Annotated in this window: 52 protein-coding genes and 2 pseudogenes (1 of these 54 running past the window's edge); 28 read left to right on the top strand and 26 right to left on the bottom strand. The window is 67.3% G+C overall.

From position 1 onward, the window contains the following. On the bottom strand, positions 1–482 hold a 482-nt coding region (locus tag EW117_RS29875; RefSeq protein WP_207212063.1), incomplete at its 3' end, for a hypothetical protein. Here EW117_RS29875 and EW117_RS26130 point away from each other — a divergent pair. Further along, complete coding sequence (locus tag EW117_RS26130; RefSeq protein WP_242504586.1) at positions 462–719, top strand: Imm51 family immunity protein; 258 nt, start codon at positions 462–464, stop codon at positions 717–719. The genes EW117_RS29875 and EW117_RS26130 overlap by 21 nt on opposite strands. 90 nt (positions 720–809) lie before the next feature. Then, positions 810–1,118: a MafI2 family immunity protein gene (locus tag EW117_RS26135; protein ID WP_129789660.1), complete on the top strand. Its 309-nt coding sequence runs from the start codon at positions 810–812 to the stop codon at positions 1,116–1,118. 25 nt (positions 1,119–1,143) lie between these two features. Here EW117_RS26135 and EW117_RS26140 read toward each other — a convergent pair whose 3' ends face one another. Further along, positions 1,144–1,410, bottom strand: coding sequence for a hypothetical protein (locus tag EW117_RS26140; protein WP_242504575.1), 267 nt, complete (start codon positions 1,408–1,410; stop codon positions 1,144–1,146). 560 nt (positions 1,411–1,970) lie between these two features. Here EW117_RS26140 and cutA point away from each other — a divergent pair. Together cutA and EW117_RS26150 are read left to right on the top strand one after the other, a co-directional pair. Next, entirely contained in the window at positions 1,971–2,312 is a 342-nt protein-coding gene (gene cutA, locus EW117_RS26145; RefSeq protein ID WP_129789661.1) for a divalent-cation tolerance protein CutA, read from the top strand. A gap of 188 nt (positions 2,313–2,500) precedes the next feature. Next, on the top strand, positions 2,501–3,034 hold the full coding sequence (locus EW117_RS26150) for a flavoprotein (RefSeq protein WP_129789662.1): 534 nt from the start codon (positions 2,501–2,503) through the stop codon (positions 3,032–3,034). A 367-nt stretch (positions 3,035–3,401) separates the two neighbouring features. Here the strand turns inward: EW117_RS26150 and EW117_RS26155 are convergent, their stop codons facing one another. The 3 genes from EW117_RS26155 to EW117_RS26165 form a co-directional block, all read right to left on the bottom strand. Then, on the bottom strand, positions 3,402–4,331 hold the full coding sequence (locus EW117_RS26155) for an inositol monophosphatase family protein (protein WP_129789663.1): 930 nt from the start codon (positions 4,329–4,331) through the stop codon (positions 3,402–3,404). Positions 4,332–4,408: 77 nt separating this feature from the next. Next, positions 4,409–5,143 (bottom strand): GntR family transcriptional regulator, encoded by a 735-nt coding sequence (locus EW117_RS26160; RefSeq protein ID WP_129789664.1) that lies wholly within the window; start codon positions 5,141–5,143, stop codon positions 4,409–4,411. Between the two features lie 27 nt (positions 5,144–5,170). Beyond that, a complete protein-coding gene (locus tag EW117_RS26165) occupies positions 5,171–5,704 on the bottom strand; it encodes a GntR family transcriptional regulator (RefSeq protein WP_129789665.1) in 534 nt (177 codons plus the stop codon). Positions 5,705–6,249: 545 nt separating this feature from the next. On the opposite strand from EW117_RS26165, the gene EW117_RS26170 reads away from it, so the two are divergent. The 3 genes from EW117_RS26170 (at position 6,250) to EW117_RS26180 (ending at position 8,879) form a co-directional block, all read left to right on the top strand. Continuing rightward, on the top strand, positions 6,250–7,371 hold the full coding sequence (locus tag EW117_RS26170) for an HAD family hydrolase (RefSeq protein WP_129789666.1): 1,122 nt from the start codon (positions 6,250–6,252) through the stop codon (positions 7,369–7,371). Between the two features lie 120 nt (positions 7,372–7,491). Then, complete coding sequence (locus tag EW117_RS26175) at positions 7,492–7,956, top strand: glycine-rich domain-containing protein (protein WP_129789667.1); 465 nt, start codon at positions 7,492–7,494, stop codon at positions 7,954–7,956. A 20-nt stretch (positions 7,957–7,976) separates the two neighbouring features. After that, positions 7,977–8,879 carry a phosphotransferase gene (locus EW117_RS26180; protein ID WP_129789668.1) on the top strand — a complete coding sequence of 301 codons (903 nt, stop codon included), beginning with the start codon at positions 7,977–7,979 and terminating at the stop codon, positions 8,877–8,879. Between the two features lie 352 nt (positions 8,880–9,231). Here EW117_RS26180 and EW117_RS26185 read toward each other — a convergent pair whose 3' ends face one another. Continuing rightward, positions 9,232–9,588: a hypothetical protein gene (locus EW117_RS26185; RefSeq protein ID WP_129789669.1), complete on the bottom strand. Its 357-nt coding sequence runs from the start codon at positions 9,586–9,588 to the stop codon at positions 9,232–9,234. A gap of 722 nt (positions 9,589–10,310) precedes the next feature. Here EW117_RS26185 and EW117_RS26190 point away from each other — a divergent pair. After that, positions 10,311–12,614 (top strand): hypothetical protein, encoded by a 2,304-nt coding sequence (locus EW117_RS26190; protein WP_129789670.1) that lies wholly within the window; start codon positions 10,311–10,313, stop codon positions 12,612–12,614. A 153-nt stretch (positions 12,615–12,767) separates the two neighbouring features. Here the strand turns inward: EW117_RS26190 and EW117_RS26195 are convergent, their stop codons facing one another. Together EW117_RS26195 and EW117_RS30870 are read right to left on the bottom strand one after the other, a co-directional pair. Next, complete coding sequence (locus EW117_RS26195) at positions 12,768–16,334, bottom strand: SIR2 family protein (RefSeq protein ID WP_129789671.1); 3,567 nt, start codon at positions 16,332–16,334, stop codon at positions 12,768–12,770. A gap of 130 nt (positions 16,335–16,464) precedes the next feature. Next, positions 16,465–16,608 (bottom strand): annotated as a pseudogene (locus tag EW117_RS30870) (DUF2188 domain-containing protein); the annotation flags it as partial. A gap of 2,415 nt (positions 16,609–19,023) precedes the next feature. On the opposite strand from EW117_RS30870, the gene EW117_RS26205 reads away from it, so the two are divergent. The 5 genes from EW117_RS26205 to EW117_RS26225 all read left to right on the top strand — a co-directional run bounded on the left by EW117_RS26205 (position 19,024) and on the right by EW117_RS26225 (position 22,303). Next, on the top strand, positions 19,024–19,293 hold the full coding sequence (locus EW117_RS26205) for a multiubiquitin domain-containing protein (protein WP_129789672.1): 270 nt from the start codon (positions 19,024–19,026) through the stop codon (positions 19,291–19,293). After that, positions 19,290–19,688, top strand: a complete 399-nt coding sequence (locus tag EW117_RS26210) for a hypothetical protein (RefSeq protein ID WP_129789673.1) — start codon at positions 19,290–19,292, stop codon at positions 19,686–19,688. Before EW117_RS26205 ends, EW117_RS26210 begins: the two co-directional genes overlap by 4 nt. Positions 19,689–19,693: 5 nt before the next feature. Further along, complete coding sequence (locus tag EW117_RS26215) at positions 19,694–21,121, top strand: ThiF family adenylyltransferase (RefSeq protein WP_129789674.1); 1,428 nt, start codon at positions 19,694–19,696, stop codon at positions 21,119–21,121. 331 nt (positions 21,122–21,452) lie between these two features. Next, complete coding sequence (locus EW117_RS26220) at positions 21,453–21,797, top strand: helix-turn-helix domain-containing protein (protein ID WP_165362878.1); 345 nt, start codon at positions 21,453–21,455, stop codon at positions 21,795–21,797. Beyond that, positions 21,794–22,303, top strand: a complete 510-nt coding sequence (locus EW117_RS26225) for an ImmA/IrrE family metallo-endopeptidase (protein ID WP_129789676.1) — start codon at positions 21,794–21,796, stop codon at positions 22,301–22,303. The genes EW117_RS26220 and EW117_RS26225 overlap by 4 nt, the downstream gene beginning before the upstream one ends. Positions 22,304–22,398: 95 nt before the next feature. On the opposite strand, the gene EW117_RS26230 is transcribed toward EW117_RS26225, so the two are convergent. Beyond that, positions 22,399–22,611 carry a hypothetical protein gene (locus tag EW117_RS26230; protein ID WP_129789677.1) on the bottom strand — a complete coding sequence of 71 codons (213 nt, stop codon included), beginning with the start codon at positions 22,609–22,611 and terminating at the stop codon, positions 22,399–22,401. An 86-nt stretch (positions 22,612–22,697) separates the two neighbouring features. Here EW117_RS26230 and EW117_RS26235 point away from each other — a divergent pair, with 86 nt between their 5' ends. From EW117_RS26235 to EW117_RS30570, 4 genes are all read left to right on the top strand, one after another. Further along, positions 22,698–23,552, top strand: a complete 855-nt coding sequence (locus tag EW117_RS26235) for an FRG domain-containing protein (RefSeq protein ID WP_129789678.1) — start codon at positions 22,698–22,700, stop codon at positions 23,550–23,552. Then, on the top strand, positions 23,549–24,613 hold the full coding sequence (locus EW117_RS26240; protein WP_129789679.1) for a DUF262 domain-containing protein: 1,065 nt from the start codon (positions 23,549–23,551) through the stop codon (positions 24,611–24,613). Before EW117_RS26235 ends, EW117_RS26240 begins: the two co-directional genes overlap by 4 nt. 819 nt (positions 24,614–25,432) lie before the next feature. Then, complete coding sequence (locus EW117_RS26245; protein WP_129789680.1) at positions 25,433–25,786, top strand: TraR/DksA family transcriptional regulator; 354 nt, start codon at positions 25,433–25,435, stop codon at positions 25,784–25,786. 146 nt (positions 25,787–25,932) lie between these two features. Then, positions 25,933–26,862, top strand: coding sequence for a cold-shock protein (locus EW117_RS30570; RefSeq protein ID WP_129789681.1), 930 nt, complete (start codon positions 25,933–25,935; stop codon positions 26,860–26,862). 5 nt (positions 26,863–26,867) lie between these two features. On the opposite strand, the gene EW117_RS26255 is transcribed toward EW117_RS30570, so the two are convergent. The 3 genes from EW117_RS26255 to EW117_RS26265 all read right to left on the bottom strand — a co-directional run bounded on the left by EW117_RS26255 (position 26,868) and on the right by EW117_RS26265 (position 30,467). After that, positions 26,868–27,488 (bottom strand): DUF2625 family protein, encoded by a 621-nt coding sequence (locus EW117_RS26255; protein WP_207212065.1) that lies wholly within the window; start codon positions 27,486–27,488, stop codon positions 26,868–26,870. 250 nt (positions 27,489–27,738) lie between these two features. Further along, positions 27,739–27,969: a hypothetical protein gene (locus EW117_RS26260; RefSeq protein ID WP_129789682.1), complete on the bottom strand. Its 231-nt coding sequence runs from the start codon at positions 27,967–27,969 to the stop codon at positions 27,739–27,741. Positions 27,970–28,076: 107 nt separating this feature from the next. Beyond that, positions 28,077–30,467, bottom strand: a complete 2,391-nt coding sequence (locus EW117_RS26265) for a beta-galactosidase (protein ID WP_129789683.1) — start codon at positions 30,465–30,467, stop codon at positions 28,077–28,079. Between the two features lie 82 nt (positions 30,468–30,549). Here EW117_RS26265 and EW117_RS26270 point away from each other — a divergent pair, with 82 nt between their 5' ends. Together EW117_RS26270 and EW117_RS26275 are read left to right on the top strand one after the other, a co-directional pair. Then, on the top strand, positions 30,550–31,476 hold the full coding sequence (locus EW117_RS26270) for a helix-turn-helix domain-containing protein (RefSeq protein WP_242504576.1): 927 nt from the start codon (positions 30,550–30,552) through the stop codon (positions 31,474–31,476). 179 nt (positions 31,477–31,655) lie between these two features. Beyond that, on the top strand, positions 31,656–33,158 hold the full coding sequence (locus tag EW117_RS26275) for a ricin-type beta-trefoil lectin domain protein (RefSeq protein WP_129789684.1): 1,503 nt from the start codon (positions 31,656–31,658) through the stop codon (positions 33,156–33,158). Between the two features lie 163 nt (positions 33,159–33,321). On the opposite strand, the gene EW117_RS26280 is transcribed toward EW117_RS26275, so the two are convergent. Together EW117_RS26280 and EW117_RS26285 are read right to left on the bottom strand one after the other, a co-directional pair. After that, entirely contained in the window at positions 33,322–33,828 is a 507-nt protein-coding gene (locus EW117_RS26280) for a GNAT family N-acetyltransferase (protein ID WP_242504577.1), read from the bottom strand. A gap of 33 nt (positions 33,829–33,861) precedes the next feature. Beyond that, complete coding sequence (locus tag EW117_RS26285) at positions 33,862–34,623, bottom strand: DUF427 domain-containing protein (protein WP_129789685.1); 762 nt, start codon at positions 34,621–34,623, stop codon at positions 33,862–33,864. A 288-nt stretch (positions 34,624–34,911) separates the two neighbouring features. Here EW117_RS26285 and EW117_RS26290 point away from each other — a divergent pair. From EW117_RS26290 to EW117_RS26305, 4 genes and pseudogenes are all read left to right on the top strand, one after another. Beyond that, positions 34,912–35,829 (top strand): annotated as a pseudogene (locus EW117_RS26290) (ATP-binding cassette domain-containing protein). Next, positions 35,826–36,641 (top strand): ABC transporter permease, encoded by an 816-nt coding sequence (locus EW117_RS26295; protein WP_129789686.1) that lies wholly within the window; start codon positions 35,826–35,828, stop codon positions 36,639–36,641. The pseudogene EW117_RS26290 and the gene EW117_RS26295 overlap by 4 nt, the downstream one beginning before the upstream one ends. Before the next feature lie 47 nt (positions 36,642–36,688). Further along, positions 36,689–37,045: a hypothetical protein gene (locus tag EW117_RS26300; RefSeq protein WP_129789687.1), complete on the top strand. Its 357-nt coding sequence runs from the start codon at positions 36,689–36,691 to the stop codon at positions 37,043–37,045. Then, the gene (locus EW117_RS26305; protein ID WP_129789688.1) at positions 37,042–37,749 is read left to right on the top strand and encodes a response regulator; all 708 of its coding nucleotides are present in this window, start codon (positions 37,042–37,044) and stop codon (positions 37,747–37,749) included. The genes EW117_RS26300 and EW117_RS26305 overlap by 4 nt, the downstream gene beginning before the upstream one ends. A 95-nt stretch (positions 37,750–37,844) precedes the next feature. On the opposite strand, the gene xynC is transcribed toward EW117_RS26305, so the two are convergent. Genes xynC through EW117_RS26325 form a run of 4 tightly spaced genes read right to left on the bottom strand, consistent with a single transcriptional unit; the run spans position 37,845 to position 45,233 of the window. After that, positions 37,845–39,119, bottom strand: coding sequence for a glucuronoarabinoxylan endo-1,4-beta-xylanase XynC (gene xynC, locus EW117_RS26310; protein WP_207212066.1), 1,275 nt, complete (start codon positions 39,117–39,119; stop codon positions 37,845–37,847). A 48-nt stretch (positions 39,120–39,167) separates the two neighbouring features. Then, complete coding sequence (locus EW117_RS26315) at positions 39,168–42,677, bottom strand: glycosyl hydrolase 115 family protein (RefSeq protein ID WP_129789689.1); 3,510 nt, start codon at positions 42,675–42,677, stop codon at positions 39,168–39,170. Next, on the bottom strand, positions 42,670–43,776 hold the full coding sequence (locus tag EW117_RS26320) for a LacI family DNA-binding transcriptional regulator (protein ID WP_129789690.1): 1,107 nt from the start codon (positions 43,774–43,776) through the stop codon (positions 42,670–42,672). The genes EW117_RS26315 and EW117_RS26320 overlap by 8 nt, the downstream gene beginning before the upstream one ends. A gap of 20 nt (positions 43,777–43,796) precedes the next feature. Then, positions 43,797–45,233 carry a glycoside hydrolase family 30 protein gene (locus tag EW117_RS26325; protein ID WP_129789691.1) on the bottom strand — a complete coding sequence of 479 codons (1,437 nt, stop codon included), beginning with the start codon at positions 45,231–45,233 and terminating at the stop codon, positions 43,797–43,799. Between the two features lie 193 nt (positions 45,234–45,426). Between EW117_RS26325 and EW117_RS26330 the strand changes: the two genes are divergently transcribed. The 3 genes from EW117_RS26330 to EW117_RS26340 are packed head-to-tail and all read left to right on the top strand — an operon-like array spanning position 45,427 to position 48,974. Continuing rightward, on the top strand, positions 45,427–46,923 hold the full coding sequence (locus tag EW117_RS26330) for a non-reducing end alpha-L-arabinofuranosidase family hydrolase (protein ID WP_129789692.1): 1,497 nt from the start codon (positions 45,427–45,429) through the stop codon (positions 46,921–46,923). 11 nt (positions 46,924–46,934) lie between these two features. Continuing rightward, complete coding sequence (locus tag EW117_RS26335) at positions 46,935–48,062, top strand: ricin-type beta-trefoil lectin domain protein (protein WP_207212067.1); 1,128 nt, start codon at positions 46,935–46,937, stop codon at positions 48,060–48,062. Positions 48,063–48,110: 48 nt separating this feature from the next. Beyond that, a complete protein-coding gene (locus EW117_RS26340) occupies positions 48,111–48,974 on the top strand; it encodes a PHP domain-containing protein (RefSeq protein ID WP_129789693.1) in 864 nt (287 codons plus the stop codon). Positions 48,975–48,982: 8 nt separating this feature from the next. On the opposite strand, the gene EW117_RS26345 is transcribed toward EW117_RS26340, so the two are convergent. Next, positions 48,983–50,017 carry a LacI family DNA-binding transcriptional regulator gene (locus EW117_RS26345; RefSeq protein WP_129789694.1) on the bottom strand — a complete coding sequence of 345 codons (1,035 nt, stop codon included), beginning with the start codon at positions 50,015–50,017 and terminating at the stop codon, positions 48,983–48,985. A 370-nt stretch (positions 50,018–50,387) separates the two neighbouring features. Between EW117_RS26345 and EW117_RS26355 the strand changes: the two genes are divergently transcribed. Together EW117_RS26355 and EW117_RS26360 are read left to right on the top strand one after the other, a co-directional pair. After that, complete coding sequence (locus EW117_RS26355) at positions 50,388–51,263, top strand: LLM class flavin-dependent oxidoreductase (RefSeq protein ID WP_129789696.1); 876 nt, start codon at positions 50,388–50,390, stop codon at positions 51,261–51,263. Between the two features lie 43 nt (positions 51,264–51,306). Then, the gene (locus EW117_RS26360) at positions 51,307–52,224 is read left to right on the top strand and encodes a hypothetical protein (protein ID WP_129789697.1); all 918 of its coding nucleotides are present in this window, start codon (positions 51,307–51,309) and stop codon (positions 52,222–52,224) included. Here the strand turns inward: EW117_RS26360 and EW117_RS26365 are convergent. The 7 genes in view from EW117_RS26365 to EW117_RS26395 are tightly spaced (at most 59 nt apart) and all read right to left on the bottom strand, a layout consistent with a single transcriptional unit that may run on beyond the window. Next, entirely contained in the window at positions 52,189–53,385 is a 1,197-nt protein-coding gene (locus tag EW117_RS26365; protein WP_207212069.1) for an MFS transporter, read from the bottom strand. The two genes, EW117_RS26360 and EW117_RS26365, sit on opposite strands and share 36 nt — an antisense overlap. A 17-nt stretch (positions 53,386–53,402) precedes the next feature. After that, a complete protein-coding gene (gene pcaC / locus EW117_RS26370) occupies positions 53,403–53,756 on the bottom strand; it encodes a 4-carboxymuconolactone decarboxylase (RefSeq protein ID WP_129789715.1) in 354 nt (117 codons plus the stop codon). Between the two features lie 59 nt (positions 53,757–53,815). Beyond that, entirely contained in the window at positions 53,816–54,637 is an 822-nt protein-coding gene (locus EW117_RS26375) for an alpha/beta fold hydrolase (RefSeq protein WP_129789698.1), read from the bottom strand. Beyond that, positions 54,634–55,839: a lyase family protein gene (locus EW117_RS26380; RefSeq protein WP_129789699.1), complete on the bottom strand. Its 1,206-nt coding sequence runs from the start codon at positions 55,837–55,839 to the stop codon at positions 54,634–54,636. The genes EW117_RS26375 and EW117_RS26380 overlap by 4 nt, the downstream gene beginning before the upstream one ends. Further along, on the bottom strand, positions 55,832–56,494 hold the full coding sequence (pcaG, locus tag EW117_RS26385; RefSeq protein ID WP_129789700.1) for a protocatechuate 3,4-dioxygenase subunit alpha: 663 nt from the start codon (positions 56,492–56,494) through the stop codon (positions 55,832–55,834). Before pcaG ends, EW117_RS26380 begins: the two co-directional genes overlap by 8 nt. Further along, positions 56,487–57,293, bottom strand: coding sequence for a protocatechuate 3,4-dioxygenase subunit beta (gene pcaH / locus EW117_RS26390; RefSeq protein ID WP_242504580.1), 807 nt, complete (start codon positions 57,291–57,293; stop codon positions 56,487–56,489). Before pcaH ends, pcaG begins: the two co-directional genes overlap by 8 nt. 53 nt (positions 57,294–57,346) lie before the next feature. Then, positions 57,347–57,671, bottom strand: partial view of a 4-hydroxybenzoate 3-monooxygenase gene (locus EW117_RS26395; protein WP_242504581.1) — the 3' end only. It continues 869 nt past the right edge of the window; 325 of the gene's 1,194 nt are visible here — the last part of the coding sequence; the start codon falls outside the window, past its right edge; it ends in the stop codon at positions 57,347–57,349.

Below are 57,671 nucleotides of genomic sequence, written 5' to 3' on the forward strand. Positions count from 1 at the left end.
ATATGGCCGCACACCAGGGTGTGCGGCCATATCGGCGCAGGTCGGATGCGCACACCACTTTGATGCCCGTCGGTCCCCGCAGCGGTGACATTCGTCATCGAGGGTGCGGGTTCGGTGAGCTGGAAAATCGCCGACTCGCCGTGCCGCAGGCACCACATCCAGACCCGGGCTCCTGACGGGATGGTCAGGGGCTCGGTGCGGACAGCGTGCGGATACAACCGTCGAGATCCAATGTTTCCGCAGGTCACCAGCGCGTCCGAGAGGCGGGCTTGACCATTGTCGTCACGCCCGGTCCTACTTCCCCCGAGGCGCCCTGAGCAGCGATCAAGCAGCGTCCGATCGTCCAGGGCGGCGGTGTCGGCTACGGGTGCTAGGTTCCGGCACATGATGGTACCGAAGCTGGTCGAGACCACTCCCGGGAGGTTCTCGTTGCTGCTGCCGGGGCGACGCCGGTCGACGCACTGGTCGAGGAGCTCGGGCACGAGCCGAACGGATACTTCTGGGCGGGCGTCGCGCGCAGGCTGGTCGCTACCGAGGCTCCTTTGCTCGAGAGCCGGTTCGGCTACGACCCGGAGGGCGACATGTTCTGCGCCTACGGCGAGGACCAAGCCGCACTCGAAGCGTTGGGCGAACTGATGAATGGCGTCGCCATGGACGGCAGCAGGATGCGGAGCCTGGTCGCTGCAGCCGATGAGGACGGGTTCGATTTCGACGACTGAGCGGCGAGAGCGATCCACGCCGCCCGGCGAGGCGTCTTGTGGGCTGAGTCTGGAACCGGCACATGGCCAGCATCTCTCCGTGATCTCGCGATGAGCCAGGTACCGCTGCGCGTGAGCGTCCTGCTGTCCATTCAGCGGGCGCTCTGGGACGAGGTGACACCCGGCCTGCGAGGTGTCTTAGTAGCAGTCTCCGAGTCGGCCGTGAGCGGCCGGATGATCTTCGATCACGTGCCGACGGACGACGACGTCGATGACTGCTCTCTCGTCGAGACCCACGTCATCGCCGACATGCTGCCCGAGGTCACTGTCACCCTGACCGCCGTGGGCGTCGAGCCACCTGAACCGCGGGAGCTTCTTCCCGGCGAGGAGTGGGTCTACCTGCGCAAGGAACCTACCTAGGCGTAGACGTGCCCGCTCGATCTCGTCACTGAGTTCGCCACCACTCCTCGTCCCGAGCTGCCGTCTCCAACCCCTCGATCCGGGTACGAACGTGCTCGACGAACCGGTCAGGTAGCCGGAGCGTGTGTTCCACGACGTAATGCCGTAGGCCTTCGGGCCAGACAAAGGTCCCGTCGGTCAGTTCGAGGGTCCCGTTCCTCTCACCGCAGAGCCGGTAGTCGGAGTAACCCATGTAGGCGCGCACAACGTGTCCACGAGCGAGGTAGTCGGCCACCATGTCGCGGTCATCCACGTCCCAGGTGGTATCAACGAACCGCTCCGGGCGAGGCCACCCTGGGGTCGTGTTCGGTCCGTCCCAGTACCCGATGAGGATCAGCCCTGAGGTTCGAACCACCGCCACTCGCCTCCATCGTGAATCGTGAGTGTCTTGCCGCTCCCGCTCGCCTGAGATTTCGGCTGTGGGTGTCTTTACACAGACGCCCGATTCTTTCGCCAGGTCTTGAGCGAAGGCCCCCTGTTGGACTGCCGGTCCGGACCATCGATACTCCGGGCTCTCCAAGCGGACGCCAGCACCCCGAGCAGCAATTCCCTCTTTCGGATCGCCTGCGCTGGGCTCGAAGGCTTGAATCATGGCATGAGTATCCGCCGCAACATCGGTAACACCGGTCCCTATCTCGGATACTCAAGGGTGGCTGATCCAGCTGAGGACCTCGCTAGCGATCGCGGCGAACCCCATCTGGGCGCACCGCTAGAGAGAAGCGCGCCGGTCGGTGGACGAGCCGGGCTTGATGAGCGCCATGGACCTGATCGGATCGAGGCGCCCTGGCGGGAGGTCGTCGGTACGCTCATCGCATGGCGAGCAACCCGGTCGACGTCGAGTTCGTGCAGGTGGCCACAACGTTTGATGCCGTGGAGGAGGCCGAGGCTCTCGCCTCGTCGGCTGTCGAAGCACGGCTCGCGGCATGCGCGCAGGCCGAAGGCCCGGTCACAAGCATGTACCGCTGGGACGGCGCCGTGCAGAAGGACAAGGAATGGCGCGTCACGTTCAAGACCACCGCCGCCCTCGCTGACCGGCTCACCGAGTACATCGTGCGTGAACACTCCTACGACGTTCCGGAGGTTCTGGTGACGCCCGTGATCGGCGGACACCAGAAGTACCTGGAGTGGATCCAGAGCGAGACAGAGCAGGTGTGATCACGCGCATGGTCGACCCGAGAGGGTGACGACCGAGCGCACGCTCTGCGCACACCAAGTTGGCCGCACACCAGGGTGTGCGGCCGTATCGGTGCAGGTCAGAGTGCGCACACCATCTCGTCGCCTGTCGCCTTCATGACGAACACCGAGAGCCCGGCTACAAGGCGGAACACAGTAGCCTCGGAGCCATGAGCCTGGGTGTGCTGTACGTCGTGGTGGCCGCTGCTGGAGCGACCCGACAGGTACCGTCGCGGCTTCTGCCGTTGGCTACCGAGCGAGGCTGGGACGTGCATGTTCTGGCCACTGAGCAGGCGGTGAGCAGCTTCCCCGAAGCGATGGAGCAGATCGCGGAGTACTTGGGGCGTCCGGTGCGGACGGACTTCCACACCACGGCCGGGTACTCGCTACCTGACCCGGACGCCGTGATCGTGGCCCCGGCGACGTACAACACGCTCACGAAGTGGGCGCTCGGCATCGCTGACACCTACGTGCTGACCCGGCTGGCCGAACAGATCGGCCGCAACATCCCGATCACCGCAGGGCCCTACATCAACGTCAAGTTCGCTGGCCACCCGACCTACCAGGGCAGTCTGGCAACGCTCAAGGAGTGGGGCGTGAACGTCGTGATCGGCCCAAGCGAGCCGCACGAATCGGGTGTGGGCGCCACAGATGACTTTCCTTGGGAAGAGATCCTGAACACGCTCACGCCCGCGGACACGTAGAGCGCGCCGTCTAACCGCGAGCCGTCAGGTGCTCGCGCCGATCCAGGCGTTCAACTGAGCCAACGACTTGTTCGCATGCCGGTGCGCGCGAACGAGCATACGCAGCACCTCGCGGGTGGTCGGGCGATGGCGCGTCTGCTGCGGGGTAAGTTCCCGAGCCCGCTGAAGGCTCGCCAGGCAGCAACGGCTCGATCCGCGCCCAGGCCCCATCGGTCAGCTCACCACGCCCAACACCCACAAACCGGACATCACCAACCCTGTGACCAGGCCATTCACAGGACAGGCGTTAACCCGAAGGCACGGCGGCAACCCCGCTACTCGCGCCACTGGCCCACGACGTCAGCAGCAGCCTCAAGCTGCTCACTGTCTAGAGCTGGATGGCGCCCCGGATCTCCTCGGCAAGTGCCTGGTTGCCCGCCGCGATGAACTTGCGTCGCGTGCTCATGGTCGTGTTGATCTCGGCCAAGGTGTTGAGCCCGTAGTCGAGGTTGATGGGGTTGCCGTCGAGGTCGATGGTGACGCCACCTGCGGCGTGCAGGATGTAGTGCCCCGGGGAGAGGTCCCACACGGCGAAGCCCTTGGCGATCTCCATGGTGGCGTCGGTGAAGCCGGCCGCGACGTGGCACAGGCTGATGGAGCCGAAGTCGACACCGATCCGTCCTCGGGCCTTCCCGTTCTCGCCCGGTGCGCTCAAGGCGGCGAGGAACCGCTCCTGCTGCGCCAAGGGGCGGAAGCGTTCGGCCGGCCGCATGAGGTAGTTGGTCACCAGCGCCTGCGGGAGGTGAGCGTTCGACGGCGACTCGAGCGCGTGTCGGTCGCCGTCCGCGGTGATCACAAACGCTCGGTCTGAACCGTCGCTGTCGTAGAACGCGAGGTAGAGCTGTACGTGGTGGAAGATGTCGCCGACGATCGCGATGACGGGTCGCCTCAACGATCGCGAGTAGACCATTAGGTGGGTGTACCCATGCAAGGCACGCACTGCTAGTTCGCTGGTGTCCAGCGGGTCGACCAGTACGCACAGGTCGGGTTCGGGATCATCGCCGATGACCTGCGGGTCGTCTTCCTCCGACGCGTAGATGAAGGACGGCAGCACCTCCGAAAGCAGTTCCTTGTATCGCTGGTGCATCCAGAGGTCGTAGTCGGACAGGAAGTTGTCTTGGTGGCGCAGGTTCTCGTTCTCGGCGCGGTGGCCTGCGAGCGCAGCTTGAACGAGCCTGGGGCGTATGTCGCTCATCGTGGTCGTGACGAGTTCGGCGACGGTCTCGGCCAGTTCCGAGGTGAGGCTTTCGCTGCTCATGTGACGGACCGTCTCCGGTGGGTCGTGTCGGCTCAATAGCGGTGGTCGCTCCGCGGGCTGTACCCACCCGTAGTCCGTCAGGCGTCGTTGGCGTCCGGTTCGGGCACCAGGCGCCTGAACTGGAGCTCGTACAGGTGCGCTCCCTTGACGAGTACTGATGCTTCGACCGGTCGGTCGTCGTCGGAGAGCACGACTCGGAGCTGGCGGATCACCGGGGCACGTACGGGGAGGTCGAGCGTCTCGACCTCTTCTCGTGTTGGAGGCCGTGCTGAGACGCGATCGACGAAGGCCCGGGGAGGCAGCCCAAGGTTGGCGAAGACCTTGGGCGCACCGCCCGCGATCTTGCCTGGTCCGGATAGCGGTGTGCCCTCGGCGATGCTTGCTGGGTAGTACGAGGCGGACAGTTCAAGCGGCTGCCCGTCGTGGAGCAGGATCCTGCGACGCCGCACTGCCTGTTCTCCATCGGAAAGGCCCAGGGCGCTGGCGACGTCGGCTGGTGGGCTGACGGTCTCGACGTCGAGCAGCTCGTAGGAGAACGAGCCATCCGGTGGGAGGTAGGCGCCGGTGTCGATGACCAGTGGCGGCTGGTTGCGGACGTAGACGCCCTTGCCGACGCGGCTGTTGAGGAAGCCTTCGTCCTTCAGGGACTTCAGCGCACGCTGGATGGTCGCGTTCGCCGCGTCGAACCGAGCCATGAGCTGGGCGGTCGACGGAAGCTGAGCCCCTGGCGCGAGATCACCGCTGAGGATCTGCTCGCGCAGCTCAGCGGCGACCTGCTCGTGGCGAGGCCGCTGGTCAGTTCCGCGGGGCATGACCTGCTCCCGCACGTGTCCGATGGGTCACGGGGTGATCTCGTAGCGCAGTCTGCGGGCATCGGCCGGCGAGATCATCACGCTGGCCTCCACGGGTTGGTCGTTGTCGGAAAGGATCACTCGGGAGAGCTCGACTATCGCGGCCGGAAGGTCCAGTCCGAACTCCTCGGCTTCCGCTGGGGTCGCGATGCGTGCGGTGACGTCCTCGACCACCCGCCGAGACGGATAGCCCAGGGTTACCAGGTGGGCGACGGCGCCGCCGGGGATCTTGCTCATCTCGGCCAGCCGAGTACCGCGGGCGATCGAGGCCGGGTAGTACGAGTCAACGAGCTCCACCGGGCGGTCGTCCAGGAGCATCACACGGGAGCGCAGCACTACCTCCTCACCGGGCTGAAGCCCCAAAGCACGGGCGACGGTCTCGGGAGCGGGCCGCATGTCCACGGTCACCAGCCGCTGCGTGCCCTTGCCGCCATGTGCCTTGGCCTCTGCAGCCCAGGCATCGACCGGCTCGCCGGTCACGTACGGCAGGGACACGCTTGTCCACTGCCCGTCGCTGCTCATCCTGGATCGCTCCTCTGCTCCGTTTCACACCTGCTCCGGCCTGCGCAAAGAGCCGACGCGCGCACTCACTCTACGTCGCAAGCACGTAGCGCCTCTGCCTCTAGCTCCGGACCTAATCCTTGGCACCTTACTGAAATGGCAGTAAGGTTTCGGAAGTTGCTCGGCGCGGAATCGACTGCCGAGCCAGGGAACCGAGGGTGCAGCCTGCCGCCCCTGTATCGGACAGAGGAGAACACGATGAGAGTTCGACCGAGCCCCGATGACGGGGGGCTCACGGCCATGGATCAACTCATCTTCGCCATGGCCGCCGCCACGGACGCTCTGCGGGCTGTGGGTCCAGACCAGATCGAGATCGTGACGCTCACCCGTGGCCGGATCTGCCTACAGCCCACGGACATCAACCGCGGAGAGCAAATCGCGCGAGCCCTGGGGTGCGAGTCCCCGTTGGACCACTGCATGTTCGTTCCCGGGCACACACTGTGGACTGGTGAGCGCGACGGTCTGGAGGTCCAGGTGCGTTCAGCGCTGCGGCAGGTCGTGGCCCCATGAGTGCCGTGACCGCCACATCCGCTCGGGTGCTCGTTGCCCTGGATATCGACGGCACGCTGATAGACGGCGATCGGCGGATTCCATCCGGGACGGTCGAGATGCTGGATCTTGTTCGTGCGGCCGGCCACGAGATTGTGCTCGCCACGGGCAGGTCCTTGGCGGGGCTGCTGCCGATCGCTACCCGGCTGGGACTCGCCCACGGCTGGGCGGTGTGCTCAAACGGAGCCCTGACCATTCACCTGGACCCGTCTGCACCGTCCGGCTACGACATCGTCGAGGCCCGCATGTTCGATCCCGCACCCGTCATCCGGCGCGCCGTGGACGTAGCGCCGGCTGTGCGAGTGGCGATCGAGGAGATCGGGTGGGGCTGGCGCACCAGCAGCCCGTTCGAACCGGGTGAGCTCAACGGGCACCAGAAGAACGTCCTGCTGGCCGATCTGATGGCCGAGCCCGCGACCCGCATCGCGCTCACCGCCCCTGATCTTCGCCGCTATACCGACGCCCTCCGCGCCACAGGGGTCACCGTGGCCACGCAACGGGCTGACTGGCTCGACATCACCGCACCCGGCGTCAACAAGGCTTTCGCCCTCGACGCCGTCCGCACCCACCTGGATATCCGTGCGGATCGGACGGTGGCGGTCGGGGACGGCGTCAACGACCTCGACATGCTGACCTGGGCAGAACGCTCGGTCGCGATGGGACACGCGCCAGCGATCGTGCGCAGCGCCGCCGACGAAACCACCGGCACTATCGACCAAGCTGGTGCCCTGCCGGTCCTGGCCTCTCTTGTCCCTGCCATGGACGGTTTACTCTCCCCGCTGGCCGCGCAGATCGCCACCGCCGAGCGGACCGCTCCCGGACCGGTCGTGCTGCGGGTATGGCACGGCGTCGGACCGGACCTGGCCCGATGTGAAGCGTGGACCCTCCAGGACAGCCGCTGGGTCAGGCACGCACCGATCCCGTCCGGCGTGGGCATCACGATGCGCGCGATCGAGACCGCCGCACTAGAGGCGGGCCTGCCCTACCCGCGTGGCGACGAGGGCCGCCGCCGCGCCCAATGGCGCAGCGTCACCGGACACGGCCCAGCCGGATTCGAACTACCCCTGAGCGACCTATAGCCCGGTCCCCACTGATCTTGCGGCTGGGTGGAGCCCCAGACCCCCGTATCACTACCCAGCCGCAAGCCCGCTCCTGGCGGGCATGTCCAGCACCACCCCGTACACCGAGGAGGAAGCAACTTGACCACCACCACCGCACGCGAACTGCGAGAGGGCCGCTCGCTCGTCGACCCCGACCTGTTCCACCGGCTCGTCCAGCGAGTCGCCGAGGACCACGACCACGACCTGAACATGGCGGCCCGCGTCGTCGACCAGGCCCTCGCGTTCCTGGGTACCAGCGCCACCCACCAGGGCCGACCGCTGTCTCCGTCGGAGATCGTGGACCCGGGATGGCACGAGTTCATCCTGCACACCGTTGACTACGCTGCCTTCTGCGAGCAGGTCGCCGGCCGGTTCCTGCACCACGTCCCCACCGACCCCCAAGACCCGACCACCCGAGGTGAGTCCGCGCACGAGGCGATCCAGTACACCGTGGACGCCATCGCCGAAGCCGGGTTCTACGTCGACACCGACCTGTGGCCCACAGCGCACTCGGTCGCCTGCTCGCAGTGCCACCAGGGCTGCACCAGCTCGACCGCACCGTGACCGACCATTAGGAGAGCACGATGCATCGCCGCTCATGGGAAGAACTGCCCACCGCACTGCGCCGTGCCGTCGAAACGGAGTGCGGGCCAGTGCTCCGTGCCGAGGCGCCGTCGGCGGGACGTAACTCGACGTTCGCCGCGTTCCTGCACACGGCCGCTGGGACGGTGTTCGTCAAGGGCGTTCCCGACTACGAGCGACTAGTCAGCGTGCACGAGCACGAGATCCAGATCAACTCCCGACTAGGGGACGCGGTGCGCGATGTGCCGCGCCTGTTGTGGACCGTGCACAGCGAAGGATGGCTGCTTGCCGGGTACGAGACCGTGCCCGGCGAGCACGCCGACTTCACGCCCGGATCGCCGGACGTCCCGGCCGTGGTCGATGTGCTCTCACGCCTGGCTCAGCAGCTCACCCCGAGCCCTGCTCCTGGTGTCTCGCCGCTCCGGAAGAGATACGCGCGCCTTGCCGGATGGCAGTGGCTCGCGGACAACCACGCAAACCAGCTCGACGCGTGGGAGAAGCAGCACCTCGACTTGCTGATCCACCTCGACAACGAGGTGCCGAGCATCCTGCCCGGGTACTCCCTGGTCCACAGCGACATCCATCAGCTCAACCTGCTCGTGCACGGCGACCAGGTCCGTCTGATCGACTGGGCCTGGTCCCGAACCGGACCGCCCTGGGTCGACGCCGCACTGCTGGTTCCCCGGCTGATCGCTGAGGGACGTGAACCGGCCGAGGCCGAGCACCTCGTGTCCGGTACCTGGGGCATGCAGCACACCAGCGCGACACCGGACGCTATCTCCGCGTTCGCCGCAACCATCTACGGGCAGTGGCACCGTCTTGCCGTCGAGTACCCGAGTCCGCATCGGGAGGCGGCGGTTCGCGGCGCACGGCGCTGGATTCAGCACCGGTTGTCTTCGAGCTAGCTGCTTTGCCGTGCTCGGACGCATCTGACCCTGGAACCATCGGAGATCGCTCGAATTGAGTTCTGACGCTCCCGAAAGTCTAGTTCCGGCTCAGACGTTGAAGCGTGTCATGTGGCCCTGACCTCGCGGTTCGCCGGTCGGCTTGGCGCCTTGGGGGAACTGTGGGGGAATCGAGCCGGTGTGCCGCTCCCCTACGAACGGGAAGGCGGCTTGGACTGCGACGGGATTGTCGTGATCTCTGAAAACAGGCACACGCCTGCTCGGCAGCAAGGCTACCGTCGACCCTCCCGATCGAACCTGCGATGCGACGGCGAGGGCCGTCGATGCTCACGGCAATCACCTCGGGGCGACGTCAGAGATTACGCCACACGTGCGGCTCCTGGTAGGCGTGCCAGCCGCGGAAGAACCAGTCCGCTAGGTCCCGCACCCGCTCCAGACAGTCCTGGTAATACTGCACCGGCTCCGGCCGGGGGAAGTTCGGATGGCTGGTCCACTCCGCCACAAAGTGTGACACCTCGTAGAACCCCTCGGCCATCCAGCGCGGCAGATCATCACGACCTTCGTACTGCTCACAGACCGTCCGCATCGCCTGCTCCAAGCGGCTTAAGGCCGCCCGGTCCCAGACAAGGCCGTCGCCTCGCAAGCACATTAGGAAGCCAGCCTCTGCCGACTCGAACTCTCGTCTCAGCACGGTCATCGCGTCGTCCACGCCCGCATCCTGGCAGCCGAGTACGGCAATCGTCACACCGTATGCGGAGCTGGGGATTCGAGCCCCCGAACTTCTCTGGGGGGTGCCGAGGCCTTGCTCTACTTCCGGACCGCGTAGTTCAAGCTCTTGTGGCGAGCCCGCGACCAGCAGAATCGTCGGAATCCTGCGGCTCGCGGGGCTCGCTGTTGAGTTTTGCACCGGTGCGTGGTGGTGCGCAATTGGGCCCGCGCAGTCTCGTTCGCTGCGTGGCATGTGCGTGGCACAGGGCTAATGCGTGGCACGTCCGTGGCACGAACTCGTCCGCAATGTGAGTCGAACAGAACCCGTCAGCAGAGTGGCCAGCCGACGGCGCTCCACGACGCTCTGAGCACGGCGGCAGCACGCTAGTTCACCCGGCTTAGCCGGTCCTCTCATATGGGTCATCTGGCAGCATGTTCAGTGTCTGGCGACAGAGCGAGGAGCGAGCGGCCTTTGGATGACGAACCTGTGCAGAGGTTTCGAACGCCCCGTCGCGGCGGTCGGTGGCGTGGTCTTGCCGGAGCTCCCTGATGCCGACTCTGGCACACGTCACAGTGCGCACGACTCTGCGCCCGCCTCGGGTCGCGATCCTCTTCCGCGGAGACGAGAACTGGCGCCGTTGGGCACGCCTCGCACTTCAGGCCGCTAGCGGCACTTGGGCCGGCGGGGGACATCTCCTAGTCCCGTATGCGCCAGACGGTTCGGTGAGCGAGCGCATGCTGCGGATCGTCGAGCACTTCGACCCGGACCATGTCCTGGGATTGCAGCCCACTTACAGCGAGCTCGACTGGGCATTGCCCGGCGGATCTCAGGTGACGATCAACAGCACGGGGTTGGACGCGTCTGCCGTCTCCCGGATCTCGGGTGAGATCGCCAACCAGCCCATCGACCATGATGATCCTGCTCAGGAGAAAGCTAGAGAGATCCTGGCGCAATGGTGCACGCCATTCCTCGATCCTGGCCTGGCCAGTGACCCGCTTCCATGGCCTCCAAGGGACGAGAGGGTTCAAACGAGCGGTTTCTCGGAACTGGTCTCCGCGTCTCTGCTGTTTGCGAACGGTATGCCCGCGCACGTTGCGATTCCGCTCTCGTGGGAATCGGACGCAGCGCTCATCGCTGCCAGTCGTCTGGGAGTGGTAGCCAATCCCGACAGCGAGCGTGACGAGCCAGCGCCCCGAGTGATCTTGCGCAACTTCATGCGAGATCGATCCTGGGAGCCGGACGAGGCGCTCTGGGTCGGCCAGCCGGACGGAACGGCTCGCTCTCGGTTCGACGTGCTCGATGTGGGTGTGAAGACACTTGTCAGGCGATCCCGACGCCTGGGGGCACGCGGTGCGGTTGTGGTTGGGGACAGGGCCGAGGACTTTGCGTTGGCTCGCGCCTACGATCTTTTCTGTGGCACCGGACTCTGGTTACCGCCGTCGATGTTCTCCGACGACGAAACGTTCAAGACGGCCACGCTGCCAATGGTCCTGGACCGGCACCATCAGTTCGCAGACCCGAGCCGGTCGCCCGGGTACGTCTCCGCGTCGCTCAGCAACGAAGAACTCGACGGGTACCTTCAGCGACTGGACGACGGGCTGCCGAAGATAGTGATGAACCCGCCGAGCCAGGTGCACGGGATCGCGCGGACCGACTTCCCCGACATCGCGGCGTCGCACACGTTTCGCGCCTTCGACGAGAACGCGGACGCACCTTCCTCGGTCGCTGTCGAACGCGATGAGGACGGCACCATGACGATGGCTACTCGATTCGCAATGCCGAGCCCGCGCGAGCACGGATTCTTTGGCGGGCGGCCTGCGTGGATCGTCGACTTCCGATTCGAGGACGGTGTCATGCCAGCCGGCAGAAGCATCGGCTCGGAACGTCTCGTCGTCCAGACGCCTGGACGTTTGCCCGACTCCGTTGTGCGTAGTAGTCAGCACGGCCTTGCCGTCGAGGCCGCGTCATTTGGACTCGTCCAAGCGGGCGCCGTGACGTCGGGCACGCTCGCACACCCCAGGCTCGCGAATCTCGGCATGCTGTCGTGGGTCCGAGCGATGGCGGCCCAGCACGGATATGAAGTCCGGTACTCGACACCGGGAACGAACGCGGAGCTGGTGGCGCGCCGCCTCGGTTCCCGCGAGGCGCTGACCGATCTTGTCTCTGGCCTGATGCACCCGGCGCTCAAGCTGTTCGCGGTTCTTGACGAGTCAGACAAGCAACGTAAGAAGCGGTACGAAGCCATGTCTTCCGAAGAGCGAGCACGCCAGCCCCGCTGGGTCGGCGCCGACTGCTTCGCAACTTTCGACGACATGTTCCTCGCGTGCGGGGCACCGGCCGACGATCCAGTGCGAGACCTCGTTGACACCTTGATCCGAGCTGACCTGATCCGGCGCGGAGCGATCCTCAGATGTGAAGAGTGTGCCCGCTGGTCGTTCGTCCAGGACGAGCAACTCGGTCGGGCGTACGAGTGTCCCAGGTGTAGCGCGCACAATCTCCTGACTGCGGCTCGATGGGAGCGGGGCCGAGAACCGAAGCGCTACTACGACCTGCACAGCGCATTCCGCCAGCTCTTCACCGAGAACGGCGACATCCCACTGTTCGCCGCTGCCCGTTTGCGCGCCCGCAGTCGCCATGCCACGTATGCTGACGTCGCCGAGATCGAGTTCTGGAAAGGTGACAGCCAGGTGGCCGAGATCGATCTCATCTCGCACACCAATGGCCGAATTCTGGTGACAGAAGCCAAGGCATCTGCTGGTTTCGATGGGGCCCAAAAACAGAAGAAGGACACCGCGCGAAAGATAGCGGAAGTGGCGAGGATTCTTCGGGCTGACGCTGTCGTCCTCGCGACTGACAAAGCCGCGTGGCGCAAGTCAGATATCAAACTCCTCGACGAGGCGCTGAGAAACCGATTCGCAGCCTATCCCTTGCCGGCCATACAGATCGCAGATTCACTCGCACCAAAGGTCGCAGGAATTACAGAGGCTAGCAGCGAAGAGGCGGGTGCGCCGACAACCTCACGTTAGCTACGAGGTCCCGAGCAATGGTGCGTACCACTGCTGGGGTGTCGCAACCCGTCTGCGTCGTCGAGTACAAGGAAGATCAGGGAGACACGCCGCCGTCGACAGCACATCGTCGGGTTGATCCAGTGGCGCATCCGGGCGTGACTACAAGCTCACTCAAAGGAAATCGCTGCCCAGAAATCCCTTTTCAGTCGCCGCCACGATGAGAGGCTGCACCGCCTCATCATCTACACCGGCTCGGATACTGTCAATCAATCGTCGTACCCGGTAACTCGCCATTCCGTTTGCAGGTGCGGAATTTCGAACCCGCTCAGCGTAGTAGGCGGCCAGAGCGGAACCGTGGTCAGAAAGCGCAGACTCAGGGAAGTCCGAACTAAAGAAACGGACCCCGAGTCCGATACCGCGGGCGCCAAGTAGGGCAATGGCTTCCGGGATTTCACCGCCAAGATGCGGCACGACGTCCGACCATCGGGCCAACTCCTCGGAATCAGCAGTCCGTGGCACACCATTTAAGCGGTCGATCAGATGGTCCCTCAGCCAGTGGGTCCACACTTTAGCGCCATCGATGCCATCCTGACTTAGAAACCGTACGACCGCCACGGCGAAATCCGGAGCATGTGCACCACTATTCGCAAGCACACTTTGGGCGAGTAGGGTTTTGCGATCCTCTGAGGCGATACCGGCGAAAGAGACGATGGAAGCCACCAGCCCGAAAAAATTGACCTGAAGACCTCGTTCACGAAGAGCTTCAAGCCGTCCCCACTCCTCGATCACACTGTCCAGCAGGCCAGCAGCAAGCAATTTGTCGTTATAGCGCGGGTGATGGAGATATGGATACCAACCAAACACCGCCGTGCTGTCCGCTCGGAAGATCGGCAGGATGTGTTCTTCTGTGAAGGGCGCATCTGCAGCGAAAAGAAAGAAAAGTGCGCTAGCAAGTGCTGGTTGCGTCGCGTCGAGCGCAGCCCGACTCCCCCTGAGCAAGTCAACCAGGGCGTCGCGTTCCAGCTCATTCAGGCCAGCCCAGTCATCACGATGTTGACGCCAGCGCCGATCGACCTCGCTTATCCAGTACTGCGCGAGGTCACCCGGCCACGAGTTGAGGTACAGCGGCGCAAAGGTGAGCGGATCCGCATCCTCGCTGCGGGTGAACCCGGGGCTCTGCTCACGCCACAGCGCACGGGAAACCTCACGCATCTCGGCCAGCGCCGGGGTCTCATCGCTGTCAATCTGCCGCCGCACCTGCGCCATCAGGAAACGGCCGATGACGGTCGCCGACTCCGCGTCAGCAACGAGTGTTCCGACGTGTGTCACAGCAGCCAACGCGCACTCCCCAAGGTCCGCTTTCGACCAGCCTTGGACGATCGCGCGGCGGACGTCGCCAATCTTGCCGTCGATGCCCAGCACATCCGCCTCCGCCCAGAGGCACTCCCCCAGGTCCGGCCGTTCGGAAATAGACCGCTCGACGAGCTCAACCGCATCGCGCCATGTCGGTTCGCCGAGACTCCGCTCAGAATAATCGCCAGAGAGCAGCTTCCCGAGGGCAGTGGCCGGGTCACTTTCAAGCGACTGCACGAACGCCTCCGGTTCCATCGGCGACTTCCCACCCCACGTGCCGCTGGACATCCATCTGTCGAAGTCGGGGTGGTCACGAGGAGCAAACGATGGGTTTGCACCCTGGATCACAGCCAGAGCTGTCTCAGCCGCCTCCCAGTCTGGCGCCGAACGTGTAAGCCAGACCAGTAGGTTGTACTTGGCGTACGCAACATGGCGTTCCCGATCCGCGAGGCCGTCGGGGTATTCCGGCCCCACGACCACAGCTTCAAGAAGCTGCGACCTGAGCACGTCAGGTGCGTCTGCGAGCGAGACGGCGAGAACCTGATACATCTCGTGTTTGAGGTCGTCCGCGTAGAGACCCGTCCGATCGAGGAGCCACTGAAGGCGCGCTTCTGAGGTGAGTGTGGGGTCGACTGCAACCAGGTGGAGTGCGAGCCGTCGAAACAGCGGTCGGTCGAGCGCCCACCAACGGTTCGGCAGATCGGTGTCGATCTCTTGGGCCTTCGCGCCGAACTCTCTCAGGCCGTCGATGATCGCATCGATCGGGTCACGCATCGCGTCCTGCTCGTGCGGTTCAATCGCTGATCGACCGAACGCAAGGGGATCCCACGCCCGCACCCCGTGATATGTATCGAGGAGGTCGTAAGCACCCGCGAGTGCCTCTTCCAATGCGCCGCCGAGCCGACGATCACCGGGAGCGGCCGTCTGGACCGCGAGGAGTACGTGCTGTGTCAATGCGTGCTCTTCTGCGTTCCAAGTCACGTCGGCGTCGGGAATCGCGGTCGTCACCTCGGGTTCATTGACAAACCAGCGCCGCTTGAGCACCAGAAAGGGTCGAAGCACCGATCTCAGCACGCTTGTGCTTCGAGGCTCCGCTCCGGGCAGGTAGGGCAGCACGTACTCAGCACTAAGAGGCGCCGAATGACCGTGCACAGATGTTGCGAGGAACGCCCGCCAGCGTTCAGCCGCGGCGCCGTCCTTCTTGGCTAGATTCTCGGTACTCCATGCAGCAGACCGAAAGAGCGAACCTGCCATCGATTGCCCAAGTCGCTGCACCGTCTGCAACGCTGCACCGTGCAGGCCAGGTGAATCGATAAAGTTGTGGCTAAACCAGTCACCGAGGACCGAAATGTTGTCGGGGACTTCAGGTGTCGCGAACAGTAATTTGAACGCTGGCGAAGCTTCAAACCAGTGCAGCCATTCGAGCTTTCGGTCGTCGGCGAGCCCGCTGCTAGCGCGCGCAAATTCCTGTGCACCCTCGACGGCACCAAGGCGGGTATTGAGATAGTCGCGGTCGACTGGGGTGAGCGCAGTGCCGGCAGACACGATTTCCTGGATGCGGGCTCGGTGGTCGAGTTGCCCCATCCGGGCACGATCGTTCCAGGCCTCAAGAGCTCGTACGAGGGCGCTGTGGTCGTGACCATCCACCGGGTAGCCCACGGGCTGGACTCCGAGTCGGCGCCACTTGGGGTCGGCTGCTCCCTCCGAGCTTGTGAACGCGTACCTTGGCGTCCCAGAAGGCAGTCCAAGTGCCAAGTATCGCATGATTGGGTCGTCATGGCTGTAGCCGATGAATACGACTGTGAATTTCTGGAACATCGGCAAAAGGAACCGCGTGGCCCACGCAGACGTGAGGTATGCCCGGCCGAAATCACTATCAGTCAGGACGAGTTCTCGCGGGGACCGGAGAACCGATCCGTGGAGATGGACAAGGCCCTGGAAATCTTCTCCGAGCGGCAAGGCCGGACCTATCCACCGGTCCGCAATATCAATCTTCTCCGACAAGGCCGCCGACGCCAGATGATCGTCGAAGTTGGTCGTTACAATGCGAATCGGCCCCATTGAAGAAGCCAGCCGCACGAGCGCAGTGTGCGTAGAGTTCGGCCTAGACTCCACGCGGGAAATAATGTCGTGTGTGCGCGCGTGCGTATCGAAGTTGTCAGGCATCGCGCCGAGAAAATAGTCAATCGCGACGGACTCCTCGTAAGGAACCCAAGCAAGCTTAGAAAGTTGGCGCGCCAATTCACCGAACAGCGGAAGGTTCGACGGCGCAGCAACCGAAGCCCCTGCGCCCACAAAGAAGACGAGCCGCCCCTCCGCCTGGGCGTCGAGCACCGAATATGGCAGGCCAACCTCGGGGGTTATCCACAGAGTCCCGTCACTCATTGCGCCTCCTGCTTGGTCGCGGTGCACTCCAGGATCGCGCCGCAACGTAGTCTCCAGGCATCGACACCCCGTGCGGACTACTTCGTGTCGCGAGGCAGGTTGGGGTCGTTGCCTGGTGCGACAGTCCGAGTCACGAATACGTCGATCGCGACCATGGCTGCGAACTTCCCCGCCGCCCGCGTTCCCGACGATCTCGCGCGAGGTCCACTGCCTGCGCCTGTGTGTCTGTGTGCGTGCTTGCCCGCTTGCCTCCGGGCGCGACCACATCCCAACCGCCGTTCCTCCGGGCGCGACATCTCGTGCATTCTTGTCACCCATTGCCGCCTCTCCGGCCTCCAGCACGTAAGTGGATAGATCCGACTTCTTGCGGTCAAGGGTCTGCCGCCATGTGTCCGACGACCAGCCGTGACGGGCAAGATCACCCGTTCTGGGAGTTGGGATCACCCGGCCGTTTCAGCACCGTAGAGGCGGGACTGCTGCACAGATACGGGACACACAGCGTGCCGTTCCGGTCTTGAGCGCCAGGCTGGGACACCGGAGCTCGCTGAAGTTCTCTACCAGCTTGGCTTGACGTACCCCCGCGGAGGGAAGCGAGCGGAGGTTCGACCGCCGGCCCCAACCGCACGCGCCAGGATTACCGCGGAGTCCACTGTCGACGTCCACTTCGGATTTCGCAGACCATCGTCCGCCAGCAGTTTGGTCAGGCGAGTCAGGACCTTGCGTATCGCGACGGGAGAAACCAGCACTCGCCTGACGCACTCATCGAGCCCGTGCTCGGTCGTCGTGACGGTCTCCACGACCTCGACGGCGATGGCTCCGATGGCCGCGGCCCGGCGTTCTTCGTATGCGGCGCGCCGGCACCGCTGCGAGCACCATCTCGCAGGCCGTCCCGTCGTCCTTTGTGGGATCGAACTCCCGCACCGTGGACGCACGCCGGAGGGTCCCACGCGATAGCCAGCGGACCGATGCTCAGGTGGCGTGCAAGGCCCGTTGTCGCCCAGGCCGGCAGCGCTCTTGTCGACGCTCATATACCCACCCCAAAGTTTCGTACGGACAGAACCGCTCACTGCTTGTGCAGTAGGTGTGTGGTTTTCGTCGGGCGGTCCGCGGGACCCGCTGTCCATCCGCTCGACCGCCCTAGCCGCGTAGCCATGTCAGTCGCGCCACCGTGTCACGCGGAGTGTCGTCGCGTGCTCGTCCGTCGCCGTCGCGGCTTGTCGGCCTTGTCCGTGCTGCAAGGTACGGCAGGAGCGTGCGGGGTCCCTCCGCAGGGCGCGAGCAATCTCCCCGGGGGATGACAGCATCATCGCTCTGGTGCTATGCGCCGATCTCGGGCGGCACGCTCTGGAAGGTCCGGCGCGATGGCCCCGTTCATGGGCGGGCTATCCCCTGGGGTCCACTGCGCTTACAGCGGAGTGAGATTCTGAGGTAGCTTCCCAGGCCCCCTTGCTCCGAGTGACTCGCGCGCCAGGAGGAACTCCACCACGAACGCAACGGGTGCCATGGCAGCGGCAGGCCACGGACCTACGGTCCTGATCAGGACAACCTGCATAGCAAGGACCGCAACGAAGACACCCGCCAACGCCGCCATCCACAAGATGCGCCGAACGCCAAGCCGCGCGCGCTGTCGGATCCATGGGACATCGCTCATCAGGTACCGGGACCAGAAGTGATCGACGCGGCGGTAGGGAGCACCACCACTTCGACGCCCGGACCGTCAAGAGTCGCGAAGACCGGAATGAACACACACACCATGCCGAAGGTCGCCCCATCCAGCTGGCCCGGCGAGTCCGGTACATCTGCGCATCGAAGCTATCGGGTCCGAACCCGCCGTACCGGCTAATCATCATCCACTCACGTCAAGCAGGTTGAGGCGCTCCCCGCGGATAGCCGAGCCCTTCCACGACAGGTCAGAACCCGGAGACCGTAGCCAAGCGCGCACTTCAAGAGCAACATCTCAGGCAGGTATTCACCCACGGGATCCACTGGCAGGTAGCGCAAGCAAGCTCCTCCTCAGGCGTACGGCACTCCGCGTCTGCCCCACGATCACCAGAACTCGATGCCGCCCGCCCCGCCGACGAGGTCAGACCTGCGGCGGCGCGCGTGGTCTCGATGAGCACAAGCAGGGCCGAGTTGGGATGGCGGGAGCGGAAGGGACGGGCTTGCCACAACCGGAGCGGAAGGAGACATTGCGGTCCCCCCGAGTCACGGCTGGGCTCGCTCCGCGCTACGGGCCCACCAGTGTCACCACGCGTACCTCGCAAGTAATCGTGTCAGAAACCGTGTCAACTTCTGAGGGTCCACGACGCTGCCCGTGCCCGGTCTGGGCTGGAGCCGTACTCGAAGACCTCGCCGTGCGCGGCGTCAACCGAGTCATGGTGACGGGCGGCCACATTCACAAACTTCTAGTCAATCTCTCGACCGCTAGCGGTCGTCGAACCTGACCAGGGCTCGGATCCGAGGAGTTCCGCGGATCCGAGCCTCTTCGCGTCCCGGGTGATGTCCCACAGTCCTGACACCTCGCCACGAGGTGCACTCGGCTGCGGGACGAACTCGGCCGCAACGACCACGGCCGCACAACGGAAGATGCAAGACTGTGTGTGTGACAAACCTAGTAGGTGTGCTTGCAAAACGAACATGAGGATGTCACTCTGTGGATGTAGTCATCCGAACAACCTGGAGGCATGACATGACGGACCACGGCGAAGAAGGGCGCGGCCCCGGGCAGCGGCCGATCGAGGTGAACATCAACGGCAAGACGGTCATCTTGAGCGATCACCGCATGACAGGGCTGGAGATCAAGGAGGCGGCTGTCGCCCAGGGCGTCATCCCGGATGTCGGCTTCCAACTCTCCGAGGAGCGCCCCAACGGGGAACTCGTCCACGTCCGCGACGATGAGACCGTCACGGTCACCCGGCACTCCCAGTTCCTTGCTGTGGCTCCGGACGACAACTCATGAGCGAGGCCACCGTGACCTCCGCGGTCGCCGAGGCTCTTGGCGGCCTCCGCCGCGCGTTTCCGGAAGCGCAGATCGCGGAGACCTCTGACGCCTCGGGCGGCCTGTTCGTGATCATCGAGCCGATCCAACTGGGCCCGGAATTCTCACCGAAGTCGACGTGGCTCGGCATGCACCTGTCGCCCCTGCTACCCGACGCGGACACGTACCCGCTCTACATCGGGGGTGGCGTCACCCGCGCTGACGGGAGCCCTATCACGGACACCGCGATCCAGAGCGTTGCCTGGCAGAGCCGCTCGGCCCTGCAGCTCAGCCGGCGGTCCACCCGACATGACGCTGCCGTGTCGACGCCCGCTCTCAAAGCGGGCAACGTGATCGCCTGGTTCCGGAGCCTGTGACCGGCATGGATGAGCCGACCTGGACGTTGCGCATTCCGGCTCCGGTGCGCGCCGAACTCTGGTCCCACCTCTTCCCCGGTGACGGGGAAGAGCATGGCGCCGTCGTGTTGGCTGGCGTGGCCCAGACCGGCGACGGACCGTGTCTCCTCGCCAGGGAGATCCTGATCGCCCGCGACGGTACCGACTATGTGCCCGGCAAACTCGGCTATCGGGCGCTCAGCCCAGACTTCGTCCGACTGGCCGCCGTGCGGGCGCGTGATCGCGGCCTTGCGTACCTCGCTGTGCACTGCCATGGAGGCGCCGACCATGTCGCGTTCTCGGGAACGGACCTGAACAGCCACATCCGCGGATACCCTGCCCTGCTCGACATCACACGACAGCCGGTCGGCGCGCTCGTGGCCGCCCGCAACGCCCTGGCAGGCGAACTATGGTTACCCGGCGGTGAGATCCGAGCCCTCGCCGAGACGCGGGTCATCGGGGAACCGATCGAGTGGCTGCACTCCGAGCCACCCCTCACGCCGTCGGTTGCTGTGGCCGGCTACGACCGCCAGGTACGTGTCTTCGGCGACCGCGGACAGGAGCTGCTTTCCCACACGACAGTCGCCATCGTCGGCCTCGGGGGGCTCGGCAGCATCGTCGCGGAGTACCTCGGTCGACTTGGCGTAGGCCGGTTCGTACTCGTCGACGGTGACCGCATCCACACCGCGAACCTTCCGCGAATGATCGCAGCGCGACGGTCGGATGCCGCCTTCGGATCTCTCGCCGAGCGGCTCGGCCTGGCCTGGCCCATAGCCCGCCGGAAGACCGCCCTGGCTGCCCGAAATATCAAGCGAGCCAACCCGAACGCCTCCATCACGATCTTCAATTCCGGCATCGAGGACCCCCGCGCCGCCATGGCCGCTGCAGCCTGCGACTACATCATGCTGGCCGCCGATTCAGCCCTGGCCCGCCACGTCGTCAACGCCATCGTCCAGCAGTACTTCGTACCCGGCATCGAGGCCGGCGTGAAGGTGCGGTCCAGCAATGACGGCACCGTCGAGGACATCCACGTGGCGATCCGCGCCCTCATGCCCGGGCAGTCGTGCCTGTGGTGCGCCGAACTCATCAACGCCACCCAACTCGCCCTCGAGACGACACCGGAGCGCGAACGTCAGGCGGCCAAATACATTCCTGACGTACCAGCGCCAGCAGTGATAACGCTCAACGGCATCGCCGCAGGAGAAGCCACAACCCGGTTCCTGTTCGCCACTGTCGGCCTCACAAGCGGGCTGCCGTCCCAAGCACTTCTACGCTTTCCACGCGGTCCCGAGCTCAAGCGCCAGACGGTCTCGGCACGCCCTGACTGTCGCTGGTGCGGGCGTACCTCGGACAGCAACCTGGGCCGCGGCGACAGCCGTGAGCTTCCTGTCCTCAGGCGTGGAGCGGGGCGATGAGCACGCTTGCTGCCGTGGCCTTGGCTCCGCCTTCGGCGGGGCACCCTCCAGCGCTTCCAGTGTCCTGAGCCTCCGGATCGCCGCACGCTGGTCCGTCGATTTGGCTCACAGGCTTCGGGCCTTCGCAATCGCATGATCTGAACGGGAGCGAGCGATCGCGTTGCGCCGCTCCGCCAACCCGGCTGAGAGCCACACCGGTGCTGACCAGCCCGGGCAAACGGGTAGGTATGCGCCGCGCCGGGACGATGGTTGCCGAATCTCACTCTTTGGGCACTGCGTAGAGTAGTTTGCGACAGACACACGTGGCGACATCACTCAAGGACGCGATCCCTTGCCCAATCCAGGCGCAGACTTCTACTCCGAGCTTGGCTCCCGCGTACGCGAAGCACGGAGAGCCATCGGGCTCACCCAGTCGGCGCTCGCCCAAGCAGCGGGCTTGACCCGGGCGTCAGTGGCAAACATTGAAGCTGGTCGCCAGAAGATCCTGGCGCATCATCTCGTCTCGATCGCGGCCGCAACGGGAACCAAACCGGAAGCGCTACTTCCGGGAAGGCCGCCCGAGCGGGTCGACGCCGCCAAGGTTGCGCGGCAGGAGCTGGACAAACCACAAGCGGACTGGGTGTCGGCGGTCCTGCAACACGCGGCAGACCAACCCGACGAAGGGAGGAGGAGATGACTCGCGCAGATGACCAGGCCGCACGCCTCCTGGCCCACGCCGAAATCACACATGCCCCCGTGGACGTTGAGAAAATCGCTCGCCTGAAGGGAGCGCGCGTTGTCCACCAAGAAATGGAGGGCAACGACATCTCTGGCATGCTCGTCCGCGAGGACAACCGAGTGATCATCGGCGTCAACAGCCACCACGCGACGGTTCGGCAACGCTTCACGATCGCTCATGAGATTGGACACCTTGTCCTCCACCGGGGCCGGGCACTGATCCTCGACACGCCTGTGCGTGTGAATTTCCGCGACCGCCGTTCGAGTCTCGCCGAAGACCGCGAGGAAATGGAAGCGAACCGCTTTGCGGCCGCGCTCCTCATGCCCGCCGAGTTCGTTCTCGCGGAAGTGCAGGCGCGCCAGGTCAAGCAGGTCGACGAACTGATCGATGAACTCGCGGGCAGGTTCAACGTCTCCACGGAAGCGATGGGTTATCGGCTGGTCAATCTGGGCATCTTGAGCTAGAGCCGTTTGGTGAATGGCATAGTCCGCAGGGCGTGACGTCATGGCCATCTCGGGACGAGTCCTTGCAAAGCGATGTGGCTTCGTTGATCAATACCTCATCGACTGGCCAACAGCTCCGCTGCCAGCAGGATCGCGACGATGATGTGCTCAATCGCACCCGCCACCTTCGGGGCCGGCTTCAGGCGCGAGCGGGCAAGGGCAGTATCCGCGTTGAGTAGCGCGGCTTCACGGGTTACGAAGGGGCCACGCTCGAACTCCCCTCTGCGACCGGCGATCGTTCCCCGCTGATCTCGCTTCTGCGCAGCCACGACCAGCAAAGTTCGCCCGGCATCGTGCGTGAGCCGCGTCAGGGTGAGCGGTACACTTTCGCCAGATTATTGACGAAGGGGAGTTAATGCCCGAGGAGCCCACAGCGCGACAAACCTTAGTGTCGAGCGACCTGCGCTCAGCCACCGGTGAAGATCCGCGGGCCCCGGAAGAACTTACGGCCTCCGATGGCGATAGTTCCGGTGACGACCTCGACACAGGCGTTGACAGCATCGAAGCGCTGATGACTCGGCTGAGCGGTTCACGGGCCAGCGGCACCCCACGCTGGTACCGGGGACAGACCGATTTCGCGTGGGGCCTGAACCCGCGGCTAGCGCGGAACAGAGGGCACCTCGATGGCGAAGTCGACATGCTGAAGCGATTTCAACAGGATGCCGGACCACGCGTAAGAGATCGGCCACGGACCTTTTGGGAGTGGATCTGCCTGGCTCAGCACTATGGCCTGCCCACCCGGCTATTGGATTGGACTGAAAACCCTCTCGTTGGATTGTACTTCGCGGTCCAGGCCTCAGGGCCAATTAATGAGGAGACCGACGGATCCTTCTTTGAACTTGAACCACAAGAGCTCAATCGGCGAGCTTTCTCCGACGCGCCCTCGGTGGTAATGTTGGATGAGGATGATTTCTTGGATTCCTACCTTCCAACCGCTAAGCCCGGGCCGTCCATGGGGCCGATCGCAGTCATAGCCGGTCGCTCGTTTGATCGCATCGTCGCACAGGTGGGCACATTTACCGTGTCTCATCGTTTGACCGAAGACCTTGTGAGCGTCCACGAAAGTTCTTGCGTAACCAAGATTCGAATCCCAGCAGCCGCGAAGCCTCACATCCGAGCAGCATTGAATGACATAAACATCAATGCCAGCACGGTTTTCCCTGATCTTGCTAGCCTCGCCGATCACCTGAGGGGGCTCTACACCAAATGATGGACTTCACTGTAACGCCATTAAGAACCAACACCGTCGCATATGTTGAAAGAATGAGGGGCCTGATTCAACTTGACCCGGTTTATCAGCGGCAAGGTGAAGTGTGGTCGCGTGCGAAGCAGGCATTGCTCATCGATAGCATAATAAATCAGTTCGACATCCCAAAGATCTACTTCCACCAGCATGCAGCACCCATAGTCGTCGACGGCAAGAAGTATAAGTACTCGCTAGTCGACGGGCGCCAGCGTCTCGAGGCGATCTGGGATTTCATGGACGGCAAGTTCGCACTGGCAGAAGACTTTGTGCATCTGGAGACAGGGTCGACCAGTGCCGCAGGTAAGACATACCGGGAACTGCAGGCCGAGGAAGACCATACCGCGATGCTGTTTGGAGCTTCCCCACTGGACATCATGTGCATACAGACCGATGATGTCGATCTGATCGAGGAGATGTTCAGTCGTCTCAACGAGGCGGTTCCATTAACCGCAGCCGAGAAGCGAAACGGTCGAGGAGGACCACTCCGAACGGCAGTTCGAACTCTATGTGACCGGGAGCTCTTTACGAATAAGCTTCCGTTTGGAAACAAGAGATACCGGCACTATGACCTCGCGACCAAACTGCTATTACTTGCCCAGGAGAGTGGCCCACACGACACAAAGAAACGCCAGCTTGACGACTTCTGGGAAGAGTTCAAGGTCAAGAACGACACTCAAGGTGCCGATGAGCTTTCCTCGGAGGTGGGCGGAATCATCGATTCGATGGAGGAAACCTTCACAGATAACGACCCGCTACTCGCAGTCGTTGGAATGATATCCGTGTACTTCCTGTACTTCTGGGAAGCGGCACGCCAATCATGGCCAGCACCGTCGCGCAGCGACTTGGTGGCCTTTGAGAAGGCTCGTAAGATCAGCCGATTCAACGACGAAGAAGACCTGACCCGGGAGCAGCGTCGACTCCTCGAATTTGGTCGGCTGGCGCAAAGCCCGAATGACGAGGGTGCGCTGAGATTTCGACTTGAGGTGTTGACTGACTACCTGCGGGATCCGGCGCGCTTCGACTAAGGAACGCGAACCCTGTTTGGTCGCATTGGCTCTCCAGAACTGGAACTGCGAAGTCCGCGGTTGGTGGGCGGAGGCGGCTCCGGCTGCGGGATAGAGGAGGCCTGCGGCAGCCGCCGGACGATCGCGACCTCCTTGAGCGAGACCATACTTCACCTGCCACGCAGGCCCGCGAGAGGCAAGAGCAATCGTTACAAGCTCGACCGACGCATACTCGTTAAAGTTCCCAGCACAGCTCGACCACTACCACCACTGGTGGCATACAGACTCTGCCTTGGACCACGAATAACGGCCCAGAGGTGGTGTGCCATCCTCGGGCTGCTCCCGCCAGAGGAGAGCGCGGTTTCCGCCATGACAAGTGACCTTCACCCACTGATCGAGCCGGTTGCCGTCGCCCCTGGCATCTGTCGTCGACGGGGGGCAGCGGACTGGCCCTTATTGGCCCTAACTTTCGCCAGACTGGCCCTAGTTAGGGCCAATAAGGGCCACTCCCGACCCCACGCGAACCCACTCAAGCATTACAATAAGACCAGGTCAGCGGCCATTTTCGGCCGGTTGGCCAGCATCATCCGATCGCCACCCGGCAAGGCTTCCAAACTAATGACGCGGGTTCGATTCCCGTCGCCCGCTCAGAGTGCGGAAGCCCAGGTCAGAGAGTGTTGCTGACCTGGGCTTCGTGCGTTCCGGAGGGGTGGAAGCGGCGCCGAGTGGCCCTAATTCCTCCGGGTCAGCAGCCGGAATCAGAATGTCCGCTCAGGCGACCGTCGCCGGTAGCCTGCGAGAGTCAACGCGCCCGAGATTCGCGAGGAGGGCTGCGGGAGAATGCCGCCGATTACTGAGATCCATGGGCTGTTGATCGCCGATCGCGAGCGCACGGCCGACCTGATCTCCTCTCTTTCCGGCAACATTGCCTCGATGGTGGAGGCGTCGCAGCTGACCGCGGCCGACGACGAGCACGACCCCGAAGGGTCGACGATCGCCTTCGAGCGCTCACAGGCGAGCACGCTGCTTGCTGCGGCAAGGAACCACCTGGCCGACGTGGACGCCGCGCTCGCGAGGATCGCCGCTGGCAATTACGGCTACTGCGAACGCTGCGGACAACCAGTCGCAGGTGACCGTCTGCTGGCCCGGCCCACGGCCCGCACGTGCATCAGCTGCGCCGCCGCCGGTAGCTGACATCGCGTTGTGTGTGTCCTCGTGGACGTCGCTGGTGAGCTCACGCAGTCTTCCGACCGTGCGAGCAGGAGCTACGGACACACCCGACTGGGGTTCTGTCAGGGACACTGGACGACAGCAATGTCTGCCGAGATGAGGAGTCTTAGGTGCCCCAGGGAACTGTCCGATGGTTCGACGCCGACCGAGGGTTCGGTTTCATCGACCTCGGGAATGAGGCCGAGGACCTGTTCGTGCATGCGTCCGAGATCGTCGGCGACGACGGACCGAAGCTTCTCCGCGAGGGGCAGGCCGTCGAGTTCGAGGTGGGCGAGGGTGAGCGTGGCCCGCAGGCGCGCCGCGTCCGTGTCACGGGCGACCGGGCCGTCCATGCGCCCGTGGGTGTGCTCGGCACCGTCACCTGGTACGAGCCGGCCAAGGGATACGGATTCGTCACGCCCGACGACGGTCGCGTCGAAGTCTTCGTGCACAGCTCGGCCATCGTCAGTGGCGGCGTGATCTCGGAGGGGCAGCGCGTGGCGTTCCTCGTCGTCGAAGGGGAGAAGGGGCCGCAGGCGGACCACCTGCTACCGCTCGGGGCGGACGCTGCGCAGTCGGCATCCGACGGCGCGGACGGCACGGTGTCCTGGTACGACGACACCAAGGGCTTCGGCTTCATCGCTCCCGACTCGGGTGGGGAGGACGTCTTCGTCCATGTCCGTGCGCTCGGCCCGGGTCTGACCGAGCTGTCCGAGGGTGCACGCGTGACGTTCGACGTTGTCGCCGGCGACAGAGGGCCGAACGCCCGCAACGTGCAGCTCGTGCGCGGCTCCGGGAGTGCGCGCGCGGCCACGGACCGCGGTCGGCCAAGCCGTCCCGCGGCATCGGGCGGGCCTGTGCGCGGCGGTGAGGGCACCGTCGCGCGCTACGACGCGGACCGCGGTTTCGGCTTCATCACCCCCGATGCCGGGGGCGCGGACCTGTTCGTGCACGTGTCGGTCGTGCGGGGCGACGAGGTCCTGGAGGAGGGCGACCGGGTCCGGTTCAAGGTGCGTCAGAGTGACCGGGGGCCGCAGGCCGACAGTGTCGAACTGATCTGAGGCGGTCAGAGACCTGAGCGCGAATCAGACACGCGGTCGCCGAACGTTCCCAGTGGTCCCAGGTCGACACCATCGATCTGGACGGCAGTCGATCGAGCAGCCCAGACCAGCTCAGCCATGGGTACAGCGGCACGGCTGGTGGCACCGAGATCCTCATGGGCCTCTCTGGACCAGAGCGGCGGATAGACGTTCAGCCCGCGGTCACCGCTCAGGCCGCGGGTCTCGGTGTCCCATCCGTCCCACCGCAGTCCGTCCGTGAAGTCGACCAGGCCGCCGCCGAGCACCCACGCAAGCCAGGCGGCGTAGCCGGCCTCAAGCGGTTCCCACTGGAGGGTGTCGGGTGCGAGGTAGATCATCTCGCCTGCCGTTCCGGGCCGTGCGACGGCGTCAGGGTCGTGCCCGTTGAGGACGTAGGTACCGCCGAGGACGTCATGGGCGACGACCAGCCCGTGCGCCGGTGACCAGGTGGCCTCGGGCTTCGGCGGGAAGTCGTTCATCGCGGCCAGACCAGGCAGGTAGCCAGGATCACCCGAGAGCGGGCTCCCGTAGACACGCAGCCAGCCGTGGTCGATCAGGAGTCCGCCGGTATGCACGACGACGGCGCCGAGGAGTGACCCCGTCGTCACCTGGAGCTGCTCGAGCGTGCGACGACTGGTCGTCTCGCCAGGGCGAGGATTTCGGCAGTGACAGATGCCTCGCTCACGAGCCTTTGCAGCTCTGGCCAGGCAGGTTCCTGCGTGGCGGTCAGGTTCTCGAACAGTCGCACACGTTCGATCGTAGTCGCGGGCGCAGGTCAGCGGCCAAGCGCCGAACACGGCGCGTCTCCGAGCTGGAGAACCCAACACCCAGTGCTCCCGACGCCGTCTGGATGCACGGTCACGCCCGGGCCACCCGGAACCTCTGCTGAAGATCCTGCGCCATGGCGAGCAGCTCCTCGAATGCCTCGACAGCCCACGCCGCCGGACCCGCCGGCAGTTTGCCACCAAGGTGGGCGATCGCGGCTGCCACCATCTCGAACGATTGGTCCCGACGAGGCTGATCGACGATCCGATCGAGATAGGTCTCCATCGCTCCGATGGCGTCCGGCCCGGCGAGCATCGCGCTCACCGTCGCAAGTGGAAGCGCTGAATCAGCGCTGTGTGACTCGCCCATACCGGCGAGAACGGCGTCGCGGACCTCCTCGCCGGGATGGCCAGCGCGAACCAGGCACTCCGTCACGGGTTCGCCTCCTCGGCAACGAGAACGACCTTGGCGACCCGCACGATCTCGACCGAGGGCACCGTGATGCCCTCGGGGACGTCGCGCACCGACGGGTCCACCCAGACTCCGGTGTCGCTGCGCCAGGGCAGCAGCTCGAGCGTCACTCCGTCCCGGGCCACCCGTTCACGCCACGGTGTCAGGTCCAGGTCCCAGGCCCGCCCGTGCCAGAAGTGGTCGCTGACCACCTCGTGACCGACCAGCGCCCGGCCGACGTCGCCCGTCCAGGTGACCCGCATGAGAGCACGGTCGACGTCGGCCACGAGCTCGCCCGGCACGTCGAGCTGGACGCGCGCCGCACCGGAGAAGTCCCGCGGCGCGCTGAGGCGGTCCATCGGGCCGCCCCGCGCGGGCTCCGGTGGCGCAGCAGCATGTGGTCGGAGGCCGCTCGCCAGCGTGCGCCGTCCTGCGCCGGTCCGCACCGTCCACGTCCCCCACGGCGTTGCCACCGCGGTAGCCACGACGACCTCGGCGTGCTCGGACGTCAGCGAAGCCGGTGCGGGAAGGAGAGAAACGGTGACCGACTCGGTGTCGGGGTGGGCGACCAGGCCGCCGTCGAACCCGTACACGGGTGCGTCGGCCAGGACGAGCCGGTCGCGTCCGGCGATCTCCAGGCGATAGAGATGGTTGGCCGTCTCCTCGTCGACGACCAGGACACGCACCCCTGGCAGCTCGACGAACGCGCCCGGTCCTGGTGCTCCCACGAGGTCGACGGCGGTGTGCCCGCCGTCGGGCCGCGCCGTCCCCGCGCCGCGCACATCGACGTCACCTTCGAGCACGAGCTCGACCGGAACACCCTCCGTGGCGCTCAGGACGACGATCTCACCGGCGTCGTCGGCAATCCTGGTGACGAGCTGTGCCGTGGCGCTGCGCAGCACCAGCCCGTCGGTCAGCGGGTAGCGCAGCGGCCAGGCCACGGAGACGCCCACCGGTACGTCCGTCGGGCGGGAGGGGACGGTCACGACGGCGTCGTCCAGCTCGACGGCGACCTGCAGCCCGGGCTGCGCGTCGAGCGGACGGCGGGCCGACTGGTAGGTCGTGAGGAAGAGGTAACCGCGGTGCCCGTCGGAGCGGACCGACCAGCGCAGCTCGGACGGGTCCTCGCTGCCTCCACCCACCGTGGTGCGCATGGCGGCCAGCTCTGAACCATCGGTCGCGAGCCACAGGTGCTGCCGGCGCAGCAGATGGTGGTGTCGGCGCACCTGTCCGTGCTCGCCGACCGGCGCGTGGAAGTCGTAGCTGAGAGTGGGGACGTCGTTGGGGTACCCGGTGGCATGCGACTCCTGCTCGGTGCCGTGGGCACCACGCCGCTGCGTCCCACCGGCGTACATGTAGTACCCCTGCCAGATGGAGCCGCTGCCGATCTTCGCCAGCGCGAGAGCGGCGACATCCTCGGAGGTGACGAGAGGCCGACGGTGATAGGCCGCGTGCATGCCGCCCCCGAGCTCGCAGGTGGCGAACGGTAGCGCCGCGTCGTCCTTGAGTCGCACCGCCGACGGGTCCAGCACGATGCCGTCGAGGGCCTCACGCAGGTCGGCACCGACAGTCAGGTCGTCACGGACCTCGCTGTAGCGGAAGTGGAAGGCAGCGAAATCCGGCCACTCCGTGGCCGAGTCCTCCCAGAATCCGTCTGCGTAGGCGCTGTACAGCGGCAGCAGGGACTCTGGTACCTGGGCGCCTCCCCAACCTGTCGCCGTCCAGATCGGCACCCGCAGGCCGAGGTCCTCGGCGATGGTGCGCAGCATCGCGAGGTGCTGTGGCTGGTCGTAGAGCTCGTTGTCCATCTGGGCGCCGACGACCGGGCCCCCCTCGACGTGCGTGAGCCCGTCCAGCCGGCCGATGATCTGCCCGTAGAACCGGCGCACCAGCTCGAGGTAGTCGGTGTCGTTCGTGCGCGTGGCCACGCCACGCTCGACGAGCCAGTCCGGAAAGCCGCCGTAGCGGGCCTCACCGTGTGCCCACGGCCCCATGCGGACGATCACGTCCAGGCCGTGCCGTGCCGCAAGCTCGATGAACGCCCGGAGGTCGAGGTTGTCGTCCCACCGGAACTGGCCCGGCTGCGGCTCGTGCGCCTGCCACAGGAGGTAGGTGGCCACGGTGTCCAGGCCGCCGGCCCGGGCGTGACCCAGCACCTCGGACCACCGGTCGCGCGGTAGCCGGGAGTAGTGGATCTCGCCGGTGATCGGGAACCACGGCTTTCCGGCGCGTTCGATCGACCCACTGGTGATCTCGATCCGGTCGGCGGTGCCCTCAGGGTCGCCGAGTGGCAGATGCCCTCGCCGGGGCGGAGGTGGCACCTTCGCACGCAGCCGCTGAGCGGCGGGTACCGGGTGAACGTCGGTGTTCATGTCTCTCCTTCAAGGGGTGTGCCCCGGCGCCCTTCGAGCTGGTCGGACTCGTAGAGCAGGCATGTGTCGAACGTAGGGCGGCTTGACCACCCTGGCGATGGGCGTTTCCATGGCCTCCATGGACGAAACGACGGTTATCGAGGAACTGGCGCTCCGGGACGGATTCACCGGCCAGCGCATGTTCGTCGTTCCGAGGCCCACGGTCCAGGCAGCGCTCGCGCGGCCGGTGACCGGCCGTCTTCTGGTCACTGATGCCGGGTTGTTCCCGCACGCGGCACGCCACGGACGGTTTCGCGAGGGCGGCGCGAGCCAGCACATCCTGATGCTCTGCACCAGCGGCGCCGGCTGGTGCCGGACACCCGATGGACGGTTCACCGTGCAACGCGGCGACGCGGTCCTCCTACCCGCGGAGGTCGCGCACGAGTACGCAGCATCGGAGGACGACCCGTGGACGTTGTGGTGGTTGCACTTCGTCGGCAGGGACTCCGCCGAGCTGGTGCGGTCGGCACACGAGGCTGCCGGCGGTCCGCTCTCCCACCTGCGCGACCCGACACCCGTCGCCGGCCTCGTCTCACAGGTCATCGACGCCCTGGACTCCGGCACTGCCGGAGGGCTGGTCCGAGCTACCGGCGCGGCGTGGAACGCACTGACACAAGTGATCGCGACGGGTCGCCGTAGACCTGGCCCCGCTCTGAGCCCTGTCGAGCAAGCAGTCGAGCATCTGCGTGCCACGACGCCTCAACGCACCTCGGTCGAGGCACTGGCTGCGATGGTCGGGCTGAGCTCTTCCCAGCTCAACGCTGCCTTCCGGCGGCAGGTGGGCGTACCACCGTTGCGCTACCAGAGCGATCTGCGCATGGCGCGGGCGCGTGAGCTCCTCGACAGCACGGATTTCGCAGTGACCGCGATCGCGGCCAGCTGCGGCTATGAGGACCCGCTCTATTTCTCCCGCCAGTTCACCCGGACTCACGGTCTGGCGCCTACGGCCTACCGGGCGCGGATCAAGTGAGTTCACGACCGTAGGACCTGTCGCCGCGTGATCGTTTCTGATCGTTTAAGGTCCACTCTTGACCACATACTGTTCGAGTGGGACTCTTGCGGGACGCTGGCCTCGCAAACGATCAGCATCGAAGCCCTCCGTTAGTTCACAGTCGAACGCGCGCAACGAAGCGCGAGATGGGTTGAACCATGCCGACACTCCGTCCTACCTCCCCACGCCCTCGGCGGCCCCGGGCCCGCCTGGCTGCCGCCCTGCTAGCCCTCACCCTCCTGCCGTTCACCGCTGTCGCGGGCAGCGCCCCCGCCACGGCGGCCACCTCCCAGTTCCGCGGCATGAACTGGGCGGTCGCCGGTGACAACTTCTCGACGAGCCCGCTGGTGCTCGACGGGCTCTCGTCGTCCGACAGCTACGACACCGTGCGGGCGAAGGCCAACGCGCTCTACGGCGACATGGAGTCGACGCTCGGCGTCAACACCGTCCGCCTGCCCGTCAACACCCACACGGTCGGCACTGCCTGGTGGGGTGCCTACCGAGGCACGATCGACGCGGCTACGGCCCGCGGCTGGAAGGTCATCCTCGGGTACTGGGAGGACGGCGCCGCCTCCGGCGGCAGGGTCACCAACACCGCCGCCTGGAACTCCATGTGGAGCACGATCCTGTCGCAGTACGCCTCGAACAGCCTCGTCTACTTCGAGCCGATGAACGAGCCGCACGGCTACTCCTCGACCGCTTGGCGCGACACGGCCGCCGCCTGGCTCAGCACGCACAGCAACGCCCCCGACGGCCGCGTCCTGATCGGCGGCACCGGCTACAGCCAGGACCTGCGCGACGTCTGCAACGACTCACGCTTCAACAACACCCTGCTCTCGTTCCACACGTACACATTCATGTACAGCGCGATGACCTACGACGCCTGGAGGTCGCACATCACGACCCGTCTGGGGAACTGCGCGTCGCGCGCCATCGTGACGGAGTTCGGCTCCGCGATGAACAGCGGCCTGAACTACAACGACAGCGGCAGCAGCCACAACATGGTCCGGTACCTGCGGGCGGTCGCGCAGGTCATGCGCGACAACTCCATGGGTGGCGTGTACTGGCCGGCCGCCGGCGGCAAGCAGGGCAACATCGGCTACGACTGGTACTCCATGTACATCAAGAGCGGCAGCGGCACGGCGCTCGACCTGACGATCCGCAACTACTCGGGCGCCAACCAGTACCGGTATGCCATGGGCGACAACGTGAACCCCAGCGGGGGCACCGGCTCCGGTTCCCGCGTCGGCACGATCGCCGCCAAGCACTCCGGCAAGTGCATGGACGTCGTCTCCGCCTCGATGTCGAACGGGGCCGAGGTCACCCAGTACACCTGCGGCACCGGAACGAACCAGCGCATCGCGCTGAACGACCTCGGCAACGGCTACTACCACCTCGTCGCCCAGCACTCCGGCAAGTGCATCGAGGTCAACGGCGCTTCCACGGCCGACGGGGCGAACATCACGCAGTACACCTGCAGCGCAGGCACCAACCAGCAGTGGCAGCGCATCAGCGTGGGCAGCGACCACCAGTTCAAGAACCGGAACTCGGGCAAGTGCATCGATGTCCCGAGCGCATCCACTGCCAACGGCACCCGCCTGAAGCAGTACACCTGCAACACCAGCAGCACCAACCAGGTCTGGACGATCACGACCTCGTGACCCCAGCTGGCACCGTGCCGGCGGCGGGCGAGGCCCTCAGCCTCGCCCGCCGCCTTCACCACACCCTGACGTGCTGCCCGAGCAGAACCAACGGGTCCTGCCCCGACGGCGGCGACTCGTGCAGCGCGTACCGCCGTGACCCGCTGTCACGCGAGCGCTCGGCTCAGACGGCGCGTTCCATACACACCAGGTCGGCGCGGTCATCCCACGAGTCGACGACGGCGAAGCCGAGGCGCTCGTACAGTCCGATGGCGCCCGTGCGCCACTTCCAGACGGATAATGCCACCGTGTTGATGTCACGCGCGGCCGCATGGTCCAGCGCCACGGTGAGCAGCCGCGATGCGACGCCCCGACCCCGGAGCTCCGGCACCGTCCACAGCCGCTTGACCTCCGAGCGACCCGCTACCGGCGCGGTCAGAACCAGAGAGCCGGCCGGCCTGCCCCCGGAGCGGGCGACCAGCACGACGTCCCGGGCGAACGCCGTCCGGGGCTCCGCGATCTCCCGCTGATAGCGCGCAGGCAGGGCGCTCACGTCGCCGACGGCGGCGCCCTTCTCGGCCTCGGTCTGCAGGTGGTAGGCAGCGAGCAGGGCGGGGAGCCCCGGCTCAGCCGGAGACTCCCGGTCGAGCAGGCGGACGACGACGGGAGCAGTCTGGGGGGTGTCGGTCACCCCTCAGTATCAGTCGCCGGATGACGCCGACGGCTACGGCACGCTGATCCGTTCCCCGTCGACATAGACCTCCAGCTCCGCGCTCTTCTCCGGCCAGAAGCAGACCAGCCCCGCCACGGCCAGCCCTTCCCGCAGTGGGTTGTCATAGCCCCATGCGACGTCGGTCAGCTCCAGGCCGCCTACCCGCACCGCCCAATACGCCGCCGTGCCCTTGTAGGCGCAGTAGCTCACCGTGTCGGTCGGCTTCAGCTGGTCCATCCGCACGTCGACCCGCGGCAGGTAGTACCTCGGCGGCTGCCCGGACTGGACCAGAACCACCGGCCGGCGCGACTCGGCGACCACCTGCCCGCCCGCCACGACCCGGACATGCCGGCCCGACGGCATCGCGTCCACCCGGACGTACGGGTCACGCGCATGGGTGTGGATCAGCTCCTCCTCCGCCAGCCACGTGTCCAACGCCGACCACTCCAGCGTCACCGCGTCCCGCAGATCCTCGACCGGGGCCTGCGGGTACCGCCGGGCAGCGCCGGTCAGCACGGTGTCGCCCACCACGACATCGAACAGCTCGCTCGGGCCCAGGCTCCGGGAGCGAGGCCCCATACCTGCCGGGCGAACCTCGACCCGCACCCGGTCGGGTGCGAAGAAGTACAGGGGATAGAAGCCGTGCTCCCAGACCAGCAGCGGCGGGTCCGCGTCCGCGACCAGCACACCGGAGCGGTAGGCGCGCACCCGGACCGCTCCAGGCTCCACCGTCCCCGGCTCGATCACCACTGCCCTGCGTACGGCGTCAGCCATCCTGCTCCTCACCTCGCGGTCCCACGCGTTCTCCGCCGTGCGTGGGCGGCGGGATGGACGCGTCCTGCTCTCTCACTGACCGTGGAGCAGCGTCACGTGTGACATGGATCCAGTACGAGGGTGCCGGCGACCGACGGTCTCCGGCGCCGCGCCCAGGGGCCGACGGACCGACCTGCTCGTGACGGATCCGGTCCGTACCCAGGGAGGCAGACCGTGGTACCGGATCGCGTTGTCAGACCGGTACCGAGGCCAGTTTCGTGGCGCTCAGGGCGTCCATAGCGTTGCGGCATGATCACTGCAGAGCATCTGACCAAGCGCTACGGCGAGAAGACCGCGGTCGACGACCTGTCCTTCTCCGTGCGGCCCGGGGTCGTCACCGGGTTCCTCGGGCCGAACGGCGCCGGGAAGTCCACCACGATGCGGATGCTCGTCAGCCTGGACCACCCGACCGGCGGGCGGATCACCATCGACGGGAAGCGCTACCGCGACCTGGCCGACCCGCTGCGGCACGTCGGCGTCATGCTCGACGCCCGGGAGGTGCACCCTGGCCGCAGCGCCTACCACCACCTCCTGGCCGTCGCCCGGACCCACGGGTTCTCGGCGAGGCGGGGCGAGCACGTGCTGGAGACGGTCGGCCTGGGTTCGGTCTCGCACAAGCGCGCCGGCAGCTTCTCGCTGGGCATGAGCCAGCGTCTGGGCATCGCCACGGCGCTCCTCGGAGACCCACAGGTCCTCGTGCTCGACGAGCCGGTCAACGGGCTCGATCCCGACGGCGTCCTGTGAATCCGGGAGACCCTCGCACGCCTCGCCGACGAAGGACGGACGGTCTTTCTGTCCTCGCACTTGATGAGCGAGCTCTCGCTGATCGCGCAGGAGCTGGTCGTCATCGGCCAGGGCAGGATGCTCGCCGCCGGATCGGTGGAGGACGTCGTGGGCTCCGTCGCACCGACCGTCACCCGCGTGGTGACGGCGGACGCGGGAACCCTCGCCACGTTGCTCGAAGGCCCCGGGGTGAGCGTGACCTTGGTCGACGGCGAGACGCTCGACGTCCAGGGACGCACCGCCCGCGAGGTCGGCGCCGTCGCGGCGGCCCAGGGAGTCACGCTGTACGAGCTGTCCACGCACCGCCTGTCGCTGGAGGAAGCGTTCATGCGGATCACCCGGAGCTCCGTCGAGTACGGCATCCACCAGGAGGTGGCCGCATGACCAGCACCGCTGCGCTCGCGCCGTCGGACCGCGGAGAGCTCGGTCACGCACGGATCACCGCCACGGGCCTGCTGCGGTCCGAGTGGACCAAGCTCTGGTCCGTCCGATCCCTCTGGATCACGCTGGCCGCCGCCTTCGCCCTGACCATCGCGCTGTGCGGCTACATGATCGTCGACGGCGAGATGCTCGGGAGCGAGGAGGGGCAGGCCATCCCGTTCGGCTGGACCGCCATCTACCCGGTCGGGATGCTGGTCCTGGTCGTCCTCGGCGTGCTGAGCATCACCAGCGAGTACGCGACCGGCTCTATCCGGACCAGCCTCGTGGCAGCTCCACGCCGCACGGGGATGCTGCTCGCCAAGGCCACGGTCCTGACCGGGGTGACGGCGGTCCTGGCGGCGCTCACCTCGGTGCTGCTCTACCTCGTCCTGCAGGCTGCCGGCACCGTGCCCTCCGCCCACGGGCTCTCGTTGTTCGCCCCCGAGATGTTCTGGGGCGTGCTCGGCGGCACGCTCGTCCTGCCCTACGGCGCCCTGTTCGGGATCCTGCTGGGCGGGCTGGTCCGCAACGCGGCCGGAGCGATCGTCCTGTACTTCGCCGGATTCCAGATGGCGCCGCAGATCCTGCCCGCGTTCCTGCCCGACTCCATGCTCGGCCTGCTCGACTACATGCCGCTCGCTGCCATCGACGTGCTGCGGTCCGGTGGCCTCGCCACGGAGCCCTACGGCACCGGGACGTCCGTGGTGGTGCTGCTGGCCTGGCTGGCCGGGACCGGCGGTGCGGCCTGGTGGCTGCTGAAGAACCGCGACGTCTGACTGCGCGAACGGGGCCGGACGCCGGGGCGGGATGTGAGGATGTGACCATGACCGGACCGGCGCAGCGGGTGCGCGCCTTCGACGGGCGCCACCCGCTGTGGTGGGACGTCACCCTGGCCGCGGCGGTCACCCTGATCTCGGCGAACGCCACCCCACGGCTCGGTCCGCTCGGCACGGTGCTCCTGGTGGTCGTCGGCGCTGCGGTGCTGCTACGGCGTCGACGGCCCTTCGCCGCACTGGCCGCGGCCGTGACCGCGGTGGTCGTGACCGCTGTCGCCTCGACGCTCACCGGCCTGGACATGGCGTGGGCCTATCTGGGTGTCTGGGTGCTGCTGTTCGAGGTCGGGCTCCGGGACGACAGGGACGACGGGCGGGTCATCCCCGTTGAGCACGGGCAGCCATGAACCACCGGAACGAGGCCGAACCCGTGGCGACGACAGTCCTGATCGTCGACGACCAGCGCCTCCAGCGCCTGGGCATGCGCATGTTCCTGGCCGGGCAGGACGACGTCGAGGTGGTCGCCGAGGCCGCCGACGGCGACGAGGCGGTCGAGCGAGTACGGGACCTCCGGCCCGACGTCGTGCTGATGGACGTCCGCATGCCCGGGACGGACGGGATCACCGCCACACGGCGGATCGTGGCCGGAGCCGCTCCCACGGGGCCGCGGGTGCTGCTGCTCACGACGTTCGACCTCGACGAGTACGTCCTGGCCGGTCTCGAGGCCGGGGCAAGCGGGTTCCTCACCAAGGACGTCGAGCCGCAGGACCTGCTCTCCGCCATCCGCGCCGTGGCGGCCGGTGACGCCGTGATCGCACCGAGCGCCACGCGGCGGCTCATCGACCGCCTCGCGTCCCGGGAACCGCGACCCGCCTCGCCGCCCGACGGCCGGGCCGGCGAGGTGATCGACCGCCTCAGCGACCGGGAGAGGGAGGTTCTCGTCGCGATCGGCCGGGGGCTGACCAACACGGAGATCGCCGAGCAGCTCTTCCTCGCCGAGTCCACGGTGAAGAGCTACGTGGGAAGGATCTTCGTCAAGATCGGAGCCCGCGACCGCGTCCAGGCCGTGATCATCGCCTACCGGTCCGGCTTGGTCGACCCGGACGGATAACCCCAATGCCGTTCGGTTAGTCGTCGGGGTGGGGTGTCAGAGACTCGTCGTCGTCCCCCTGGTCAGGGCGTCGCGTCGGGGTCCGGCGCGCCGCGTCATTCGGTGACAAAGGTTCTGATGCTGTACGCCGGCAGCTCGGCGTTGAACGAGCCGGTCGTCATGACCACCCTGTTGTACGGAGCAAGTGTCCGGTTGGCGTCCGTCACCCAGGTCGCGAACGCACCGGAACCGGCGCCCTCCACGCTGAACGGGAGGTAGACCCCTGCGGCGGTCTTGTTGATCGCCACGATCACGAGCTTCGAGCCGTTCGTGAATGCGGTGACGTAGACACTCGACTGGGGACTCGCGGTGGCCGTGACCCGCCAGTAGCCGGGGCGGACCCACTTCGAGAAGTGCGCCATGTTCGCGCCGCGCTTGCTGATCTGCCCGTCCTCTCGCATCGGCCCGTACGAACGGCGGATGTACCACCAGACGTACGCCTGGAATCGGCCGTACAGGAGAGCGTTGTGCATGTGCTCGCCGGTGTCGAGCGCCCGCGGCCAGGCCTCGGCCGACTGGTTGTCCGGGTGGTAGACCTCGGTCATCCACAGTTCCTTGCCCGCGCCCTTCTGCTTGAAGAGCGGGTAGTCGAGGTCTGCGGTCGCGGTGCCGTACAGGTGCGCTCCGAGGATGTCGACATTGGCGAGTGCCCCGGAGTCGTTGAGTATGGGATCGGAGAGGTTCTTCCGGTACTGGAAGGACTCCGGGGCGATGATCTTGGTGTCGATCGATCCGGCGTTCTCGCGGAGGAATCGGACGATCTCAGCAGGCGTCCACGCCGTCCAGTCATGTGCGTAGTCAGGTTCGTTCTGTACCGAGATGCCGTAGAGAGGCACTCCGCGGTCGCGCATGTAGAGCACGAAGTCGTTGAGGTGCCGCGCATAGTTGCCGTACTGGTCGTAGCGCAGCCGCTTACCTCCGGAGAACGCCTCCGTCATCGCGGCGGGCGGGTTCCACGGCGAGGCGAAGACCTTGGCGCCGAGCTCGCTCGCGCGCCGGGCCGTCGCAACCTCGCCGCTCCAGCGGCCCGGATCCTCGTGGACGGGGATGCGCAGGATCGTGAAGCCGAGCTGCCCGGCACCGTTCCCGAACGCCGTCTCGCGCTGAGCCGCAGTGAGGTCACTGATCCAGGCCGTGTGGTTCATGCCGCCGAAGCCCTGGATCGTCTGCTGCCGTATCGACGGCTGGACGAGCACCTGGGCCGCGGCAGCCGGCTGTGCCGACATCAGGCCGTACGTACCCGCCGCCGCGGTGGCGGAGAGGGCGAGGAAGGCCCGCCTGCTGACGGGATCGAAGCGCGCTTCTTCGGTTCTCCTGGGAAGCAGCATCATTGCCCTCTCTGTCGTCGGAACTGCGCTGTCGGTCAATACTTCTCTCGCTCAACGCCGGGCACTCTCGGGCGGCCCGAGGTAGCTCCAGCGTTCGCCTCCGGTATCGACGACGAACTTCTGGAACACCACGGTCGGATCGACCATCCAGACCTTGATCGTGTGCACCCCCGGTTCGTCGATCGTGTGCCGGGTGGTGGTCGTGCTGGCGGCGTCCGTGGCGCTCCGGCCCCAGACGCTGTTCAGGCGCTCGTCGTCCGAGCCCACCGTGATGTCGACCACCTGGGGTTCGCCGTCGTCGACGGAGATCGCGTACCGCAGGCCGTCCGAGGCCAGTGCCGCGTTCCGGGGCGACACGTACGCGCTGATGTCAACCGGGCCGGCAGACGTGAACGTCGTCCGGTACTCCAGGCGCGGCGCGGTGCCGGGACCTGGCACCTGGGTCGGCGCGGTGACCGGCCACGGGATGACCCCGTCGCCGGTACGGCCGATGTCGTCGATGGTCTTCCAGCCCGCCGACCTCGACGAGACCGCCCGGCTGTGGTGGCCGGCCTCGATGGACACCACACCCTGCGCCTCGACGTGACCGGCGACGCGTGCGAGGTCGGGGTTCTCGACGACCGCCTGCACGGTGACCGTCGTGCCTTCGGACCCGACGACTTCGATCGGCACCTGGGTGGTCCCGCTCGGCGCCCGTCTCCAGTCGACAGCGAGCTCGACCCGGGCCTGGTCGTCGACGGTGCCGGTACGGCCCTTGACCGTCAGCCAGTCCACGCTCGGAGTGATCGTGTACCGGAAGGGTTCGGAGCCACGGTTGAACACCTCGATGTACTGCTCGGATGCTGTCTGATACGGACTGAACGCGGGGAGCACAGCAGCTCCCGGCGAGTGGGGCCACCATGGGTTCTCGCTCGGGTCCGGGTCCACCGCGCCGGCACTCACCCCTAGATAGTCCACGTTGACCCCGCGGGCACCGGTGCTCGTGATCCGGACGGTGGACTCTCCGGCCGGCAGGTCGACCTGCACCGCGGCATGCTTCCACTGGCCCCACGCTCCGGTAGCGGGGAACGGCGCCCGCCGGACGATCTCGCCGCCGACCGAGACGTCCATCGGCCGGTCCCCCGTACCGCCGTTCGCATAGCGGAACAGCAGCGTATAGGCGCCTGCCTCCAGCGCGTCCACGGTCCACTCGACCCAGTCGCCGCTCGCGTTGAGCGGGTTGGCGAACCCAGTCCCGGTGTACCCGGACCAGTTGCTCGCCACCTGCACGCCCTCCATGCGGGCGTCCTCCGCCTGATGGACGACCTCGGGCTCGACTACCGCACCGAAACCTCCGGCTCCGTCGATCGTCACGCCCATCTCCGCAGGACGGGGCACCTCGGTCCGCCTGAGCTCTGGATAGATCCGGTCGGGCAGGGGCGGGTCCTGCCACGTGGTGTACCCGAACTTGGGCTGCCGCTGGAAGTTGTGCCACTTGCCGTCGGCGAGATCGTTGTTGTAGTAGTCGCTCAGCGCGACGTCCTGCGCGAAGTGCTCCTCCGCCTGATCGGCCAGCGCGTTCGCCCCGGCCCGCCCCTGCTCCGCGTACTGGAGGTTGAGCCACTGCGCCTCGCGCAGCTCGTACGCGTTCGCGGTGGCCGCGACCTGGTAGTGGACGAGCTGGAAGTACGCGTCGTCCAGGCCCGGTCGCAGCTTGGCTCGCACCGCCTCGGCACGAGCCGCGAGGTGCTGCCACTCATCGGTGACGGTCTCCAGCTCGCGATAGCTGGTCGGGTTGAACGGGCTCGTGGCCGACTGGACTATCGACGGCGGCATCGCCGTCGGGTCCTGATACGGGCTGCGGTCCATCCGGAGGTTCAGCAGCTCCGGCTTCCGCCGCGCCTGCAGCACGCCGTACTCGTGGAGGATGTCGGCGATCTCGGCGGCATGCTCCGTACCGAAGCTCTGGGCGGCGTACTGCTCGAGCCATGCCGGCAGGCGTTCGGCCGGCCACGCCGAGGGGTCCCAGGCGTAGTCGAGGAAGAACTGGAGGGCTAGCTCCTCGTTCTTCATGTCCCCGACGTTCGCCATCCAGAGCCGGTCGATCCCGTACTCGTAGGACGTGTGCAGTTGCTCCCAGGTATTGACGATGTTGGTGGTGTCGACCCACTTGTAGTTGCGCGCGGCACCGACATAGTCGAAGTGGTAGTACAGGCCGTAGCCGCCGGACCGTTCCGGCAGGCTCGGGTCGGGGAGCTTACGCATGTTGCCCCAGTTGTCGTCGGCGAACACGACCGTGACGTCGTCCGGCGGCTGCAGGCCTTGCTCCCAGTACCGCTGGACCTCCTTGTACAGCGTGAACACCTGCGGCAGCTGGCTGACGTCGGTGCCGGGACCCAGCTCCTCGGCAAGGATCTCGCGCTGCGACGCCATGATCTCTTCCATGAGCTCGCTGCCGGTGCCGTCCGGGAGCGCGGTGTCGCCGTTGCCCCGCATACCGAGGGTGACCACGCCCTCGAAGTCCTCGTCCCGCATGCGGCGGACGCCGTCGCGCCAGTACGCCTCCACCGCCTCACGGTTGCGGACGAAGCTCCACTCCCCAGTGCCGCCATAGGCCTCGGGGGCGCGGTTCCATTCCTCGATGCCCCTCATCATCGGCGCCTCGTGCGACGTTCCCATGACGACGCCGTACCGCTTCGCCGTCGCGTGGTTCTCGGGATCGTCCTCCGCGAAGGCGCGGCCCCAGACCGCGGGCCACAGGTAGTTGGCCTTGAGGCGCAGCGCCGCCTCGAAGACGTCGGCGTAGAAGTCGTGCCCGAATCCCTGCGGATGGCCGGGAGCCGGTCCGTAGTGCTCCGCCACCCAGGACGAGAGGTTCGGCGCCTCGTCGTTGATGAAGAATCCTCGGTACCGCACGGCCGGCGTGCCCTGAGTGTGCCGACCGGGGCGGATGCTGATGTCGTCGTGCTGCGCGGTCGGCACGTCGTCGAAGAAGTGCCACGGGGAGACCCCGATCTGCCGGGAGACCTCGTACGCGCCGTAGATCGTGCCGCGCTGGTCGCTCCCGACGATGACCAGCGCCTGACGCACCCCTGGGAACGGCCGTGGGACCGTGACCTGGAGCGACGTCTCCCACGTGCCCTCGATGGCGCGTACGTCCAGGCGGCCGTCCGCGACGAGCGCGTCGATGAGCGGGCTCTGTCCAAGGGTGCCGACAAGGACAACGGGACCCGATGCCGGAACCTCGTCCAGGACCCTTGGCTTCGTACCGGTCACTCGCTCGACGTCGAGCGCCAGGTCACCCGCGACCCGGACCACGCCGTCGAAGTCCTGACCGCTGACGACCACTGGCGTGCTGTCGCCGTCCACCGACAGCGGGAACCACCCGGGACGCTCCCCGAACAGGACCATCGATCGCGCCCCTGACTGGCCCTGCAGTCCTGCCTGCGCTCTGGCGTCGGCCTCGACCGGGCCGGCGGCCCCGGGGGCGACGACGGCCCCCGTCACGAGCGCGGCGGCCGCGGCGATCCCCGCCAGGCGGGACGCCGGTCGCCGCCGGGAGCGCAGAGAAACGCTATCCATGTGACCTCACCACTCGTCCTTGAGCCGTGGGCGCGGGTCCGGTGCCAGTTAGCGCCACTGTCGCCGATTGTTGGCTCGTCGGCCGCTCCTCGACAACGGTGTTGCCAAGATTTGCCACACCTGTGGAGTCTCGGATCACCAGCGATACGGGCAGCATCGACGGGCGCGGTTCCACCGGCAGGCCGGTCAGGAGATCGATCAGGTTGGAGACGCTCTTCGCGCCCACGTCGGAGTAAGGGGCGCAGACCGTGGTCAAGGCCGGCCGGGTGAAGCTCGCGCAGAAGGTGTCGTCGAAGCCGGCGACGCTCATGTCCGCCGGCACGCGGACACCCAGGTCAGTCAGGCCGCGCAGCAGCCCGATAGCGACCAGGTCGTTGTACGTGACGACCGCGGACACCCCTGACGACACAACGGCCCGGACCGCCCGCTCTCCCCCGGCGATCGTCGGCTCGTGCGATCCGCTCCGACGCACCCGCACTCCCAGCTCCGCGCCGACATCTCTTGCTGCCGCCCACCGCGCGACGTCGGCCCAGGACGCCGTCGGGCCGCCGACGTAGAGGATCTGGTCGTGGCCCAACGAAGCCAGGTGGACCATGAGCAGACGCACTCCTTGCCCGTTGTCCAGGCCCACGGTCGTCACACCCGGCACCACCCGGTTGACGACCACCACTGGAAGGCGCCGGGCGAGCCGCCGGACGTCGACCGGGGGCATCCGGGACCCCACGAGGACGACGCCGGCGAGGCTGGTCGAGGCCCAAGTGAGCGTGTCGCGCTCCGTCTGTTGCGACTCCCGCGTCTCGGCCAGGACCATCGGCACCCCTCGCCGCACCGCCTCGAGCCCGGCACCCCGGATCAGATCGAAGTACGCGGGATTGGTGATGTCCGACAGAACGAGACCGATCACCGGAGTGGAGGTTCGAGCGATCGGCGCGGGCTGCTGGTAGCCGAGGCGGTCCGCCGCATCGAGGATCGCCTGTGCCGTCCGTGGGCTGACCCGCCCGGGGTGGTTGAGCGCCCTGGACACGGTCGACGGCGCTACACCACAGACCTTTGCGACGTCGTAGATGGTCGTGCCACGGCTGGGTTGTCGGGGATCCATAGCGTCACCGTCTCGTCAGCTCAGCTCTGCCCCGATACGAGCGTGACGAGCGACCGCGCCGGCAGCTCCAGCCGCGTCGCCCCGCGCCCCGGCGTAGCGATCGAGTCCACCTGCTCCAGGTCGTGGTCGTTGTCGGTCAGGTAGGTCGTCACCGGTCGGGGCAGGTCGATGTCAGTGCTCACCGCCGCCTGGTTGAGGTTGAGCACCTGCACCACGCGCGAGCCGTCCGGGTTCCGGTAGGCCGAGACCTTCAGCCCGTCCGTCTCGTGCTCGACGTCGAACCGCACGGCACCCGGGTCGATGTACCGGCTGAACGCCGAGAAGACGTAGTAGCGCGACGACACCCGGTACGTGTCCCCCGGCACGTCCGCCTGGATCAGCGACGCGGACGCGCCCCGGCTCACGCCGAGCCACCACAGGTAGGCGGTGACCTGGGCCTGCGTCAGCGAGTCCTGCATGTGCTCCGCCATGACGATGCCATCGGTGGCGACGCCCTGGCCGCCGTCCCAGTTCTCGTTCCACCCGGCCGCCGAGGCTGACGACGCCCACTCCGACATCCACACCGGCTTGTTGGTGTCGACCGGCGTCGCTGACCGGCTGGCATAGGAGTGCGCGCTGTACGTGTCGAGGGAGCGCCACGCGTCCTTGTCGGCCTGGAGCGCCTCGAGGTACGGCTTGCCCTGCTCCCAGCCGAACGAGTCGCAGCACACCACGCCGTACCCGGCCTCCTTCGCGACGGGCCCGAAGATCCCCGTGAACTCCGCGGCCTGCGCCGGGGTGAACAGCATCGACTCGTAGCTCGCGTTCCAGTCCGGCTCGTTCGTGAACGCGATGCTCTCGATGTTGATGCCCTCCTGTGCGTAGAAGTCGGCCCACGCCACGAGGTAGTTCGCGTACGCCTCGGTCCAGTCGCCGCTCGCGCAGCTCGCACCCGACAGACCGCACAGCGCACCGCCCTGGACGGCCGAGTTGTTGGTCTTCATGTAGGCCGGGGCGGTCCAGGCGTTGCCGTAGAAGCGGTCGACGCCGCGCGCCTCGGCCTCCTGGGCGAACCAGACCGAGCCGTTGTCCCACCCGTCCCACTGGTACTGCGGCTCGGCGTCGGGACCGCCCGGGTCCTCCGGCTGGATCGAGAGCATCACGTCGTAGGTGTCGTGGCTCTGCCCGCCGATCCCGATCCGCAGGATGTCCGGCGCGGCGCCATCCCGACCCAGCAAGAGGTCCAGGGCCTCCGAGCGCTGCGGCTCCGAGAGCTGGTGCAGCAGCGTGGCCCGCTGGAACGCGCTCGAGAACCCGAAACCCTCGACCGTCTGGCGCTCGTCCCTCGGCTGGAGGTCGATCGCGGTGCCGGAACCTCCTGAGTCGGATTCCTGCCCGACGGCGACGGGCGCCAGCGCCGCCCCCACGAGGCAAGTGGCGGCCGTCGTGGCCAGAACAACGGAAAGTGCTCGTCGCATAGTGCTCTCCCTTGAGCCCCCGGGTCGGCTTCCTCACCGTGCAACGGTCACCGTATCCCGAGGCCAGCCACTTTGAAAACGTTCTCGCAACCGCGGGTGGGTGTCGGGCTACGGCGAGCCTTGACGGGCGGCGTGTTAGCGCTCACAATCTGGGCTAGCCGTGAACGATCCCGGCTCTTGATCAAGGAGGATCATGTCTGAGTTTTTTCACTCTCGGCCGATCGCACCCCCGTCCCGGCGACGTCCGTGGCTCAAGCGGTTCGTCGCCGCCACCGTCGCGGCACTGGTGGCCGGTGGCGGCATCTTCGCGGTCACCGGCCCGGCCGCCGCCGCGACGGTCGACCCCACCGCCTGGTACGTGCTGCTGAACCGCAACAGCGGCAAGGCCCTGGACGTCAGCGGCGTGTCCACCGCCGACGGCGCCCCGCTCCACCAGTGGACCCGCACCAACGCCAACAACCAGCAGTTCCAGTTCGTGGACGCCGGCGACGGCTACTACAAGATCAAGGCTCGACACTCCGGCAAGGTGCTCGACGTCTCCAGCTGGTCGACAGCCGACAATGCCGCCATCCATCAGTGGACCGACCACGGCGGCACCAACCAGCAGTTCCGGCTGGCCGACTCCACCGACGGCTACGTCCGCCTGATCAACCGCAACAGCAACAAAGCGGTCGAGGTCCAGAACGCGGCGACCAACGACGGCGCCAGCGTCGTGCAGTTCAGCGACTGGGGCGGCAACAACCAGCAATGGCAGCTCGTCCGCGTCGACGGCGGCAACGCCACATGCACCCTTCCGTCGACGTACAACTGGACATCGACCGGCCCCCTGGCGGAGCCGCGGAACGGGCAGGTCGCGCTCAAGGACTTCACCGCGGTCCGCCACAACGGCCAGTACCTCGTCTACGGGACGACGCACGACGGCGACGGCTGGAACTCGGTGGTCTTCAGCCCGTTCACGAACTGGTCCGATATGGCCTCGACCGGCCAGAACATGGTGACGGGCTTCAACCCGGTGGCCCCGACGCTGATCTACTTCGCCCCGAAGAACGTCTGGGTGCTCGCCTACCAGTGGGGCTGGCCGTACAAGTTCTCCTACCGCACGTCGACCAACCCGGCCGACCCCAACAGCTGGGGCCCGCACCAGGAGCTCTTCAACGGGGAGCTTCCCGTGAACAACCCCATCGACCAGACCCTCATCGCCGATGACCAGAACATGTACATGTTCTTCGCCAACGACGAAGGCCAGATCTACCGGTCCAGCATGCCTCTCGGGGACTTCCCGAGCAGCTTCGGCACGGACTACGAGCTCGTCATGAGCGACACGAAGGCGAACCTGTTCGAGGCGGTCGAGGTCTACAAGGTCCAGGGCCAGAACCAGTACCTCATGATCGTCGAGGCCATGGGGAACAACGGTCGCTACTTCCGCTCGTTCACGGCTTCCAGCCTCGACGGCACGTGGACCCCGCAGGCCGGCACCGAGAGCAACCCCTTCGCCGGCAAGGCCAACACTGGTGTCACCTGGACCAACGACATCAGCCACGGCGATCTGGTGCGCACCAACCCCGACCAGACCAAGACCATCGACCCCTGCAACCTGCAGTTCCTCTACCAGGGGCGCGACCCCAGCAGTGACGGCATGGACTACGGCCTCCTCCCCTACCGGCCGGGTCTGCTGACCCTGCGGCGCTGAAGGAGCGAATGATGCGAACAGGAGCTAGGTGGCTCGGATCGATCGCGGCGCTCGGTGTCGTAATGGCCATGGTGACGACGCCGATCGGTCCCGCCAGCGCGGAGTCCAACGGCGGCGTGCGTGTCATGCCGCTGGGCGACTCCATCACCGAGGGCACACAGACGCCCGGCGGCTACCGGATCGGCCTGTGGCAACGCCTCGCCGACGGCGGGTACGCCGCGGACTTCGTCGGGTCGCAGTTCAACGGGCCGGCGAGTCTTGGCGACCACGATCACGAGGGCCACCCCGGCTGGCGTATCGACCAGATCGACGCGAACGTCGTCGGCTGGCTGAACACCTACCAGCCGCACAGCGTGCTGCTGCAGATCGGCACCAACGACATCCTGCAGAACTACAACCTCTCCACCGCCCCGGACCGGCTGTCCGCACTGATCGACCGCATCACCACGACGGCGCCGGACGCCGAGGTGTTCGTCGCGCAGATCACTCCGCTCGGGTGGGGCGATGGAGAGGCGGCGGTGAACAGCTTCAACGCGGCGATCCCCGGCATCGTGCAGAGCAAGGTGAACGCCGGGAAGAACGTGCACCTGGTCGACATGCACAGCGCCCTGACGGCCGCCGACCTGGAGGACGGCGTCCACCCGACCGCTACCGGCTACGACAAGATGGCCGCGGTCTGGTACGGGGCACTTCGGTCGGTGCCGGGCAGCGTCGGCACCACGGGCAGCAACGAGATCGTGGGTGCCCAGTCCGGCCGCTGCCTCGAGGTCACCGGCGTCGGCACCGCCAACGGCACCGACGTGCAGCTGTGGGACTGCTGGGGCGGCTCCAACCAGCGGTGGACCTATACCGCCGACAAGCAGCTCATGGTGTACGGCAACAAGTGCCTGGATGCCTACGGTCAGGGCACCAGCAATGGCACCCGGGTGGTCATCTGGGACTGCAACGGCCTGGTCAACCAGCGGTGGAACGTGAACGCTGACGGCACCATCACCGGAGTGCAGTCCGGCCTGTGCCTGGAGCCTCGGGCTTTGGCACCAGCAACGGCACGAAGGTCCATCTCTGGACCTGCGGCAGCGGACAAGCCAACCAGCAATGGACCAGACGGTAACCACTGTGTACCGGCCCGCTGGGTGTAGTGCTTCGCACTCAGCGGGCCGGGCGACAAACAGTGGGAGCATCGCCTCATGACACTGCCGGCCGACAGCCACGTGCACAGCGAGTGGTCCTGGGACACCGGCGGCCCGCGATCCACCGCCGTCGGACGGATGCGCGCCACCTGCGCCCAGGCCGTCAAGATCGGGCTGCCGGCGCTCTTCTTCACCGAGCACCTCGACATCCCGGATACCTGGCGCGCCGAGCCCGAGGACCTGATGCCACACCAGCAGGACCTCATCAACGACGCCGGCCGCGTCGACTTCGCCCCGTTCGACGCGGAGGGCTATTTCGATGCCATCGAGCGTTTGCGTCACGACTTCCCCGACCTCCGGATCCACACCGGAGTGGAGTTCGGACAGCCGCACCTGTTCGGCAGTCAGGCGGCAGAGATCGTCGATCTGGACCTGATCGACCGGGTCCTCGGCTCGCTGCACACTCTCGATCTCGGCGACGGTCGTGCGGAACCGCGCACGCTCTTTCGCGAGCACGATCCGGCGACCGTCATGCACAGCTATCTGGCGGAGGTCTCCGTCATGGTGCAGGGCTCGGACGCGTTCGACGTCTTCACGCACATCGACTACGCGATCCGGCAATGGCCGACCGAAGCTGTCGGACCGTTCGACCCGCGCCCGTTCGAGGAAGAGTTCAGAGCGGCGATGCGCTCGATCGCCGAGGACGGACGAGCCCTCGAGATGAACACCCGACGACTCTGGTCGTGGATCCCGCAGTGGTGGGCCGAGGAAGGCGGCGGGATGGTCAGCTTCGCCAGCGACGCTCACACACCCGACGCGATCGCGGCCAGCTTTCCCGAGGCCACGGCGATGCTGGAGCACTTCGGGTTCACGCCGGGAAGCGTGGCGGAGGAGCTGTGGTCGAGGTCGCGTCCCCTGTAGTGATCGGCTTACGTGGAGCCGCGCACCACCAGCTCGGTCGGCAGCAGCGCGTGTTCCACCGGCGTGCCGTTCAGCAGTCCGTCGACCTGGTCGATGGCGAGCTCGCCCATCCGGCGCTTGTCGATGTGGACGGTCGTGAGCGGCGGGTCGAGCAGCTCCCCGATGCTGAGGCCGTCGAAGCCGAGCACGGCGCAGTCCTTCGGCACATCGAGGCCCAGACGCCGGGCCGCACGATGGGCACCGATGGCGACGACATCGTTGTAGGCGAACACCGCGCTGACGTCGGGGTGCTTCGAGCGCAGCTCGGCGAAACCGGCCTCACCGCCCGCCACCGACTCCGTGCCCGCGACGATCCAGGTCTGATCGACCGGTAGACCAAGCTCTTCGACCACCGCCAGGAAGCAGTCTCGGCGCTCGAGCCCGTCCTCACTCTGCCCGTCCTCCCTCAGACAATCGATCATGCCGATCTTCTGGTGACCGCGCTCGACGAGATGCTGGATGCCGTGCCGCACGCCCGTCTCGATGTCGATGTCCACCACGCCGTGGCTCGTCTTCTGATGTCGGTCCATGACGACGAGAGGCACGCCCTCGACGTAGGGAGCCAGCTCGGCGTCAGAATGGTCCAGGAAGCCGATCAGAGCGTCGACCTGACGGCCCAACGAGCGCACCAGTGCCAGCTCGTTGTCGCGATCGTTCTGGGTACTGCCGACAACGACCTGCCATCCCTTGTTCTCCGCCGCTTCGATCACGCCGGCCATCAGCTCGGGATAGAACGGGTTGACCACGTCCTGGACGATCAGGCCCACCGTGATCGTGTCGGGCCGGACCAGCCCGCGGGCGAATCGGCTGGGGCGATACCGCAGCTCACGCGCCGCGTCGAGCACGCGACGTCTGGTCTCAGGGTCGATCTCGCCCTTGTCGTTGATGGCCCGCGACACGGTCTGATGCGAGACGCCGGCCGCCTGGGCCACGTCCCTGAGGGTGACTCGCCGAGGTGGTTCTGACCCGGCGGACCCCGCTGCACCGTGCTGCTGCTTCGTCATGATGACCTGAATCGTAGCCGCCGGGTGGCTCTGTATCCCCCGGGAACCGTTGACGTCGTCGGGATCCTCTGCGAGGATCCGTTAACGGTCACGTTACCGTTAACGTGACCGCTAACGGGACCAGAACTCTTGATTCGGAGGTTTCGCCCATGGACCTGTTCGCCGGGTGGTTGGCCGTCCAGGTGTCGCGCGACGACGTCAGTTCAGCGATGCCGAATGCCCCTGTCCAGGAGGACCGCTTCGGTCAGTGGCTCGGCGCGATCCGGCGCCGGTCGGCCGGCGTCCTCCATCGTCTGGCCGACTACCTCGAACCCCGCCCAGTCCTTGTCCCTGACACTGTTCTGTGGGACCGACGCAGAGGAGAAGAGCGATGAAGGCTGGAATCACGATCCTTCCGGAGTACCGCTGGGCCGAGGCGAGGCCGAGGTGGCAGGCGGCGGAGGCGTACGGCTTCGACCACGCGTGGACGTTCGACCACCTGGGCTGGGGACCTCTGGTCGGCGGCCCGTGGTTCGGCTCAGTGCCGACGTTGAGCGCGGCGGCGCTGGCGACGTCGCGGATCGAGCTGGGCTTCATGGTGGCGTCGCCGAACTTCCGGCACCCGATGCCGTTCGCGCAGGACATCATGGCGCTGGACGACCTGTCCGGCGGCAGGCTGACCGTGGGCGTCGGTGCCGGCGGGGTGGGTGGCTACGACGTCGACGTCTTCGGCGGCACCACGAAGGCCGCGAGCCCGTCGAGGCGGTACCAGGAGTTCGTGGAGCTGCTGGACGCGCTGCTGACCACGGACCGGGTCCACTACTCCGGCGAGTACTACACGGCCGTGGGCGCCCGCACCGCGCCCGGCTGCGTCCAGCGTCCGCGCGCACCGTTCGTGCTGGCTGCGAACGGGCCGAAAGCCTTGGCGCTGACCGCCCGGCACGGCCAGGGCTGGATCACCGTCGGCACGGTCCACGACACCCTGGACGGGTGGTGGAAGTCGCTGGCCGAGCTGTCGGCCCGGTTCGACGACGCCCTGGCCGCCGAGTCACGCGACCCGGCCACGGTCCGCCGCTTCCTCCAGACCGACGCCGCGCCGGTCTTCAGCCTCTCGAGCGTCGAGGTCTACCGCGACTTCCTGGGCCGTGCCGCAGAGCTCGGCTTCACCGACGTCCTGGCGCCGTGGCCTCGGGGCGAGGGGCCGTTCGCGGGTGATGAGGCGGTCCTCGACGCCGTGGCCACGGATGTCCTGCCGGCCTTGTCGTGACGCCGGAGATCACGGTAGAGAGGCACGGAGAGGAGGTACCGGAATGAAGACCCTGACAGCAGAGGCCTTGGCCGCTGCCGAGCGCTACCTGATGCTCAACGCCCGGCTGGTCGATCGGCTCCGGTTCGCCAGGCTGTTCCGCGGCGGATCCGCTGCCCCGATCCGAGCGGCCGTCCATGCCTACCAGAACCCTGACGGCGGGTTCGGGAACGCCATCGAGCCGGATCTGCGCGGTGCGAGCAGTCAGCCGCAGGGCATCGAGATCGCTTTCTGGATCCTCGACGAGATCGACGCCTTCGACGACGCGGCGGTGCCGGCGGCCTGCGACTGGCTGGAGTCCAGCAGGACCCCGGACGGCGGCGTGCCGTGGGTGCTGCCGAGCGTCGTGGACGACGAACGTGCTCCCTGGTGGCAGCCGGAGGGCGACCCGGCTCCGGCAGCGCTGAATCCGACCGCCCCGATCGCCGGACTGCTCCACGCCCACGGGATCGAGCATCGCTGGCTCGCGGACGCCACCGAGTTCTGCTGGAGGAAGATCGCAGCGACGACCGAGGTCGGGGACTACGACGCGCTGTCCATCCTGGCGTTCCTGGAGCGCGTCCCGGACCGCGACCGGGCGGAGAAGGAGTTCGCGCGGCTGTCCGAGGCGTTGCTCGCGCCGGTTGCACTCGACCCCGACGCCGAAGGTCACGTCCACACCCCGCTCGACTTCGCGCCGACGCCACGGACGCTGGCCCGCGGGCTGTTCAGCGACGAGGTGATCGACCTCCATCTCGACGCCCTGCTCAAGGCGCAGCAGGACGACGGCGGATGGAAGCCCAACTTCCTGATGTGGACCCCGCTCGTCGCCCATGAGTGGGGCGGCTACCTGACCCTGGCTCGCCTCAAGACTCTCCAGGCCTATGGCCGCATCGCGCCCGGCTTGTCATCCGGTGCCGATCACCCGGTTGCGGCCCGCTAGCATTCCGAGCGCGATCTCCGGAACCTTCATCGCCAGGAGCACGAACAGTGGAACGCTCCAGCCCAGCGTCACATCGTGCAGGGCACCGATGAGCAGCGGTCCGAGCGCGGCGAGCCCGTAGCCGAACGCCTGGGCCATACCCGACAGGGCGGCGGCCTGGGCGTGACTCTCCGTACGCAGCCCGAAGAACGAGAGCGCGGTCACGAACACCGAGGCGGTCCCCGCTCCGAGCAGCACGATCCAGACGACCCACCAGCCGGGGGCGAGAAGCTCCCCCACGACGGCGACGACCGACAGGCCGGAGAACGCCGCGACCAGCATGCTCTGCCCGCGCGCTCGGCTTCGATCGATGAGCCGGCCCGCGACGAGAGATGCGGCGATCCCGACGACCTGGAGGACCCCCTGGTGCGCGCCCGCATCACCAGGCGCGAAACCTGCGGCGGTCTCGACGGATGGCCACCACGTGATGACCGAGTAGTAGAACGTGGACTGCAGGCCCATGTAGCAGGCGACCTGCCACCCGAGGGCGCTGCGCCAGGGCACCCTGCCCTCCACGCCCTCCACACCCTCCACGGGCGCCGTCGCGACGGCACGCGGCCGGGGCGCACCACGCAGCTGGGGTGCGACGAGACCCAGCGCCACCAATGTCAGCCCGACCCATACCCCGAACGCGAGGCGCCATCCCGAGGGCTGCGTACCGGCCAGGGGCACGGCAACGACCGCGGCCACCGCCGCGAAGGCGGACTGCGTCGCCGAGTACGCGCCCGTCACGCGCCCGACCATGTTCGGGAAGTCCCGTTTGACCAGGGCAGGCAGCGCGACGTTGAGCGTCGCGATGCCTGCGCCGACGAGCAAGGTGCCCGCCCACAGGGCACCGGCCCACGGCAGCGACCTGGCCACGATCCCGACGCCGAGCGCGGTGAGGGCGATCATGCTCGTCGCCTCGAACCCCCAGCGTGCCGAGAGCCGCGGTGCGAGGACCGCGAACGCGCCGAAGCACAGCAGCGGCAGGGAGACCAGGAGCGAGACCTGCGACGCCGCGAGGCCGAGGTCGGATGCGACGTCGTCGGCGACCGGGCCTACCACGGTGAGGGCAGCGCGCAGGTTGGCGGCGATCGCCAGGATGCCGACGAGGACGAGCCCGCGCCGTACGGCCCTCACCGACGGTCCGGTGGTGCTCAGAGGAGCCCCTCCTCGCGCAGCACGTCCTGGGCGATCGCGAACGCGTGGTTGGCGCTCGGCACCGAGCAGTAGATCGCGGTCTGCAGCAGCACCTCGCGCAGCTCGTCGACGGTGAGCCCGTTGCGCAGCGCCGCGCGCACGTGCATCGCGAGCTCGCCCCAGTGCCCGCCCGCGACCAGGGCCGTGAGCGTGATCATCGAGCGGCTGCGCCGGTCCAGGCCCGGGCGGGTCCAGATCTCGCCCCATGCGTACCGGGTGATGAGGTCCTGGAACTCTGCGGTGAACTCCGTCGCGCCCGCTGTCGCCCGGTCGACGTGCGCGTCGCCGAGCACCTCGCGCCGCACCCGCATCCCCTCGTCGGCGCCGCTGGGCACGGGCTCGGATCCGGTGTCCGTCCCGTGATCGCCGGTCACCGGACGGCCCTCACGGTCACGAGCTCGCGCACGAGGTCGGCCACGCGGACGGGAGCCTCGGCCGGGGCGAGGTGCGCGACGCCGTCGAGCACCTCCGTGCGGACCGCGCCGACGGCCCGGGCGATCTCCTCGAGCGCGGCGGGCGGCGCGGGGACGTCGTACTCGCCCGCGATCGTGACGACGGGCACCGGGGCCGCGGTGAGTCGCGAGCGCACGTCGTAGGTCGCGAGGGCGCGGCACACCGCGCCGTAGCCGAACCGGTCGGCCGTGTGCAGGCCGGCGAGCAGCCGCAGCACCACCTCGGGCTCCCGCTCGACGAACCCGGGGCCGAACCAGCGCTGCGTCGAGCCGACGACCTGCGTGGGCGTACCCGCGGCCTCGACGAGCCGTGCCCGCTCGAGCCATGGTCCGGGTTCGCCGAACCGGGCCGCGGTGCAGATCAGGGCCGCACCGAGCAAGCGGTCGGGCGCGTCGAGCAGGAGCTGCAGCCCGACGGCACCACCCACGGAGACGCCCGCGTACCAGAACGGGGCACCCACGTCGCCCCGCTCGGCCTGAGCCCGGTCGACGACGTCGAGCAGCCCCCGCGCAAGGTCTGCGATCGTCAGCCCGGCGAGGTCGGCGGTTTCCGGGGCGGGCGCCGTGCCGTGCCCCGGCAGGTCCCACCCGACGACGTCGATGTCGCCGGTCAGCAGCGGCACGACGTCCTGCCACAGCGCGGTCACGCTGGTGCCGAGTGACGGTCCGAGCACGAGCAGCGGCCGGGTCCTGTCGGTGAGCGCGTGGGCGCTGGCACCGAGCGCGGGAGCGGCGGTCATGGTTCCTCCAAGCCGGTCTCGTCAGGTGCGGAATCGCCAGTGGCGGCGAGCCGAGCGAGCACGCGGTCGACGACGGTGGGCGCGACCCCGACGCCGCGCGCGTCGGGTAGCGCGGCGTGCAGGTTCCGCGCGGCCGCCGAGGTGTCGACCTCGAGCCCTTCGAGCAGCTCGGCGCCGAGGCGAGCCGTGACGACGGCGTGCCGGCCGAGCTGCTGCAGTGTCGGCCACTCGGCGTGCCACGCGCCGTCGGACCGCTCGTCGACGGCGAGGCCGGCCGCGCTCTGGACGGTCGCGGCCAGGTGCGGCGCCGCGATCGCCGACCGGCGCAGCAGCACGGAGAGAACGGGGTTGCGCTTGTGCGGCATGGCCGACGACGTCCCCCGGCCCGGAGCCGCCGGCTCGCGCAGCTCGCCCATCTCAGGGCGCACCCCCTGGAGCACGTCGCCCGCTACGTGCCCGAACGCGGCGCAGGTCTCGGCGAGGCCGGCCGCCGCCCGCGTCATGGGCGTGCGCGTGGTGTGCCACGGGCCGGGCGGGACTGGCAGGCCGAGCTCCGCACCCCAGGCGTCGACGAGGATGAACGGGTCGTCGGTGAGCCGGGAAACGCCCGAGAGCTCACCGGCAGCGCCGCCGTAGGCGAGCGGGAGAGCCCCGGCGGCGTCCGCGAGGAACCGGCGGGCGGCGTGCAGGCCGCCGAGCCAGCCCGCGAACCGGGCTCCCAGCGTGGTGGGGACGGCGGCCTGGGCGAGCGTTCGCCCCAGGGCCGGGGCGTCGCGATGGGTACGTGCGAGACGGGCTGCCGCCACGCACGCCCGGTCGAGATCGCGGACGGCGGCGTGCGCGGCGTCGCGCAGCACCAGGACGAGCGCGGTGTCGAGCACGTCCTGGCTGGTCAGGCCCGCGTGAATTGTCGCGGCGTGCTCGGGGACAGCGGCTCGCAGCCGGGCCAGCAGGGGGATCACCGGGTTGCCGCCGCCCGCGGACTCGGCGGCGATCTCGCGCGCGAGCCGTTCGGCGGCGGCACCGCCGAGCTCCGCGGACGCCGCCCCGACGGCGTCCGCCTCCCCGCCAGGAACCCGCCCGACGGCGGCCTGAGCGCGGACCCACGCCACCTCGGCCGCCAGCAGCGCCCGCAGGACGGCGACGTCGTCGGTGACGTCGTCGCCGTCCGCCCCCGGCCACAGCAGGCCGACGTCAGGCACCGACGCCGTCCTTGCCCGCCGCGGGCCCCTCGTCGTACGTGAGGAACACGGTCTCCCCCTCCCCCTGCAGCCGGACGTCGAAGCGCAGCGAGCCGTCGGGCTCGCGGGCTGTGACCAGCGTGGCGCGCCGTTCGGGTTCGAGCGAGGCGAGCAGGGGGTCGTTCTCCAGCGCGCCCGGGATGAGCGCGACGCCGTCGGCTGCGTCGTCGGTCGTGGCGTCCGGCAGGTAGGCCCGGGTGAACAGCCGGTCCTGCAGGCCCCGGGCGAAGACGGTCACTACGAAGAACGGCGCACGGCCCGGCTCGGTGGCACCCGGGTTCAGGGTGCGGAACCAGTAGCCGCCCTCGCGGTCGGTCTCGGCGCGGCCCCAGCCGGTGAACGTCCCGTCCCGCAGCAGGGATCCGGAGCGCGCCACGACCTTCCCCGCGGGGTCGGTCTGCCAGATCTCGATCAGCGCGTCGGGCACCGGGGCGCCCGCGCCGTCGTACACCGTCCCGTGCAGGCGCACGGCGCCGGGCGTGCCGGGCTCGACCAGCTCGTTGCCGCGCGTGTACGGCAGCGCGTAGCCGAAGAACGGCCCGACGGTCTGCCCAGGGGTCGGCCCGAGCAGCCCCTCTGCCGGTTCACGCGCCGGCGCTGTCACCACGTCACTCATCGCCGTCCTCCGGCTCGGTCCAGGTGCGGTGGGACCCGGTCAGCACGATGTCCCACCGGTATCCGGTCGCCCACTCGTGCTGCGACACGTCGTGGTCATAGGTCGCCACGAGGCGGTCCCGGGCGCGCGGGTCCTGGATCGACTGGAAGATCGGGTCGAGCGGGAACAGCGGGTCTCCGGGGAAGTACATCTGCGTGACGATGCGCTGCGTGAGCTCCCGCCCGAAGAGCGAGAAGTGGATGTGGGCCGGGCGCCACGCGTTGAAGTGGTTCTTCCAGGGGTAGGGGCCGGGTTTGATGGTCTGGAACTGGTACCAGCCGTCGTCGTCGGTCAGCATCCGCCCGATCCCGGTGAAGTTGGGGTCGATCGGCGCCGGGTGCTGATCGCGCTTGTGGATGTACCGGCCGGCGGCGTTGGCCTGCCAGACCTCCACGAGCTGGCGGCGTACGGGCCGCCCCTGCCCGTCGACCACGCGGCCGCGGACCACGATCCGCTCCCCGATCGGCTCACCGTTGTGCTGCACCGTCAGGTCGGCCTCCAGCGCCCCGATGTCGCGCTCGCCGAAGACGGGGGCGAACAGCTCGATCGTCTCCGGGTCGGCGTGGTGCAGGTCCTTGGTCGGGTGGCGCAGGAGCGAACTGCGGTACGGGGGCCAGTCGCGCCGCGGGCCGAGCTCCTCCGGCGCGCCCTCCTCCAGGCCCTTCTGATACGCGTCGTGCCCGGCCTCGATCTCGGCGCTGAGCTGCGCCTGCGACTCGGCCGCGGTATCCAGCGCGGTGTCGGGCCCTGTCTCGTTCATCGTCATCTCCCTCTCGACCTCACCGTTCGACGTCGTCCGCGCGTCGCCCGCGCTCACGACGCGGGACCCCCGAGCACGGGACCCCAGCCGGTGTACCCCTCGGCGAGGAAGCGCCGGCCGGCCTCCGAGGAGGTGAGGGTGCGCAGCTCGGCAACGCGGCGCCGGGCCGCGAAGCCGGACTCGCCGGGGTGGGAGTGCAGCATGCCGCTCATCCACGCGGAGAAGTGCTGTGCGCGCCACACCCGCTCGGACACCCTGCTCCCGTACTCGTCGAGCACCGCGTCGTCCCGCTTGGCGAGCCACGTCTCGAGCACGTCGTGCAGCACGACGACGTCCGCGAGCGCCAGGTTGAGGCCCTTGGCTCCGGTGGGTGGGACG

Origin of the sequence: Promicromonospora panici (assembly GCF_900608595.1) — a bacterium.
In the GTDB taxonomy this organism is placed as follows: Bacteria; Actinomycetota; Actinomycetes; order Actinomycetales; family Cellulomonadaceae; genus Promicromonospora; species Promicromonospora panici.

Coding starts and splice junctions, on each gene's coding strand:
- EW117_RS26135 (WP_129789660.1), top strand. CDS start 810: ATGAGCCAGGTACCGCTGCGCGTGAGCGTCCTGCTGTCCATTCAGCGG.
- cutA (WP_129789661.1), top strand. CDS start 1,971: ATGGCGAGCAACCCGGTCGACGTCGAGTTCGTGCAGGTGGCCACAACG.
- EW117_RS26150 (WP_129789662.1), top strand. CDS start 2,501: ATGAGCCTGGGTGTGCTGTACGTCGTGGTGGCCGCTGCTGGAGCGACC.
- EW117_RS26155 (WP_129789663.1), bottom strand. CDS start 4,331: ATGAGCAGCGAAAGCCTCACCTCGGAACTGGCCGAGACCGTCGCCGAA.
- EW117_RS26160 (WP_129789664.1), bottom strand. CDS start 5,143: ATGCCCCGCGGAACTGACCAGCGGCCTCGCCACGAGCAGGTCGCCGCT.
- EW117_RS26165 (WP_129789665.1), bottom strand. CDS start 5,704: ATGAGCAGCGACGGGCAGTGGACAAGCGTGTCCCTGCCGTACGTGACC.
- EW117_RS26170 (WP_129789666.1), top strand. CDS start 6,250: ATGAGTGCCGTGACCGCCACATCCGCTCGGGTGCTCGTTGCCCTGGAT.
- EW117_RS26180 (WP_129789668.1), top strand. CDS start 7,977: ATGCATCGCCGCTCATGGGAAGAACTGCCCACCGCACTGCGCCGTGCC.
- EW117_RS26195 (WP_129789671.1), bottom strand. CDS start 16,334: ATGAGTGACGGGACTCTGTGGATAACCCCCGAGGTTGGCCTGCCATAT.
- EW117_RS26205 (WP_129789672.1), top strand. CDS start 19,024: ATGACGGACCACGGCGAAGAAGGGCGCGGCCCCGGGCAGCGGCCGATC.
- EW117_RS26210 (WP_129789673.1), top strand. CDS start 19,290: ATGAGCGAGGCCACCGTGACCTCCGCGGTCGCCGAGGCTCTTGGCGGC.
- EW117_RS26215 (WP_129789674.1), top strand. CDS start 19,694: ATGGATGAGCCGACCTGGACGTTGCGCATTCCGGCTCCGGTGCGCGCC.
- EW117_RS26225 (WP_129789676.1), top strand. CDS start 21,794: ATGACTCGCGCAGATGACCAGGCCGCACGCCTCCTGGCCCACGCCGAA.
- EW117_RS26235 (WP_129789678.1), top strand. CDS start 22,698: ATGCCCGAGGAGCCCACAGCGCGACAAACCTTAGTGTCGAGCGACCTG.
- EW117_RS26240 (WP_129789679.1), top strand. CDS start 23,549: ATGATGGACTTCACTGTAACGCCATTAAGAACCAACACCGTCGCATAT.
- EW117_RS26245 (WP_129789680.1), top strand. CDS start 25,433: ATGCCGCCGATTACTGAGATCCATGGGCTGTTGATCGCCGATCGCGAG.
- EW117_RS26265 (WP_129789683.1), bottom strand. CDS start 30,467: ATGAACACCGACGTTCACCCGGTACCCGCCGCTCAGCGGCTGCGTGCG.
- EW117_RS26275 (WP_129789684.1), top strand. CDS start 31,656: ATGCCGACACTCCGTCCTACCTCCCCACGCCCTCGGCGGCCCCGGGCC.
- EW117_RS26285 (WP_129789685.1), bottom strand. CDS start 34,623: ATGGCTGACGCCGTACGCAGGGCAGTGGTGATCGAGCCGGGGACGGTG.
- EW117_RS26295 (WP_129789686.1), top strand. CDS start 35,826: ATGACCAGCACCGCTGCGCTCGCGCCGTCGGACCGCGGAGAGCTCGGT.
- EW117_RS26300 (WP_129789687.1), top strand. CDS start 36,689: ATGACCGGACCGGCGCAGCGGGTGCGCGCCTTCGACGGGCGCCACCCG.
- EW117_RS26305 (WP_129789688.1), top strand. CDS start 37,042: ATGAACCACCGGAACGAGGCCGAACCCGTGGCGACGACAGTCCTGATC.
- xynC (WP_207212066.1), bottom strand. CDS start 39,119: ATGATGCTGCTTCCCAGGAGAACCGAAGAAGCGCGCTTCGATCCCGTC.
- EW117_RS26315 (WP_129789689.1), bottom strand. CDS start 42,677: ATGGATAGCGTTTCTCTGCGCTCCCGGCGGCGACCGGCGTCCCGCCTG.
- EW117_RS26320 (WP_129789690.1), bottom strand. CDS start 43,776: ATGGATCCCCGACAACCCAGCCGTGGCACGACCATCTACGACGTCGCA.
- EW117_RS26325 (WP_129789691.1), bottom strand. CDS start 45,233: ATGCGACGAGCACTTTCCGTTGTTCTGGCCACGACGGCCGCCACTTGC.
- EW117_RS26330 (WP_129789692.1), top strand. CDS start 45,427: ATGTCTGAGTTTTTTCACTCTCGGCCGATCGCACCCCCGTCCCGGCGA.
- EW117_RS26335 (WP_207212067.1), top strand. CDS start 46,935: ATGCGAACAGGAGCTAGGTGGCTCGGATCGATCGCGGCGCTCGGTGTC.
- EW117_RS26340 (WP_129789693.1), top strand. CDS start 48,111: ATGACACTGCCGGCCGACAGCCACGTGCACAGCGAGTGGTCCTGGGAC.
- EW117_RS26345 (WP_129789694.1), bottom strand. CDS start 50,017: ATGACGAAGCAGCAGCACGGTGCAGCGGGGTCCGCCGGGTCAGAACCA.
- EW117_RS26355 (WP_129789696.1), top strand. CDS start 50,388: ATGAAGGCTGGAATCACGATCCTTCCGGAGTACCGCTGGGCCGAGGCG.
- EW117_RS26360 (WP_129789697.1), top strand. CDS start 51,307: ATGAAGACCCTGACAGCAGAGGCCTTGGCCGCTGCCGAGCGCTACCTG.
- pcaC (WP_129789715.1), bottom strand. CDS start 53,756: ATGCGGGTGCGGCGCGAGGTGCTCGGCGACGCGCACGTCGACCGGGCG.
- EW117_RS26375 (WP_129789698.1), bottom strand. CDS start 54,637: ATGACCGCCGCTCCCGCGCTCGGTGCCAGCGCCCACGCGCTCACCGAC.
- pcaG (WP_129789700.1), bottom strand. CDS start 56,494: ATGAGTGACGTGGTGACAGCGCCGGCGCGTGAACCGGCAGAGGGGCTG.
- pcaH (WP_242504580.1), bottom strand. CDS start 57,293: ATGAACGAGACAGGGCCCGACACCGCGCTGGATACCGCGGCCGAGTCG.